Here is a 57,671-nt window from a genome sequence, read left to right on the forward strand (position 1 = left end):
ATGATAAAATTATTTCATACGATAATGGAGTTATCAGACACGACACTACAAAAGTAGCAAACCTGTTATACGATTTGCTCATTAAAAATAAAAAGGGTGATTGAGGGTAAATCACCCACTTTTAAAAAAAGGGAGGTGGAACTGTGTCATTTGCATCAGAGACGAAAAAAGAACTTACAAATTTAGACATCAAAGACTGCTGCGCAAAAGCCGAGCTTTCCGCTTTGATCCGAATGAATGGCGCACTTTCCTTCTCTAACCAAAAAATGGTGGTTGACATCCAAACGGAAAACGCCGCGATTGCGAGAAGAATTTATACACTTCTGAAAAAATGCTATAATGTAGGAGTAGAGCTCCTTGTTCGAAAGAAAATGAGACTTAAGAAGAACAATGTATATCTTGTTCGCCTTATTGAGGATGCAAAGGAAATATTAGAAGACTTGAAGATTTTTGAAGGCTTTTCATTAAGGCAGGAAATTTCTTCGGAATTAGTAGCGAAGAAGTGCTGCAAACGCTCCTATTTACGCGGAGCTTTTTTAGCAGGTGGCTCCGTTAATAACCCAGAAACATCCTCGTACCATCTTGAGATTTTTTCATTATATAAAGAACACAATGACTCACTTTGTGAATTGATGAACGTTTTTGATCTCAACGCTAAAACGTTAGAACGAAAAAAAGGTTTTATCACCTACTTAAAAGAAGCAGAAAAAATCACAGAGTTCCTAAATGTCATTGGTGCGCATCAGGCATTGCTTCGTTTCGAGGATGTTCGAATTGTCCGTGACATGAGAAATTCGGTGAACCGCCTCGTCAATTGTGAAACAGCTAACCTTAATAAAACTATTGGGGCATCGATTCGTCAGGTGGAAAACATTCGATACATTGAAGAAACAGTCGGCCTAGGCATTCTACCCGATAAATTAAGAGAAATTGCGGAGCTTCGCGTCGCCTATCAGGATGTCACACTTAAAGAGTTAGGCGAAATGGTAACATCAGGCCAGATTAGTAAGTCGGGCATTAATCACCGACTTCGAAAAATCGATGAAATTGCTGATAAGCTACGAGCGGGCCAATCTATAAAGTGAGCACATTGCTCACTTGGAGAAAAATAAAGCGTTATCATTTTTAAATAAAATATGAAACCTTTAGAGCTCAACCTACGTATTAATAGGAAATACTAAAAAAAAACACAACTTAAGAATGTACAGAAAAATTTGAGGAGGAAGAAACGAATGGTGGAAAGACAAGTTGAGGTTGCTTTAAGAACGGGGTTACAAGCACGTCCTGCAGCGATGTTTGTTCAGGAAGCAAATAAATTTTCTGCAGATATCTTTTTAGAGAAAGATGGAAAAAAGGTAAATGCAAAAAGTATCATGGGTCTAATGAGCTTAGCAGTTGGCAGCGGTACAACAGTTACATTAATTGCTGATGGAAATGATGAAGAAGCAGCGGTTGAAGCATTAACTGAATTTGTTCAAAAAGAAGCATAAAAAAATCCTCTCACGATTAGATGTGAGAGGATTTTTATTATTTCTTATTTATTGTCTTGTGGGAACATAACCTTGTCGATTAATCCGTATTCCATTGCTTTTTCAGCAGTCATGAAGTTATCGCGGTCAGTGTCTTTTTCAATAATTTCTAGTGGTTGACCAGTACGCTCAGCTAAAATTTTGTTTAGCTTATCGCGTAGGAATAAGATACGCTTAGCCGCAATTTCGATTTCAGTTGCTTGCCCTTGTGCTCCACCAAGTGGTTGGTGAATCATAACTTCACTGTTAGGAAGCGCAAAACGCTTGCCTTTTTCACCAGCAGCAAGTAAGAAAGCACCCATAGAAGCAGCCATACCAATACAGATTGTAGAAACCTTTGGCTTAATGAACTGCATTGTGTCATAAATAGCCATACCAGCTGTAATCGAACCACCAGGGCTGTTAATGTATAAAGAAATATCTTTTTCAGGATCCTCAGCTGCTAAGAACAATAACTGAGACACAATTGAGTTAGCCACATTATCATCAATGGCACTTCCAAGCATGATAATACGGTCTTTTAATAAACGCGAGTAAATATCATAGGCGCGTTCTCCACGGTTTGTTTGCTCAATAACTGTAGGGATTAAATTCATTTAACTTCCTCCTTCAAAACAAATTAAAAACTTTACTACTATGTATTTCCATCATACAATTAAGGTCAGTAAAGGTCAAACAATTCGCTTTACTAACTTATCTTATTCTACAAACATTTATGACATACCTTTATCGATGTGAAAAAAACTAAATTTCATACGTATACCATCATAACCGAATTGGAGTGTTTTAAAACATTCATCTTGCAATCAAATGCGTTCTAGCCTATAATGATGAGTGCAGTTTCTATTTAGACATGCCCTCGTAGTGTAGTGGATAGCACAAGAGATTCCGGTTCTCTTATCGTGGGTTCGAATCCTGCCGAGGGCGCTAATGAAGAAAGGACCAGAGTAAAATCTGGTCCTTTTTGCGTATTATGGTATTGGTACCTTTTTTCGTAAAATAGTTGAGGGGGGACACAAACGCATGAATCGTACCCTTACGAGCCGGAAATCGAGCCAAAAGGGAACACAAACGTGCTAATCGTACCCTTACAAGTCAGAAATCAACCTAAAAGGTAATGTAAACGCGAATCAAACCCTCATCAGCAAACAATCAGACTACGTTGGCATAGATATCCCCCGCCCATCACGTCGCCAAAATTCCATCTCCAAATCGCTAATTATCCTTATACCCTAATGTTCCTTCGTACACATCCTCGTCAACTGGGTTCACAGCCCACATTGTTTGAATGGGATCAAATTCAGTTGCGAACTCTTCGTTGTTTTTCGCTTTTTTTGCTTCATACAAAGTCCCCGTCACCGGGCCGGTATACATAATCTCATTTTTTTTCAATTCAAATCACCTCTTTAAAGTAGATTCTTTCAAAAAATGAATAAAAATGCGTGCTAAAATTTAACTTTTTCGATACCATAGAAGTAAGCTAAAATTAGCGATAGAACCTCTTCGATAAAATGAGGTTGTTCATTACAATAAGAAAAGTAAACGCTTCCATTTAATACAACTCAGGGGAAGGGGGAAAACGAGAGTGAATATGCAAACTGGACTTTTTCAACAGCAATCATTAAAGCTAGTCATGACAAAGGAGCTAACTCAAGCTATAACTCTTTTACAATACTCTTCTTTGGATCTGACTAAATTTCTAGAAGAGCAAACATTAGAAAATCCCCTAATAGAAGTAAAACAAACGGATTTTAATAGAGTAATGAAATCAAAGGTCAAAAATGAATCCTACACAAATCCGATTGACTATATTGGAAAAAAAGAAACAACCCTTTATGAACATTTGCTTACACAACTTTCATATATGAAAGTGAACACCGTAAAAAAGCGAACGATGGAGTATATAATTCAACTTTTGGATAGCAACGGTTATCTGTATTTTCCGGAGGAGGAGATTGCAAAGGACCTTAATACGGATACAGAAACCATCGAAAGTGCAATTCACTATATTCAAAGTCTAGAGCCGATTGGGGTAGGGGCAAGGTCCTTACAGGAATGCCTACTTCTACAACTCAGGAAATTGCCAAAGCGGAATAGTCTTGCTGAAACAATTATTCAGGACTATTTTGAAGAATTCGCAGAAAAGTCCTGGAAGGAAATCGCAAAGCAACTTGATGTAAAGCTCTTTGACATTCAACAGATTTTTGACTTTATCCAAACTCTTCAGCCGAGACCAGGTGCAGCTTTTCATGGAGGAGAAGCACAATATATTGTTCCTGACTTTGATATTCAAGTTGAAAATGGTGTTGTCATCATGAACATGCACGATTCTTATTTACCAAAGGTTTCGTTGAATCTTCAGTATTACCAACATTTCATACAAGAAAAAGATTCAAAAACTAAATCCTATCTTCAAGAAAAAGTGGACCAGTGCCAATGGATTATGAGAAGTTTGGAGCAGAGAAAACTCACCTTACAAAATGTCATGAACGAAATCATCAATCACCAACTGGATTTTTTTCTAAAAGGACCAGCTCATCTAAAGCCGCTTATAATGAGTGATGTTGCACAAAGTTTAGACATTCATGAATCAACTGTAAGCCGTGCAGTAAAAGATAAATTTGTGCAAACTCCATTTGGTATCTTCGAAATGAAATATTTCTTTAGTCGCAACATCCAGACAACGGGTTCAACCGACACGTCATCAACTCAGGTTAAGAACGTTTTAAAAGAGTTGATTGATGAGGAAAATAAACAAAAGCCTTTGTCAGACCAGGATATTGTCAGTATACTTAAGGAGGAGCATGGTATTCTTGTGTCCAGAAGAACAATTGCAAAATACCGTGATCAATTAAATATACCATCTTCATCGAAGCGAAAAAGATACAGCAAGTAGATTGGAAGTGTAACAGTTGAGACGCATTCAAGTCACCATGTATTCAAAAGATAATTGCTCCCTTTGTACAAAAGCGAGGCGGGTTATCGAGGAATTAAGTGAGGAATTTCCATTAGAACTCAATGAGGTTGATATTTATAAAGATGATGAACTTCTTGAAAAATATCAAATCATGATTCCGGTTATCGAAATTGACGGAAACGAAGTGGAGTATGGGATTATCCATAAAGAAGTCATTCAAGAGTATCTAAGTAAATATTTAAAATAATCTGACTGCCTAAAAAATAGGCAGTTTATTTATTGCATTCTTTTAAAAGTACTGGTACTATAGAAAATGTAACACGGCGATATACAATTTTTATTGGAGTTGTTTTTTTTTACTGTAAGCGGGACATAATATGTCACAGCGGGACAAAAACAGTCCCTTATAGTAAAAAGGGGAAATGAATAAATGAGTTCGATTATTGAGGTACAACAAAAATTATTACCTGATTTACTAGAGGTTATGCAGAAACGCCATGAGATCCTCAAATACATACGACTTATGCAGCCGATTGGAAGAAGGAATCTTTCTACGAGTCTTGGTCATAGCGAACGTGTCCTCCGTGGTGAAGTTCAATTTTTAAAAGAACAAAACCTTGTTGACTTTAGTACGGCTGGAATGAGCTTAACAAGTGAGGGTGCTGAACTATTAAAGGACCTTGAGGATGTCATGAAGGAAGTTTTAGGTTTACGGGTTTTAGAATCACAGCTTAAGGAAAAGTTAAAGATAAAAGGTGTAATTGTCGTTTCTGGCGATAGTGACACAACTCCTTGGGTGAAAAAAGAAATGGGGAGAGCTTGCGTTTCAAGAATAAAACAAAGGCTTTCTGGAGAAAATATCGTCGCAGTTACTGGTGGTACAACCCTCGTTGAGGTCGCAGAAATGATGACCCCAGATTCGAAAGGGCGAAGTATATTATTTGTTCCAGCAAGAGGTGGACTAGGAGAACGAGTAGAAAATCAAGCAAATACCATTTGCGCAAAGATGGCCGAAAAAGCTTCTGGTGATTACCGTCTCCTCCATGTACCTGATGTTGTGAGCAATGAAGCGTATCAATCCTTTGTGGCCGAACCATCGATTCGGGATGTCCTGAATTTGATCAAATCGTCAAGTATGGTCGTTCACGGAATAGGAGACGCTATTACAATGGCTAAGCGGCGTAAAACAGATGAAGAGGACATGAAAAAAATCATTGAATCTCATGCAGTCGCAGAGGCTTTTGGGTATTATTTTGACGAAGATGGGAAAGTGGTCCATCGGGTTCAAACAATTGGCATCCAGCTAGAAGGTCTGAACGCAATTCACGATGTGATTGCCGTAGCTGGTGGAGCTTCGAAGGCAACAGCCATTCAAGCATACTTAAAGCAGGCGCCTGAGACACTGTTAATAACAGATGAAGGTGCAGCGAAAGAGTTAATAAAGGGGTAAATCAACCTCTTAAATAATATTTTTTTAGGTTTCACATACAAAAGGAGGAAATCAAAAATGACAGTAAAAGTTGGTATTAATGGTTTTGGACGTATTGGTCGTAACGTATTACGTGCGGCTCTAAAAAATCCAAATGTTGAAGTAGTAGCAGTAAACGATTTAACAGATGCAAATATGTTAGCACATCTATTAAAGTATGATACAGTTCATGGTGTTCTTAATGCAGAAGTATCTGTTAATGGAAACAACCTTGTTGTTAATGGAAAAGAGATCTTAGTTAAAGCTGAGCGCGACCCAGCTCAACTTGGTTGGGGAGACCTTGGAGTTGAGGTAGTTATTGAATCAACTGGTCGTTTCACTAAGCGTTCTGATGCAGCAAAACATATAGAAGCTGGTGCAAAGAAAGTTATCATTTCTGCTCCTGCAACTGATGAAGATATTACTATCGTTATGGGTGTTAACGAAGATAAGTACGATGCAGCAAGCCATGACGTAATTTCTAATGCTTCTTGTACAACAAACTGTTTAGCTCCATTTGCTAAAGTTCTAAATGAAAACTTTGGAATTAAGCGTGGTATGATGACAACTGTTCACTCTTACACAAATGACCAACAAATCCTTGACTTACCACATAAGGACTACCGTCGTGCTCGTGCAGCAGCTGAAAACATTATCCCAACATCTACTGGTGCTGCAAAAGCTGTTTCTCTAGTATTACCTGAATTAAAAGGTAAATTAAACGGTGGGGCAATGCGTGTTCCAACTCCAAACGTGTCTCTTGTAGACTTAGTAGCTGAGTTAGAAAAAGACGTAACTGTTGAGGAAGTAAATGCTGCATTACGCAAAGCTTCTGAAAATGAATTAAACGGAATTATGGGTTACAGTGAAGAGCCACTTGTTTCAAGTGACTACAACGGAAATTCAAATTCTTCAACTATCGATGCTCTTTCAACAATGGTTATGGAAGGCAGCATGGTAAAAGTTATCTCTTGGTATGACAACGAAAGTGGTTACTCTCACCGTGTAGTTGACCTTGTAGATTACATCGCATCAAAGGGTCTATAATTTTATTCAGCAGGAGTACCCCTCCTGAATAAATTAAGCCTCCGGCGGATGCCACGATTTTTTAATGGTAACGTTTCGAGCGTAAGATCAAAGACTAAAACCGCCACATCCTGTGGCAACGTCTTTGTGACCCACATCGTGTGGGCCTAAAAAAATCGGGCGCAAATACGCCGAGGCGTATTTGATTAAGTTACCGTTTGATTAGTATGTCATATTAGTCAATTAGTAAAACACATTGTTCTTTTAAACTAAAGCAACAACCACTATAATAGAACTTGTGAAGGGAAGGGAATGTTCCCTTCCCTTTTTGATGTCTATATGAGATGCTAATTACCGCTAGGATACTTTGTGCTTAGGGCACATGTTTTTTACCAACATTACATAGAACGGAGGCCTTCCCTGTGAATAAGAAATCAGTTAGAGATATGGATGTAAAAGGCAAGCGAGTTTTTTGTCGAGTTGATTTTAACGTTCCAATGCAAGATGGTCAGGTAACTGATGAGACTCGTATTCGTGCAGCATTACCAACAATTGAGTACCTTCGTAAAGAAGGGGCAAAGGTCATTTTAGCGAGTCACCTTGGTCGTCCGAAAGGTAAAGCTGTTGATGAGCTTCGCTTAGATCCAGTTGCTAAGCGTTTAGGCGAACATTTAGGTATCGAAGTTCGCAAAACAAATGAAGCATACGGTCCAGAGGTTGAACAAACCATCTCAGAGATGAACGAAGGCGATGTTCTTTTACTTGAAAACGTTCGTTTTTACCCTGGAGAAGAAAAGAATGATCCAGAGCTAGCAAAACAATTTGCATCACTTGCTGATGTGTATGTAAATGACGCATTCGGTGCCGCTCACCGTGCACATGCTTCAACAGCTGGGATCGCTGAACACATACCAGCAGTAGCAGGTTTCTTAATGGAAAAAGAAATCGAAGTATTAGGTAAAGCACTTTCTAACCCAGAGCGTCCTTTCACTGCAATTATTGGTGGTGCGAAAGTTAAGGACAAAATTGGTGTTATCGAAAACCTCCTAGAAAAAGTAGATAACTTAATCATTGGTGGAGGACTTGCTTATACATTCGTAAAAGCTCAAGGTCACGAAATCGGTAAATCACTTTTAGAGGAAGATAAGATTGATCTTGCTACCCAATTCATGAACAAAGCAAAAGAAAAAGGCGTTAATTTCTATATGCCTGTTGATGTAAAAGTTGCAGACGACTTCTCAAATGATGCTAACACTAAAATTGTTTCAATCGAAGAGATTCCTAGCGATTGGGAAGCACTTGATATTGGACCAAAAACAGCTGAACTTTACAGAGATGTTATCCTAAACTCTAAACTTGTCATTTGGAACGGACCAATGGGTGTATTTGAATTAGATGCATTCGCTAACGGAACAAAAGCCGTTGGTCAAGCACTAGCTGATGCTACTGATACATACTCAATTATTGGTGGCGGTGACTCTGCAGCAGCAGTTGAGAAATTCGGCCTAGCTGATAAAATGAGCCACATTTCAACTGGTGGTGGAGCATCGCTAGAATTTATGGAAGGTAAAGAGCTTCCAGGAGTCGTACTACTTAACGATAAATAAAAAAATAAGTGCAACTAGTTTTCAATGTCTAGTTCCAGGCGCTTCGGCTCTCGGGTCTAAGCCAATCGCTTCGGAAGGTAAAAAGACACCTTCTGTCAGCGCTCGTCTTATGCTTGTTACCTAAGACTGTGCGCCGTGCACTTTTCTAATCGAAAGGGATGGTGAACATGAGAAAGCCAATCATTGCAGGAAACTGGAAAATGAATAAGGTTCTTTCTGAAGCAGTTCATTTTGTAGAAGAAATTAATGGTCTAATTCCATCACCAGAAAAGGTTGATTCTGTTGTTTGTGCGCCAGCACTATTTTTAGAGCGCCTAGTTGCAAACGTAAAAGCAGGAAACTATGACCTTAAAATTGGTGCGCAAAATATGCACTTTGAAGAAAGCGGAGCATTTACAGGAGAAATCAGCCCTGTAGCTTTAAAGGATCTAGGTGTTGACTATGTCATCCTTGGTCACTCTGAGCGCCGTGAAATGTTCGCTGAAACTGATGAGACAGTGAATCAAAAAACACTTGCAGCATTTGCTCATGGATTAGTTCCAATCGTATGCTGTGGTGAAACATTAGAGCAACGTGAAGCAGGCCAAACAAATGACTTAGTTGGAACACAAATTCAAAAGGCATTAGCAGGTCTTACAGCTGAACAAGCGAAAGAAGTTGTCATTGCCTATGAACCAATCTGGGCAATCGGAACAGGTAAATCTTCTTCAGCAGAAGATGCTAACGAAGTTTGTGCACATATCCGTAAAGTAGTAGCTGAACAATTCTCTGCTGATGTAGCAGATGCTGTTCGCATTCAATACGGCGGAAGTGTTAAACCAGAAAACATTAAAGAATACATGGCACAACCAGATATTGATGGTGCTCTAGTTGGTGGAGCTAGTCTTGATGCTTCCTCTTTTGTTAAGCTTTTGGAGGCGCAGAAGTAATGAGTAAATCTCCAGTTGCACTAATCATTTTAGATGGTTTTGCTTTTCGCGATGAAGTAAAAGGAAATGCAGTTGCTCAAGCAAACAAACCAAATTTTGATCGTTTTTGGAACCAATACCCACACGCTACTTTACAGGCAAGTGGCGAGGCTGTTGGTTTACCAGAAGGCCAAATGGGGAATTCAGAGGTAGGACACTTAAATATCGGTGCAGGCCGAGTTGTTTACCAAAGTTTAACTCGTGTTAATGTTGCGATTCGCGATCATGAATTTGAGCAAAACGAAACATTCCTTGATGCGATGAAACATGTAAAGGAAAATGGAACTGCCCTCCACCTATTCGGTTTATTATCAGATGGCGGTGTACATAGTCACATTGATCATCTATTTGCATTGTTACGACTTGCTGCATCAGAAGGCGTTGAAAAAGTATATATTCATGGCTTTTTAGATGGAAGAGACGTGGGTCCTCAAACCGCGAGAATATATCTAGAACAGCTTGATGAAAAAATAAAAGAATACGGTGTTGGTGAAATCGCAACCTTGTCTGGCCGTTATTATTCAATGGACCGTGACAAACGTTGGGAGCGCGTTGAAAAGTCATACCGTTCAATGGTTTACGGAGAAGGTCCAACATATAAAAATGCATTTGAACTTGTCGATGATTCCTATGCAAATGGCATTTACGATGAATTCGTTCTACCATCTGTCATTGTAAAAGAAGATGGTTCACCAGTTGCAACGATTCAAGACAATGATGCGGTGATCTTTTATAATTTTAGACCAGACCGTGCCATCCAAATTTCAAATACGTTTACAAATGAAGACTTCCGTTCATTTGATCGTGGACCAAAGCATCCAAACAAGCTATTCTTTGTGTGCTTAACTCACTTCAGTGAAAGTGTAGATGGATACGTGGCATTCAAGCCAACGAATCTCGATAACACTTTAGGGGAAGTACTTTCACAAAATGGTTTAAAACAGCTTCGCATTGCGGAAACTGAAAAATATCCTCACGTTACTTTCTTTATGAGTGGTGGACGTGAAAAGGAATTCCCTGGTGAAACTCGTATTTTAATTAACTCACCAAAAGTGGCAACTTATGACCTTAAGCCAGAAATGAGTGCTTATGAGGTAAGGGATGCACTTTTACAAGAAATTGCAGATGATAAGCATGACGCAATTATCTTAAACTTTGCAAACCCAGATATGGTTGGACACTCAGGCTTACTTGAGCCAACGATTAAAGCTATTGAAGTAGTTGACGAGTGCTTAGGAGAAGTAGTTGATGCCATTGTTGCTAAAGGTGGAGCAGCCATCATCACAGCTGACCATGGTAACTCTGATGAGGTTGTTACCCTTGAAGGCAATCCAATGACTGCACATACTACGAATCCAGTACCTGTGATTGTAACAAAAGAAGGTTTTGCATTACGAGAAGACGGAATCCTAGGAGACTTAGCACCAACCATGCTTGACCTACTAGGTATTCAAAAATCAGCTGAAATGACTGGAAACAGCTTACTTAAGAAATAAAAGTAACTGATTCATTTTTAAAAGAACGACCTAATAAACTATTTTTTAATCGAAAAGGAGAGATTTTATTATGTCAATTATCATAGATGTATACGCTCGTGAAGTATTAGATTCTCGTGGAAATCCTACAGTTGAAGTTGAAGTATATACTGAGTCCGGCGCATTTGGCCGTGCTTTAGTACCAAGTGGTGCTTCAACTGGTGAATATGAAGCAGTTGAGCTTCGTGATGGCGATAAGAGCCGTTACCTTGGAAAAGGTGTACAAACAGCTGTTAACAATGTTAATGAAATCATTGCTGCAGAAATCATCGGTTTCGACGTAACTGACCAAGTTGCAATCGACCGTGCATTAATTGAGCTTGATGGCACAGAAAACAAAGGTAAATTAGGTGCAAACGCAATTCTTGGTGTATCTATGGCAGCGGCTCGTGCAGCAGCTGACTTCCTTGAAATTCCTTTATACCAATACCTTGGTGGCTTCAACTCAAAAACTCTTCCAGTACCAATGATGAACATCATCAACGGTGGAGAGCATGCGGATAACAACGTTGACATTCAAGAATTCATGGTTATGCCTGTTGGTGCAGAAAGCTTCAAAGAAGCACTTCGCATGGGCGCAGAAATTTTCCACAACCTAAAAGCAGTTTTACAAGCAAAAGGCTTAAACACAGCTGTTGGTGATGAAGGTGGATTTGCTCCAAACCTTGGTTCAAACGAAGAAGCTCTACAAACAATCGTAGAAGCAATTGAAAAAGCTGGTTACAAGCCAGGCGAGCAAGTACGTCTTGCAATGGATGCAGCATCTTCTGAGTTCTACAACAAAGAAGACGGTAAATACCATCTTAAAGGGGAAGGTAAAGTTCTTTCTTCTGAAGAAATGGTTGCATTCTACGAAGATCTTGTTTCAAAATACCCAATCATCTCTATTGAAGATGGTTTAGACGAGAACGACTGGGAAGGTCACAAGCTTCTAACTGAGCGCCTAGGTAAAAAAGTTCAGCTAGTTGGTGACGATCTATTTGTTACAAATACAAAGAAACTTTCTGAAGGTATTGAAAGAGGCGTAGGTAACTCAATCCTTATCAAAGTAAACCAAATCGGTACATTAACTGAAACATTTGATGCAATCGAAATGGCAAAACGCGCAGGCTACACTGCAGTTATCTCTCACCGTTCTGGTGAAACAGAAGACAGCACAATCGCTGACATCGCAGTTGCTACAAACGCTGGCCAAATCAAGACTGGTGCTCCATCACGTACTGACCGTGTTGCGAAATACAACCAATTACTACGTATTGAAGACAATCTTGGAGAAACAGCTCAATACAACGGATTAGCATCTTTCTACAACCTAAGAGGTTAATCTCATAAAAGGAAAACGACAAGCTTAGTGGCTTGTCGTTTTTTTTTGCTGAATTGTGGTTTCGCGGTTAAACACACAACCCTGAGAGCGTAAAGAGGTATGGATTATCCTAGAACTTTCCAGATTAGTGCCCGCAAAGAACATAAAGAGGACCGGTGTTTCCTAGAACCTTCCAGACTCGAACCCGCAAAGAACATAAAGAGGATCAGTGTTTCCTAGAACTTTCCAGATTCGTACCCGCAAAGAACATAAAGAGGACCGATGTTTCCTAGAACCTTCCAGACTCGAACCCGCAAAGAACATAAAGAGGATCGGTGTTTCCTAGAACCTTCCAGACTCGAACCCGCAAAGAACATAAAGAGGATCAGTGTTTCCTAGAACTTTCCAGATTCGTACCCGCAAAGAACATAAAGAGGACCGGTGTTTCCTAGAACTTTCCAGATTCGTACCCGCAAAGAACATAAAGAAGACTGCATTTTCCTAAAAATACCCAGATTCGCACTCGTTAAGCACGAATAAAGATGAAGAATCTCCTCAAAACATGGAGCACGACTTCTAACTACTTTTCTTTCTTCGGCTGCTGCTTCTTTTGCTTATCTTGCTGTGTATTCTCACCTAAATAATTCGCTTTGTGTTTTTTCTGTTCTTTTACCATTTCATCAAAATCCCAATTGATCACTTATCATCATCCCTTTCAAGGTAGTCAACCTTAATATGGACGTTAACAGCCCAAATCATGAAGTGAATCCTTGGAAAAAACTACGACATATTGTAGTTCCATATATTAGGTTTGAAAAAAATGTAAAGTCAGAAAATGCAGTATTGTCCACTTTGTATTTTTATGGTACATTTATACTAACGTCATATGCGTTCTCGTTCAGGAGGTGTAGTTTTATATGTTGCATGGAGTATTTGTTACATTATTAGTAATCGTATGTATCGCGTTGATCGTAGTGGTCTTATTACAATCCGGTAAAAGCGCAGGTCTATCTGGCGCTATCTCTGGTGGTGCTGAGCAGTTATTCGGAAAGCAAAAGGCTCGTGGACTTGACGCAGTTTTACACCGAATTACAGTTGTCTTAGCGGTATTATTCTTTGTTCTTACAATTGCAGTATCATACTTTGAACTATAAAACTATTCAAAAGTAGGTTAGACAGTAGATGTCTAGCCTTTTTTATTGCGTATAAAAAGGTCTTTCATGTACGATAGTAGAATACCGAAAAAATGCGCAAAATAAACATATTGGATGTCGAAAAATAATAATTCAAAAATTCGACGAATCAGAAGCAAGAAGGTCAAGGAACTAGCTGCTTGAGGACCGGAGTGAGGCGACTACATAGAATATTCTTCCATGCAGCCTTGTGCTGAGGAATTTACATTCTAGAATGAACGAGTAGACGCAAGCACATATACAAGGTACTCGTTCCATCTTTGGTTAAAATCTTGCAGAGATTCGCAGCTTATCATTTGGCGAATTTTTGAATACCATCATAAAGGAGTTATACATAATGAAGATCAAACTACCTCAACCTTTCCTATTTGAAGGTGGAGAAAAGGCTGTTTTATTACTACATGGTTTTACAGGAAATTCGGCAGATGTTCGAATGCTCGGCCGTTTCCTTGAAAATAGAGGCTATACCTGTCATGCACCCATATACAAAGGACATGGTGTTCCACCGGAAGAATTAGTCCATACCGGTCACGAGGATTGGTGGAAGGACGTCATGAATGGCTATCAGTTTTTAAAAGACAAAGGCTACGAAAATATTGCTGTTGCAGGATTGTCACTTGGTGGGGTATTTTCGTTAAAATTGGGATACACTGTACCTATAAAAGGGATAGTGACGATGTGTGCGCCTATGTATTTAAAAAGCGAAGAGGTCATGTATGAGGGTGTTGTTGAGTATGCACGGGAATATAAGCGATTTGAAGGGAAATCACCTGAACAAATCGAGCAAGAAATTGAAGAATTTAAGAAGACCCCGATGAATACGTTAAAAGCATTGCAAAACCTAATCGCAGAAGTGCGGGATAATGTCGATATGATTTATTCGCCTACTTTTGTTGCACAGGCTCGTCATGACAAAATGATAAATCCTGATAGTGCGAATATTATATATGAAGCAGTTGAAAATGATTTTAAAAAGATTAAATGGTACGAAGAGTCAGGACATGTCATTACCCTAGACAAAGAACGTGACCAACTGCATGAGGATGTGTATGCATTTTTAGAGCAGTTAGATTGGTAACGGGAGGGAAAAAAATGGAACAAGATATCCAAAAACATATTAATCAATTATTGGACTTTATGAAGGAAGAAGCCTACAAGCCATTAACTGTTCAGGAACTTGAGGAGGCTTTCGGAATTAAAGGTTCGGAGGATTTTAAGGACTTTGTCAAAGCTCTTGTGGTAATGGAAGAACAGGGCTTAGTCGTTCGAACTCGAAGTAATCGCTACGGTCTTCCGGAAAAAATGAACCTTGTTAGAGGAACTCTTACTGGGCATGCGAAAGGTTTTGCATTTGTGATGCCGGAAGATAAGACAATGGATGATGTATTTATTCCACCAAATGAATTAAAGAATGCAATGCATGGTGATACCGTTCTTGTTCGAATAAGCACGGAGTCTTCTGGTCAACGCAAAGAAGGCACCGTTGTTCGGATTATTGAACGCGGCGTGAAAACAATTGTAGGTACATATACGGAAAGTAAAAGCTTTGGATTCGTTATTCCTGATGATAAAAAAATTGCCAATGACATCTTCATTCCGAAGCAGGCATCACATGGTGCAATTGAGGGACATAAGGTTGTCGTCAAGCTTGTCACATATCCTGAAGGGAGAATGAGTGCGGAAGGAGAAGTAGTTGAAATTTTAGGTCATAAAAATGACCCTGGAATCGATATTCTTTCGGTTATTCATAAGCATGGCCTTCCACAGGAATTTCCAAGGGATGTATTAGAACAGGCAAACAATACACCAGATACGATCGATCCAAAAGATCTCGAAGATCGACGCGATTTACGAAATGAAGTTATAGTTACTATCGATGGTGCCGATGCTAAAGACTTAGATGACGCTGTAACAGTTACAAAGCTTGAGAATGGCAATTACAAGCTAGGTGTGCATATTGCTGACGTTACCCATTATGTAACAGAAGGTTCGCCTATTGATAAGGAAGCGAGTGACCGCGGAACTAGTATTTATCTTGTCGATCGCGTGATTCCGATGATTCCACATCGTTTATCCAATGGGATTTGTTCATTAAATCCAAAGGTTGATCGTCTAACATTATCATGTGAGATGGAGGTTGACCAAAACGGTGCTGTTGTTAAACATGATATTTTCCAAAGTGTTATTAAAACGACGGAACGGATGACGTATTCGGATGTAAACAGCATTCTTGTAGACAAAGACGAAGAACTAAGAACACGTTATGAGCCACTCGTTCCTATGTTTGAAGATATGGAACAACTTGCTACAATTCTTCGTGAAAAACGAATGAAACGTGGCGCGATTGACTTTGATTTTAAAGAAGCAAAGGTTCTTGTGAACGAAGAAGGCGCACCATATGATGTCGTCTTAAGGGAGCGTTCCGTGGGTGAACGATTAATTGAAGAGTTCATGCTACTTGCAAACGAAACAGTTGCTGAGCATTTCCATTGGATGAATGTGCCGTTTATTTACCGAATTCACGAGGATCCTAATGAAGAGAAGTTAAGACGTTTCTTAGAATTCATTACGAACTTTGGCTATCTTGTAAGAGGAGCTGGAAATTCAATTCATCCTCGTGCATTACAGGAAGTCATTGAAGCAGTTCAGGGTAAACCTGAGGAAATGGTTGTTTCAACCGTCATGTTGCGTTCAATGAAACAAGCAAAATACGATCCAGAAAGCGTGGGTCACTTTGGATTATCAACTGATTTTTATACACATTTCACGTCGCCAATTCGACGTTATCCAGACTTAATCGTTCATCGATTGATCCGTACCTATTTAATTCAAGGAAAGCTAGACAATGCCACTCAGGATAAATGGAAGGAAAAACTTCCGGATATTGCTGAGCATTCCTCCAATATGGAACGTCGTGCAGTTGAAGCTGAACGTGAAACAGATAGCATGAAAAAAGCAGAGTACATGATGGATAAAATCGGTGAGGAATACGATGGCATCATAAGTTCTGTTACAAACTTTGGAATGTTTGTTGAGCTTCCAAATACAATTGAAGGACTCGTTCACGTAAGTTATTTAACAGATGACTATTACCGGTATGACGAAAGAAGTTACGCGATGATTGGAGAACGGACCGGGAATGTATTCCGCATAGGTGATGAAATTACGGTTCGTGTTATCAACGTAAATAAGGATGAGCGTTCTGTTGACTTTGAGGTTGTCGGCATGAAAGGAAGCCGTCGCAAGTTTTCGAAGGAACAACCTACGATTATTAAATCCGAAAAAAGAAGAGGTCGATCTAGTTCGAATGATGACAAGAAGAGCGACCGTAATAACGATGGCGAATGGTCAACTCGCAAACCACGTAAGAAAAAGAAGAATTTTGATAATGTACCTTCTCAGAAAAATAAGAAACGCAAGAAGAGAAGATAACCTAAAGTACTCCACAAGTGTGGAGTGCTTTTTTATGCTGGGCTTTTGAATAGTGTTTGTTTAATTTAATAGGTGGTGGATTCATGGCATGGATGTATTTCTATGCTAAAAAGGCAATTAGTAAGCAACAGACTCAGGGGTGTGGGTCCATGAATTATTTTATGTTATTGAGTCGAGCCCTTGCCTTGTGATGTTGTCCAATTTTTGTTAAAATATAAGGTACCGTGTTAAGGGGGAAATCAATATGCCAAAAGGTGCAGGCAAGGTAATCGCACAAAACAAAAAAGCCAATCATGATTATTTTATTGAAGAAACCTATGAAACAGGAATTGTTCTTCAAGGGACAGAAATTAAGTCTCTTCGAAATGGCAGAGCCAATTTGAAGGATTCATATGCCCGTGTTCATAACGGTGAAGTATTCCTGTACAACATGCATATTAGCCCTTATGAGCAAGGTAACCGATATAATCATGAACCGCTGCGTACACGTAAGCTTCTACTTCATAAAAAAGAGATTAACAAACTAATTGGTCTTACAAAGGAAGAAGGCTATGCGCTTGTTCCAATTAAAATCTATTTAAAAAATGGGTATGCAAAGCTTTTATTAGGTCTTGGTAAAGGTAAGAAAAAGTACGACAAACGTGAAGATCTGAAGAAAAAAGAAGCGAAACGTGACATCGAACGTGCTTTCAGAGAACGACAAAAGATGTAACTTTATTCAGCAGTAGTTTACAAACTCTAATTTATTGATAGATGAATCAAAAGTTTAACGAATAATCAAAGTTACGGCATAACTGAATAAAGTTAGCCTCCGGCGGATGCCACAGATTTTTTAAATGTAATTTTTCGAGCGTGCTCGAAAAAAATCAGGGCGCAAATACACCGATGTGTATTTGATTCACGTAACTTACAATAACTTACAATTGAAATTGTAAGTACATGTGCTATAATAAGACATGTGGTTGACAATTGAATAGTCAACGAAAGCAAAAACACTTCATCCGAAACACCCAGATAACTGGTGATTAAGTTCATCATTATCATTTAAGAATGTTTGGCGAATTAGAAGCAAGAAGGTCAAGGAAGCGAAGTGAGTGAGAACCGGAGCGTATTAGACATACGTGAGGATTTGAACGAGCAAGCTGACGAAGAGATTCACCGCTTATCATTCGACATATGGGGACGCTACGGATTCGACAGGGGTAGTTTGAGCTTAAGTTGCGAGTCGAGGGGATCGGCCTCGTTAAAACGTCAACGCCTATAACTGGCAAAGAAAACAACAACTTCGCTTTAGCTGCTTAATAACAGTCTATAGCGGTTCCTCCCTCCATCGCCCATGTGGTAGGGTCAGGGACTCACTTTAAGTGGGCTACGCCGGAGTTCGCCGTCTGAGGACGAAGGAAGAGAACAACCAGACTAGCTGCTTGGAAGCCTGTCGATAGGCTGAAAAGTTAGCGAAATGCTAATATATCGACTACACTCGTAGAAGCTTAAGTGCCAATATCTTTGGACGTGGGTTCGATTAGTAATTAGTCGCCTTATGTGGTAACACATAAGTGATAATCCGGCTTTATCGGTGAAACCTAAGTCGTACTTGATGCGATAAGGCAATGCCGAGCGGTATGTAGAGTAATCTAACAGCCGTGTATCGACTTATAGGCTGCCATGAATCATGGTAGTACTAGGATGCGAAATCCTACCTGACTAGGTACAAATTATATTTCGCATAATACGCCGGAGGACCTGATAACTTCTTCAGGTTCAAGATATAGTCAGTGCCATGACGAAAGCATGGAATAGCACGTCCCACCGTCTCCACCAAATACATATACTTGGTGGTTAAATACGAAATTGACACGGACTCACCGATATGGTGAGTCCGTTTTACATTTTCAAAAAAGTATTCTTCAAACATAATTTTCTTTCGTAATAATTCTGAACTGTACTTTCCATTTCGAGTAATTTAAGGAATCTACCTCAACTCCTTCTTGATTTATGAAAGCGCTCTATATTTATATTGACAGCTTGGCACGAGTGGGCTAATATTCAGGTAAATATTCTTTATTTTTGGAATATTATTTATATTGGGAGTATAAATAATAGACGAGAGGGGACTGAGAGGAATTTGAGAACAAACACCATAGCCGAGGCCGTCCGTCGTACGGCCACACGGATCCCGCATAGTACTGCTATTGTGTTCAACGATAGGGAGTGGAGTTACCGTGAACTTGACATGGCAGTCACACGTATTGCGCGAAAACTGCGTGAACAAGGGGTGGAAAAGGGAGACAGAGTTGCCTCCTACGGTAAAAACTCCGATCTGTATGTTTTACTGTTTCTGGCCACGTCACGTATTGGAGCTATTCACGTTCCGGTGAACTTTCAGCTCCGAGCCGGTGAACTCGATTACATTCTTGGAGATTCCGACCCATCGCTCATAATCGCTGACCGAGACCTTGCCAATGCAATCTCCCAGACTAGTTTGAACAGCCATCGGCAGGTACTAAGATTCGAGGACGAGCTCCTGGAGTGGACCTTCAGTAACGATAACCGTCCTGTGGAAGATGAAGAGTTCGATGTTGAGGATACAGATGTTGCACAGTTACTCTACACCTCAGGCACCACGTCGGACCCAAAAGGTGCAATCATGACGCATCGTGCTCTGATGCACCATTACATGAGTTGTATCCACGGTCTGGACATCAAGGAATCAGATCGTGCGCTCCATTGCCTGCCACTTTACCATTCCGCGCAGATGCATGTGTTTATGTTACCGGCATTGTTAGTAGGTGGCTGGAACAAGGTGCTTCCTGCTCCGGAGGCTGGTGTTGTGCTTGAAACCATGGAACGAGATGAAATCACATCTTTCTTCGCCGCTCCAACTGTTTGGGTTTCAATCGCAAATCACTCTGACCTGACGACCCGGGACCTTGGGAATCTTCAGAAGGCCTATTATGGGGCATCAATCATGCCTGGACCAATACTCGAACGACTGCAGAAGTGTCTGCCCAAGCTTGGTTTCTACAACGTGTACGGCCAGTCCGAGATGGGACCTGCTTGTACAGTCTTGCGTCCTGAGGAGCATGCGGATCATCCAGGTTCCGCAGGAAGACCAATGCTCTTCGTCGAGGCTCGGGTTGTGGACACCGAAGGTAATAGTGTTCCTCCTGGCGAACTTGGCGAAATTGTATACCGTTCACCCCAGCTTTGTCTAGGATACTGGAACAAAAGTGAAGCAACGGCAAAGGCGTTCGCTGGTGGTTGGTTCCACTCTGGAGATCTCGTGAAGCAGGACGAGAACGGATACATCGAGGTGATTGATCGGGTGAAGGATGTCATTAACACTGGTGGTGTTCTAGTGGCCTCCCGCCAGATAGAGGACTGCATCTACGAATTACCTCAGGTCGCTGAAGTCGCAGTTGTTGGTGTGCCGGATGAAAAGTGGATTGAGGCAGTCACTGCCTTCGTTGTCATCAAAACTCCAGTGTCTGAGGAGGAGATCCTCCAGCATGTCAGGAACAATTTAGCCAGCTTTAAGGTACCAAAGAAAATCGAATTTGTGGACGAATTGCCAAGAAACGCTAGCGGCAAAATCCTTAAGCGGCAGCTGCGTGATGTTGGAAGTTCAAAGAGCGCTACGTGAGTCTGTCTACTTTTTTTCCGAAATAAGGATAAATGGTCGCATAAATGTAGATTAAATCAAAAAAAGCTATAGACATCAGGTCTATAGCTTTTTCTAATGTTCCTATATCTTTAATTTTTAGCCCCATAACTAATTAGGTTAGCAAAGATACGATATCCTCCAGGTACCTGAGCACCGATTTGGCGATAGAACACGAGGTTAGTGTAAAGGTAAGTCCCTTCACCGTATTCAGCCATTAGGATTCCACTTGTGAATGGGTCCTCACCTGGGTCTGCCATTGAAACGAATGTTTCATACTGTTCAGCCCATTCCATTGGGAAGTAAAGTCCTCTTTCTTGTACCCAGTTGTCCCAGTCTTTGCTAGTAATCTTGTTAGGGAAATTAAAGAGATCATGCTCTGGCTGAAGTACATTAACCTCTGCATTTTCATCCGTTACGCGCCAGCGAATGGATGGTGTACCAATTTTTAAATGATATGGCGGTGTTAGATTAGCATCCCATGGATCTGCTGCAGTCACATATTGCATGACTAAATGTCCACCATTTTCCACATATTCAAGCAATCTTTCATTATTTGCTAGTAGATCCTCTCTACCAAGAGTTGCGCGAATCCCCGTAACGATTGTATCGTATTGAGATAGATCTCCAGTGGCTAAATCTTCTGGAGTTAGCTTTGTAATATCAAACCCTGCATTTATGAAAGAATCAGCAATTGTGTCAAAGCCGCTATCGATGTAGCCAACTTTAAGGTTATCTGGTTTTAATAATTCAAAAGCAACACCGTTAATGTCGGCAGGATACATGAAGTAAGAATCATTAATATGCTCATATTTAATTTCTTGTACAGTCGTGTTGAAAGAATTTCCATCTGAATCTGCGATTGCTGCAATTGTAAAATTACCCTCTTCCACAGTTGATGGTGGCGCTAATGTGAATGATACTACTTTTTCCTCGAATCTTTCTGTGAAGTTTACCTCTCCTACAGCGGGTTCACTCGTCCAGCCTTCTGGAAGGTCTAGGGAAACCTTTGCAGTTTTAGAACCATTAGCATAGTTTTTCACCTTAACTGAGACTGGAATTTCATCTTGAACATTAGCCGTATTTACCGTAATGTTTACCGGATCCGGTGTAACGCTTAATTCAGGAAGAACACTTACCGCATTATCTAAGTCGATAACAGAAGTCGTTTCAACACCGTTTTCTTTAAAAGTTAACTGTGCTTGGATCGATGCATGATCGTATGGTTGAAAATACTCAGCATCAGCTGGAACAGTTACATTGAAACTTACAGTCTTTGATTCACCTGGCTTTAAGTGCTTTAACTGAATTGCACTTTCATGCTTCCAGTTTTCAGGAGTAAGTAAAGCCGCTTCAATATGGTTAATTTTTTGCTTACCGTTATTTGTAACAGTAACCTCTACTTGAGTTTGTTCACCTTGTGTCAACACGTAAGAACCAATTTCAGTATCAACAGCTAAGTTAGAAGATACAAAGCTTACTTGTTGAAGCTGTTCTTCTTTTAGCCCAAGCTTATGAAGAAGGTCGTTTTTCATTGCATCGTCCAGCTTACCAGATTTTGTAGTTGAGATTAGTTTTTGAACTGAGCGTAAAGCTTTTTGAGACTCAGGTAAAATTGCCTCGCGATTTGGATAAAGCTCAATAATCTTTTCTAGATTATTTTGTAATGAATCAAGTTGTTCACTGATATTTTTTGCAGGAACAATATCTGCCCAAGCATGGAAATCATAAGGAACACCCGCAAAAAGTTCTGTGGATTCTGCTCCTACTGCTGTTTTCTCTAATTTCAGATGTTGTTGCTTTGGTTCAACAGGAATATCGCGTCCCATTCCTTGGCTTTTATGTAGATACCTTGAAGCTTCACCAAGTTGTGGATAGCTCATTCCATAGATTGGATCATAATCACCAATTTCAATCGATGTGGTAGCTTCTTCCTTTGAAACTGGTAAGTAAAGCTTTTTAACTTGCCAAGGCTCCAACCCATTTTTTAGTTGCTCTGGAAATATAGAGGGATCAGCAGCATCTTCAAATGCTTTAACTGATAGAATATTGATCAATCTGTGATGTCCGTGTTGGCTATCAACGTTTAGGAAAGAAGGCATGACAATATCAGGTTGATAGGTTCTAATAAATTTAATGAGGCGCTCGTAAGTTACTTCCTCACCCCATTTTTCAAGCGTTTCGTCTGGTGATTTGGAAAAACCGAAATCATAAATCGCATCAGAGGTTGTTTCACTTAAGTGATAGGCTTTAACACCGTTTACCTTTGCGGCTTCTATCATTTCATTTGAACGAATAATTCCAAGCGCATTTCCTAGTTCGTTTCCAATCGCGTTTTGACCGCCTTCACCGCGGTTAGCTATCAGACTTGCTGTTTTAACACCTAGCCCTCGGGATAAATAGGCTAAAAAATCACTACGTTCATCATCTGGGTGTGCACCTGTGTTTAAGAAAGTGACAGTGGTATCTAGAGGCTTAACTGCATTCCAAAGTTCAACATCGGCTTCACTTTGTTCTTGTGCTAGACTGAGTGGTGGGAATAATGAAGCAAGTAAAAGAATGGACATCAATACATAGAGACATTTCTTCATTTTGTAACCCCTTTCAATTTTGGATAAAAAAATTCACAAAACACTCCTTTCTTAGGATTTTTAGTTAGTAATTGTAACTAACTAACTAATGATCATCCCTTCAATTCGAATTATATATCCTTTCTGAATATTGTAAATATTACCAAATAACTATTTGCTATTTTTTTGTAGGTATAACGTAGGAGGCATATAGTTATAAGACAAACTATTAATATAATAGTAAAAATAAGCTTTACCAGTCTACTTAGTAAATTTCGAAAATTTAGTATTGTAAACGATACCAAATTGTTATATAGTGTAGTTGAATTAGTTAAACTTACTAACTAACTATACGAAATAAGGCCGTGATGTTATGAATAAACTACCATCCCATCTTCGTGTACGAACGAATAATAAAAAAATGGTCCTTCAATGTATTCGATTTTATCAACCAATTTCAAGGGCAGAAATATCTGAAAAACTAAATATTAGTAAACCGACTGTTTCCTTACTGGTTGATGAACTAGTACGAGAGAATTGGATTTGTGAAAAGGGAAATGGTGAATCCTCTTCACAAGGAGGAAGAAGGCCTATTCATCTATATTTTAATGAAAACGCTGCTTATGTAATTGGAACAGACATTGGAGGAACAAAGGTAAGAATTATTATTTCCGATCTGAACGGAAAGATGCTATGTTCAACAAGCTTTAGCACAAGTAAGTATTTAGAAAGTGGCTTAATCAAACAAATACATAAAGAGGTACAAGAGTTGATACAAAGTAGCGGGCTTGACCCAACTAAGATATTAGGAATGGGAATAGGCGTACCAGGCATTACAGAAACAGTATCAGGCGTTGTTGTGGAAGCACCAAGTTTAAATTGGGTTCGTTATCCGATTTTGATGGAGGCGGAGCAATACTTTTCTTTCCCAGTCTTCGTTGATAATGATGTGAATGTAGCAGTTCTTGGAGAACAATGGTTAGGAAACGCGAGGAATAAGGAAAATGTTTTATTTATTGCTGTCGGGACTGGAATTGGAAGTGGCATTATTATTCAGAATCAGTTATATCGTGGCTTCTCAAATGCGGCTGGGGAATTCGGATATATCGTCACTGATAAGAACGATATAAAAAATGAATTTAAACCCACTTTTCACCGGTATGGTTATCTTGAAAGTGTTGCTGGAGGGAAAGCAATCGGAGAAAAAGTAACAAAGCTGATCTTGCAACACGAGGATCACCCTATGTATAAAGAGGCACTGAAATCCGAAATCACAGGAGAGCAGTCTTTTTTACTGGCAAAAACAGGTGATGAGATTGCCCAAACAGTGGTAGATGAAGCGATTGAACATCTTGCATATGGAATTATCAATGCAGCCACTCTATTAAATCCAGAAATAATCATATTAGATGGCGGGGTCATGAAGTCATCCGATTATATTCTTCCTAAATTACGACTAATGGTTCAAAGATATCTTCCGAGTTCAGTTGAATTACAATTGTCGCAATTAGGAGAACATGCAGGCGTTCTTGGAGCTATCTCGCTATTCCTCAGAGAACATGAAAGTATCTTAAACTAGCTGGAAAAGCAGAATACACATAACTTATCTGCATAATTTATAACAAGCTCATCTTCTATTTGATTCTTAGTAGGACGATTTGTCCTACTTTTGAATAAATAAAATGATTTAAGGGGGATTCTTATGTTTAAAAAGAAGCATTTTTTAGTTCTTTTGATTGCAGCATTGATGCTCTTTGTATCGGCATGCTCTGGTAGTTCTTCTACTGAGGAAGAGGAGCCAGCTGATGGAAATGACGATGGCAAAACGGAAGAAACAGCTGAAGCAAGTGGTAACCTCGTAATCTACACAGCTCGTGACCAAACAATTGTGGATCAAGTTGTCGAGATGTTCAACGAAAAGTACCCAGATGTCAAGGTTGATGTATTAACAATGGGTGCTCAACAAGTTCTTGAGCGTGTTCGTGGAGAAAAAGCAAATCCACAAGCTGATTTCTGGTGGGGAGGTACGCAATCTGCGTTCATGACAGCAGCAGATGAAGATTTACTTGAATCATTTAAGCCAAGCTTTGATGCTAGCATTCTTCCAGAACATAAGGATGCTGAAGGCCGTTGGTATGGTGAAATGCTTTTACCAGAGGTAATCATGATTAACTCTGACATGCTTTCGAAAGAAGAAGCTCCACAGGATTGGGATGATCTTCTTGATCCAAAATGGAAGAATGAAATTATTATCCGTGGTGTATTAGCATCCGGAACGATGAGAACCATCTACTCTGCAATGATTCATGAGCAAGGTGCTGATAATCCAGATGCTGGGTACGAATGGCTTGCAAAATTAGATGCGAATACAAAAGAATATGCACAAGATCCTACTAATCTATACTTAAAGCTTGCTCGTCAAGAAGGTTCTATTTCTCTTTGGAATCTGCAAGATATTTTAATTCAAAAAAACCAGCATAACCAACCATTTGATTTCGTGTATCCAGAAAGTGGTGCACCAATCTTAGTTGATGCTGTTGGTCTTGTGAAAAATGCAAAGAACCTTGAGAATGCAAAATTGTTCTATGAGTTCTTGTTTGAACCAGAAACACGTAAAACGTTAGCTGAAGATTTATACCAAATTCCAACTCGTACAGATATTGATAAGTCTACGATGCCAGAATGGTATCAAGATCTTGAACTTAAGTCATTAGATCTTGATTGGTCAGTAATGGCTGAAAAAGAAGCTGAGTGGATGCAACATTGGGATGAAAATATCAAAGGTAAAAATTAATAGGTTTTAACTTTATTCACTGAATAAAGTTAAAGCCTCCGGCGGATGCCACAGATTTTTTAGAGGAAGTTTTCGCAGCGTAAGATCAAAGACTAAAAACGCCACATCCTATGGCAACGTCTTTGTGACCCACGTCCTGTGGGCCTAAAATCTGGGCGCAAATACGCCAAAGCGCATTTGATTAAAAGGGGGTGAAGAGTTATTTTCACCCCTTTTTAAAGTTTATGGAAGTTTCATTTTTATACAGCGAGGTGTTTGGTTTGAAAAATGTAAGACTTGATCATGTTAGTAAAATGTTTGGTAAAGCAAGAGGGGTAGAAAATGTAAATATCGACGTAAAACCTGGTGAGTTTTTCACATTTTTAGGTCCATCAGGATGTGGGAAGACAACGACATTGCGGATGATAGCGGGATTTTATTTTCCTACAGAGGGGAAAATCCTGTTTGACAATAAAGATGTAACAACCCTCCAGCCAAACAAGCGTAACATTGGTATGGTATTCCAAAACTACGCCCTATTCCCACATATGACCGTATTTGAAAATATTGCATTCGGTCTTGAAGTACGTAAATTACCGAAAGCCGTTATTAAAGAAAAGGTAGAAAAAGCACAAAAGCTTGTTCACCTTGATCAATATGGTACGCGTAAAATCAATGAGTTATCTGGTGGACAACAGCAGCGTGTTGCTTTAGCACGTGCGCTCGTTATTGAACCGGATATTCTTCTACTCGACGAACCATTGTCAAACTTAGATGCGAAGCTTCGTGAGGAAACGAGAATTGAGATTAAGAGATTGCAAGTTGAATTAGGTGTCACAACGATCTATGTTACTCATGACCAAACGGAAGCCATGACGATGTCTGATCGCATAATGGTTATGAAAGATGGAGTAGTTCAGCAAATTGGCACTCCTCAAGAAATCTATAATCGTCCTTCCAACCACTTTGTAGCCTCCTTTATTGGAGAAGCCAATATTGTTAATGGCGAAGTTGTTGAGATTAATGGGGACGCAGTCAAAGTGAAATTCGAAGAGGATGTTTTCGTAACAGGTTCAATGACTCAATCTGCAAATGGGAAGAAGCTAGTTGTAGGTGAAAAAATCAAATGCTCGATTCGACCAGAAGCATTGCATGAAGGACCAGGTGTAAACCAACTAACAGGCACGGTTCAGCTTGTCGAATTTACAGGGGTCAGCATCAATTATCTTGTGAAAATAGGATCTAATCTGATAAAAGTCATGATTATTAATAAAGGTAACAAAATCCTAAGTCGCGGTGATTCAATTACCCTTCATGTACCTGAAAATGGAATTTACTTGATTGGTGAATAGGAGGTGAAAGAATGAGTGCGAATCAAAGTACTGTAGTGCAAGAGAACTGGTGGGCACGACTTACCCGTTCGAAATATTTTGTGTATGTTTTAATTTCTCCGTTGTTTTTAGTGTTATTAGCTTATGTTATTTATCCGTTTTATCAAACGTTTATCCAATCCGTGGTCGGTGAAGAAGGTGCAAATCTCGAAAATTACCAACGCTTCTTTGGTTTAACAAGTACAGCAAACCTAGAGGCGCTTTGGACAAGTATATATATATCGGTAATTAGTGTAATTACGTGTGCCATTGTTGGTGTCACGATGGCATTTTTAATGGAACGTTACGAATTTCCAGGAAGAAAAATTCTCTCTGTCTTAATTCTAGTACCGATGGCGTTACCACCACTAGTAGGGGTACTGTCATTTACCTTCCTTTATGGGGAAAGTGGGATTATTCCGAGAGCTTTTCAAGCACTATTTAATCTGGAAGAGGTTCCATTTGCCTTAAGAGGTGTCGTTGGGGTAATTGTGGTACACACATTCACGATGTATACCTATTTTTATTTAACGGCGGCTGCAGCCATCAAAGGGTTAGATCCTTCATTGGAAGAGGCGGCAACGAGCCTTGGCTCTGGGAGGATTCGCATTTGGAGAAAGGTAATTCTGCCAATGCTAACTCCAGCACTCGTGGCATCTTCTTTACTTGTATTTATGATTTCAATGGCTTCCTATACAGCTCCCTTAATGTTCGGTGTAGAAAGAACCATGACGATGCAAATCTATCTATCTCGTACAAATGGAGATTTAGATATGGCGGCAACGCAATCAACAATCCTTTCCATTGTGTCTATTTCATTTTTAATTTTAATGAGATGGTATCAAGGAAGACGTAACTTCCAAAACCAAAGCAAAGGGGTTAGTGTTCACAGAACTGAATTACGTTCCCCATTTGTAAAATACTTATCAATGTTCCTTTCATTTGTTGGGGTTATAATCTTGATGCTTCCAATTCTTGTTCTTGTACTTATTTCGTTTTCTGTGGACGGGGAATGGACGGTGCAAATTATCCCGACAGCGTACACCCTTCAACACTATATTGACCTGTTTACAGATGAACGAACATGGCGCCCGATTTGGAACAGTTTACAGATGAGTTTTGTCGCAACAGCAGGTAATATCCTATTTGGTGTGGCAGCGGCCTATGCAATGGTTCGGACGAAATTTAAAGGCAAAGCCTTATTAGATATTCTCATCATGGTTCCTTGGGCATTACCTGGTACGGTTGTAGCGGTTAACTTAATCGCAGCATTTAGTGAACCTAACGTGTTCAGTTTTAACCAAGTGTTAATCGGTACCTTCTGGATTTTACCTTTGGCCTATTTTGTACGACATTTACCATTGATTTTCCGTTCTACTTCTGCAGCTTTAATGCAAATGGATGAATCGGTTGAAGAAGCAGCGCGAAGTTTAGGGGCCAATTGGTGGTACACATTTAGAAGAGTAGTTGTTCCAATGGCCTTCTCAGGTATTCTTGCTGGTACCTTACTTGCACTAGTTCAGGGGTTAGGTGAATTCGTTGCTTCAATCCTAATTTATAGTACGTCAACGATGCCACTATCAGTTGCGATATTCCAAAAAATGTACGCTTTCCAATTTGGAACTGCGTGTGCATATGGCGTTCTTCAAATCATTTTAATTATTACAGTTCTATTTATTTCACAAAAGATTACGGATGGAAAAGCAGGCTCCGCAATCTAACTTTATTCAGCTGAGAGCCTCTACTTTTAGAAGAGGGGAAGCAGGATGTGACCTAATCAAGGCGTGTTCAAACCAAGGTTGAATAAAGTTTGGCCTCCGGCGGATGCCACGATTTTTCAAAGGAATCTTTTCGAGCAGTAAGTTCAAAGACTAATAACGCCACATCCTGTGGCAACGTCTTTATGACCCACATCGTGTGGGCCTAAAAATCTGGCGGCAAATACGCCAAGGCGCATTTGATATAGGAGGAGGATAATCGTATGAAGGCTAGTGATGTTCACGGAAGAGACTTGAAGACATTGGAGCGGGCTACGTTTGCGGTTGTTCCATTAGGGAGTTTTGAGTACCATGGGCCGCATTCTCCTTTAGGAACGGATATTATTCTTGCTGATGGATTTGCAGATTTAATTGATGATGAATTAGGCGGAGCTGTTTTTCCAACGGTACCCTACACAGCATGTCCTGGAAAAACATCTAAATATCAAGGGACGATCCCGATTCGGCCAAGTATAATTACCGAATATTTAATTGATATTACGATGGGAATTATCAACCAAGGGATTAAGAAGATTGTTCTTTTAAATGCTCATGATGCCAATATGGGAGTTTCTCGAACAGTCGCAGAATTTGTGACCGGGAAACATACGGACGCTAGCTTCTTGTTAATCAACTGGTGGCAGATGGTTGCGATCGATGCTGCTGAAGAGATTGGATTTGTGGGGACAAAAGGTAGAGGGCATGGTGGCCCATATGAAATGTCCGCGGTAAAAGCATTTCGTCCCGATTTGGTGCAAGTTCAGGAAGTGGACACAGAATTTAAAGAAGTGACCCCACTTTCTTCTATGCCATATGTTCTTGTAGAAGGAACACCGAGAGCTTGGGATGGCTATACAGGTCTCATTCAACAAACCTCCTATGAAAAAGGAAAGTTAATTGTAGATAAGGCAGCGGTAAACATGAATGAGTTAATTAAAAATTGGATCGCTGATGAAGAAACAGAAGGGATTGACTAGAATGAAAAACTCACTTAGAGATAAAATCATTGAAACTGAAGGTACAGTTTTTCCTTCTAAAACATATACATCAATGGTGCTTGAACCAGCTTATAATGAGGCAAAACATCAATTGCTTGATTCAATGATTGAAATTCACAATGCCCATTTAATCATGTTAGTCGAACAGGGGCTTGTAGGAAAAGAAGAGGCAAAAAAAATTGCTATGGCAGTTTCCCACCTTGATCAAGATGAAATTCAAAAGAGAAGCTATACAGGCGAATTTGAGGATTTATTTTTTGAAGTTGAGCATGCATTGATTGAAGATGCAGGCGACATTGCAGGAAACCTTCATATTGCTCGGAGCCGCAATGATATGGGGATCGCCATCTATCGAATGACATTACGTAAAAAGCTTCTTCCTTTAATAGAAAAGGCTTTAAAACTCCGCGAAGCTCTTATCGAAATGACCGATGAACATAAAGAAACAATTATGATTGGGTACACACACACGCAACAGGCGCAACCAACAACATTAGCCCATTATTTAAATGCAATGACCGATATGTTAACTCGTGATATAGTTCGACTTCAAGCTGCTTATAAAACCGTAAACCGCAGCAGTATGGGGGCAGCAGCACTCACAACTTCTGGTTTTGCAATTAACAGAGAACGGATGAAGGATTTACTAGGTTTTGAGGATATGATTGATAATGCCTGGGATGCTGTCGCAGGTGCCGACTATATCGCAGAAACAGCGTCTGCTGTTCAATTATCAGCCTTGAATCTCGGACGGTCTATGCAAGATTTCTTATTATGGGGAACACAGGAATATGGCGCTTTTCTTCTTTCTGCTCCATATGTACAGATCAGCTCAATCATGCCGCAAAAACGAAACCCTGTTTCGATTGAACACATGAGAGCACTCTTATCCAGTGTAGCGGGTGATTGTCAAACAGTCTTATTAATGGTTCATAACACACCATTCGGAGATATTGTCGATACTGAAGATGACATGCAGCCATACATCTGGAAAGCCATTGAAAGACTCGGCGGCATTTATGAGTTGTTGACTTCTGTCTTACTTACAATGGAAGTTAATAAAGAAACACTTCTAAAACGAGCAAGTGAAAGCTTTGCGAATGTAACGGAATTAGCGGATACAATTGTACGCAGTGATGGACTATCTTTCCGCAAAGCACATCATGTTGTAAGTTCTACAGTTAAAGAGCTTACAAATCAAGGAAAAAAATCGTTAGAATCATTAACAATAGACTTATTAAATGAGCAATCTAGAAAGATAGTTGGCAAGGAATCTACCTTAACAGCAGAAGAATTAAAGCAAGTGTTAAGTCCAGAGTATTTTGTTAAAATCCGCGATTTAGAGGGTGGACCAAGTCCAAGTAGAATGGAAAAAACAATCAAAACACGGTTAACTGAACAAGAAGAACTTTCAGCTTGGTTAGATGAAAAACGGGAACATCTTAACAAATCCGCTGCTAAAGTTTCAAGCTTCATAACAGATTGGACTGGAGCCAATGAATAAGAATACCATCGAACTGCTTGCGGTCGATGGGGGTGGAACAAAAACACTTGCGGTCCTAGTTAATGCAAATGGAACCATCCTTGGTGAAGGAAAAGCTGGTGCCACAAATTATCATGTAGTAGGGGCTATCAGAGTAAAAGATGCACTAGAAAAAGCCATTCTTGCTGCCTTTAAGGATGCAGGGATTGATCCGAGTAGTGTCGTGAAAAAAGCTGTATTTGCGCTTGCAGGAATCGATACGGTTAATGATGAAAAAGAAGTCTCCAGAGTTGTAAAGGAAACGGTTAACGGCTTGCCAATTAAGATTGAGAGATTACAAGTAGAAAATGATTGTCTTGCTGCCCTTTTAGGCTCGACCCAAAACAATGCTGGCGTTCTCTTAATTGCTGGAACAGGCTCTATCGTTTTTGCTCATGATGGCAATAATCGTATTGTCCGTTCCGGTGGTTGGGGACACCGATTTGGCGATGAAGGGAGTGGTTATTGGATTGGCAAACAAGCCATTGAATCCGTTCTGAAAATGCAAGATGGCCGTGGAGAAGATACACTGTTAGCCGAGTTAGTATTAGAGAAATTTGATTTTACAAAAATTGAAGAACTTTATAATTGGGCTTACAGTGATGCATATTCAGTTGATGACGTGGGGGCACTTGCAACCACAGTCGATGTTGCATTTCGTATGGGGGATCCAGTAAGTCAACGGATATTAGAGCGTGCTGTAGAGGAATTGCTGCTTCTCGTATATACTGCAATTGAAAATGCAGGCATTCATCAGAACGAATTTGATTTGATTTTACAAGGTGGCGTTTTTCAACATAACCACTACATAAAAAATCAAGTTCGTAACAGGGTTCAGCTTAGTTTTCCAAAAGCAAACATGATAACTACAACTGAAGAACCCATTCAAAGCATAATCAAGCGTGGCTTGAAGTTGAAATAGGTTTCCCCCCATTAAATGTCCTCTTTCGAACTACCAGTTAGGCAGTTCGAAAGAGGACATTTTAAATATTTCACTCACAATAAACTAAAAAAGCTGATTTAGTGCTGAAATATGTAGAATGGGTCTGTATACAAACAGAAATGTTTACGGAACCATCTAGAGTGTTTAAACTATAAAAGTCGTCATTTTTGAACTCTGGATGGTGTTATTGATGTTAAAAGCTTATTCTTGGCTAACTTTTTGCGTAGTAGTATGGGGCAGCAATTTTATATTTGGAAAAATTTTAGTATTAGATTTTTCACCAGCGCTATTAACGATGTTAAGGCTTTTGTTTATTGTTATTTTTTTGATTGGATTAACCTTATTTAAAAAACACTTTAAACTGTTAAGAAAAACAGATTTTCTCTCTGTTTTTTTTCTAGGGGTAATCGGCGTATTTATAAACCAATGGTCTTTTTTTAAAGGATTGCAAACAGCTGATCCAACCACATCTGCGTTAATTTTAGCAACTACGCCCATTTTAACAAGTATATTAGCTGCCATATTTTTAAAAGAGAAATTAACAAAGCGGATGTTCATAGGGTCGATTGTTGCTATCATAGGTATTTACTTTGTTGTAACAAAAGGAACTTTTTCAACAATTCAAATAGACAAAGGCCTTGTTTGGATTGTTGTAACGATGATAACATTTGCGATTATGATTATTATGACAAGGCTTTTATCCAACAGAACAGACCCACTGACTATTACGTTATATTCAAATTTAGTCGGACTATTTGTAGCAATTCCGTTTGCTTTTTTACTGGACTCACCTTTACGAATAGGCCAAGACTTTTCTGATTGGGCTTTATTGATCGGTACGGCCGTTGTGGTACATGGTATCGCTAATCTGATTTGGAATAATTATATAAGATTTGTCGATGCCTCAAAGGCATCCATTTTATCAAATCTAGAACCATTTGTAGCTATGATAATGGGATTAATAGTTTTATACAAACCAATAACTGGTGCAGAAATGGTGGGATCACTTTTTATAGTCGGTGGAGTCCTATTATCAACGTATCAGAGAAAAATGCCAGCAACGTCCGAAGCGAGTTGATATCTGATTTCTTACACGGCTATAAGGACCCCCTTCTTGTAAAAAAAGGGGTCCATATTACTTTAAGATTCGTCTGTTGTTTGTGCTTGAAGTGTAGATTGGGCTTGACTTATTAGTGTTTGAATTTGAGCAATCTCCTGTGAAGCTGATTTTAAAGCTTCGTTTGCTAAAATTTGGTTTGCGGCTGACTGTTCAATTGCCGAAGTAATCATGTCCTTTGCAATTGAAGCTTGAGCTTCTGCTTGTTTTAATTTATTTGTATCAAGTTGATTTGCCATTTTACCGCCTCCTACATTTTTTTGTTGAAATGACAACGGTAATATTTTACCTAAATCGATTTTTTATATTGATTGAATTAATTGTCAAAATAAATTCAGTAAAGAGCGGGAATATTAAGTTTTCAAACGCTCATTTTTGGAATGAATCTAGCTGTAGCTGTAAAAGACTTTCCTAATCCTTCTAACGATTCCTAATTTATGATAAAAATATATCCCCTCTTATTTCTAAGTAAGAGGGGAGGCATGAGTAGGGAATTTAACATTCTATATTTTGGGAATTATGGTAGACTCCCAGTGTATTACTTCTTTTTTATAGTCTAATAAAATTTTTCTGAATTCCTGTATCGGGATCTCCATTTTAATTGTCATATTGATAAGTTCATCCTCTGCTTTATTATTTTCCTGATTTGACAGTTCTATTACCATATCGGAATCAGGGGACAACTCAGGCTTCTCCCTCACATCAGAAGTAATTTCTTTCTGAACATTAATTGATTCGCTATACAAAATTTCCCACTGCTCAAATAATTGTTGAGCTGTTTGATATTCATCAATGTCCGCTTTCCTATTCGTCTGTAATTTCTCTTTCAATTCACTACATGATTCTTCCCACTCTTCTAAACTCTTCAAATCAAATAATTTTGAAAACCTTGGTTTCATCCTTTCCCAGTGAAAATAAATGTTATTACACCATTCCAATAACTCTTCATGGTATTGTTTTTCTTCCACAATGTCCATATAATTCCATCTCCCTGTCCTTTACTTAAATATCCAAAAAAACGGCGCGAGCAGTAGGTGAAACATCGACTATTAAATGGTTTTATTAAAATATCTCATTTAGTGATTTCACTAATTTGATAAACACAATTTCATCATATGTTCCACTATTGTCCTATGACTAGACGTTTTACCCAAACATACATACCGTGAAATTAGAGTTACATTTTATAATCATTATTTGTCAGATTCCATGTGCACAGACTAGTAGTTAATCCACCAGCAAATATGGTTATAGCTGAAAGTAAGAATGTATCACTAGAAACTAATATCCCCCCAAGACAAATTACAAAAATGTCTATAATTAGAATGATTATCCCTACATTCATTTTCACGATATCTGAAATGAATTGGGCTAATAAATCTGTCCCGCCAGTACTTGTTTCAAAGCGAAGCATAATTCCAATACCAAAACCAATCAAGATACCACCTGTAAATGAGCTAAGGATAGGTGAAATATGTAAACGGAGTTGATTTAAGTTATGAAACAGGTCAATGAAAAAGGAAGAAAGAAACATACCGTGTAAACTATTAAAAAAATAAGAGCGATACTTAAACCAAGAGATAATAAAGATAGGAATACTTAATATCATGATCGTGAAACCAGCATTGGTATGAAATAAATAACTGATAATTAGACCTAAACCAATAATCCCACCGTCTAAAACCCTGTTTGGTATTAAAAAAGTATTGATTCCGATTGCAATTGTTATACTGCCTATAAGGATAGCAGCTGCTTTTATAAAAAATGACATCGAATAAGAACTCTCCTGTCTAAATGGACATATACTATTTATATGCAAAAAATATACCATTATGGACAACTTTTATAACCAGTATCTAGGTATTTTTTTCCTTTAATATCCACAGAATAGAACAGGAGAGAGATATTCTGTTGAGGAGGGGTATTCTAATGAAAAAAATAATATTCTATATGATTGTATTGAGCATTGCAGCAATCCTAAGCGCATGTAATCAAAACGATCAGACTAATACACCTGATGAGAATGAACGGGTGAATGAAACAGAGGAACAAATTGATAACAACAATGATGAAGCGACTCAGGAAGAAGAAAATACTGAAGTAGATGAAGATGAGCAAGGTACCGAAAATAGTGTAACACCGACAAATGAAGAAAAAGTCTACCAGAACAAAATCTTTAAAGATGTAAAAGTGTCTGAGACGGATAATGAATTCGTGTTTACTGGTAAAGCTCAAGTATTTGAAGGCGTTTTTGATTATGCAGTTTATGATGGTGAGGAAAAGCTAGTAGAAAACAACTATCAAACAGTAGGTGCACCATCTTGGGGTGACTTTGAAATCTCGATTGAGAAAGAATTAATAGCAAATGCAAAAAATGAAGCCAGATTTGAACTGTTTGTTTATTCCGCTAAAGATGGTTCGAAAGAGAATGTATTAACGATACCACTGACAAATAAATAGAGAACCCGAAAGCTGACTCGATGCAGAGTCAGCTTTTTTATATAAATGCTCAATCTTGCGGACATTACGTTAGCCTTTCCGCTAATTTCCGAAAAATGCACCTTCCGATTCCTCTAATTTACGGTAGATAGCTTTTTCCTAAAAGCACTATAATTAATATGAAAATTATAAAAATTATGATTTCTGTATGAAAAATTTACATATCGGAGGGCGTGTCATGAAATTTAACCAAATTGGCGTAATTGGTTCAGGAACTATGGGAGGGGCAATTGCTCATCAAGCAGCAATTTGCGGATTCGAGGTAGTGCTAGTAGATGTCGACCAAAGATTTCTAGATAGTGCACAAGCACGCATGGAAAAATTGATGGATCGTTCCATAAGCAAAGGGAAATTAACCGAAGATGATAAATCAGCAATTCTTTCAAGAATAAAACTAACGACTAACATGTCTGATGTGAGAGACTGTGATGCCGTCATCGAAGCTATCATTGAAGATATAGATGCGAAAAAGGAAATATTTAAGCAGTTGGATGAAATTTTAATGCCTAATTCATTGATTGCATCCAATACTTCCTCAATGTCGATCACTGAACTTGCGAGTGTTACAAACAGACCTGATCAAGTAGCGGGAATGCATTTTTTCAATCCACCACAGGTAATGAAATTAGTAGAAGTTATTAGAGGCTATAGAACGAGTGATGAAACTGTAAACGTATTCAAAGAGTTGGCCATCGCGATGAAAAAAGAGCCAATTGAAGTAAAGAAAGATGTACCAGGATTTATTGTCAATCGAATCATGATTCCTCAATTTATTGAAGCAATCCGCTTAGTGGAAGAAGGAGTTGCAACTCCAGAAGACATTGATAAGGCAGTTACATTAGGGCTGAATTACCCAATGGGACCGTTTACCCTTCAAGACTATGCTGGGGTCGATATTGGGCTTCATGTTATGGATTATTTTTACGAAGAATTCAAGGATCAACGATTTGCAGCACCACTTACATTGCGTAATTTAGTTCGCGCAGGCCGAGTTGGGAAGAAAGCTGGTGCAGGCTGGTACGACTATAAGAATTAAATAATAGAAAGGTTGTGTTACGTCACAATGGATACAGTTCAATATCTTTCAAATGATAAACATATCGGGATTGTCTATTTAAATCGTCCTCCATACAATCCGTTAAGTAGCCAAGTATATAATGAGTTATACACTCTATTCGAGGAACTTGAAAAGGATTCAGAGGTTCGCGCCATTATACTTACAGGAAAAGGCGACCGCGCTTTTGCCGCAGGTGCTGATATCAATGAAATGGTCAACTTAAATGGAGCTGACATGATGGAGATGTCAAGAATCTCTCGTCTTGCATATGACAAAGTTGAATCTATTTCAAAGCCGGTAATTGCTGCGGTAAATGGGCTTGCTTTAGGTGGCGGATGTGAATTAGCACTTGCCTGTGATTTCCGAATCGGTTCACCAACGACAAAATTTGGATTGCCTGAAATTAATTTAGGCATTATCCCTGGTGGGGGTGGAACGCAACGTCTTCCACGTTTAATCGGTCAAGCCAAAGCGAAAGAATTGCTCTATTTCGGTGAAATGATTGATGCTGAAAAAGCACTTGAAGTGGGCTTAGTCAATAAGGTAGTAGAATCAGAACGTGTACTAGAAGAAGCGATTGAATGGGCTGAAAAATTAGCCCAAAAACCACGGATTGCAATGAAAATGCTAAAGACTTCGATTAACCGAGGGACAGAGGTGAATTTACAGGCAGCCTTGGACCTTGAAACTGCTTGTTTCGGAAATGCCTTTGCAAGTGAAGATCGTGTTGAAGGAATGAAATCTTTTGTAGAAAAGAGAAAGCCACAATTTGTTGGAAGGTAAGGTGAAGTATATTGAGCAAAGAAATTGTTGTCATTGATGGTGCACGTACTGCTTTTACAGAATTCGGGGGCTCATTTCGTGATGTATCGGCGATCGACCTTGCCGTGCATACAGCAAAGGAAGCAATGCGTAGGTCATCAATCCAGCCGGAAGAAGTGGATCAAGTAGTAATCGGAAATGTTATTCAATCCAGTACTGACGCAATTTATATGGCAAGGCATGTCGGGTTAAAATCAGGCATTCCTGAGCATGTGCCTGGATTAACCGTCAATCGACTTTGTGGCTCAGGTTTACAAGCTATCGTAAACGCTGCGCAATCTATTAAACTAGGAGAATCCAATGTTAGCATTGCGGGTGGTACAGAAAATATGAGCCAGGTTCCACATGTTGTTCGTGGGGCTAGATGGGGCTTACCACTTGGAAAAGCACCAATGGAGGATTACCTCTGGGAAGCTCTCTATGATCCATATGGGAAATGCTCGATGGCCATTACAGCGGAAAACCTTGCTGAAAAATATGAGATTTCAAGAGAACAGATTGATGAGTTTGCCTCACTAAGTCACAAGCGTGCTTTAACAGCTCAAGAAAAAGGCATTTTTGAAAAGGAAATTATACCGGTAACGGTGAAAGTAAGAAAAAGTCAAAAGGTAATTGATCAAGATGAACATCCTCGTGATACGCCGGTTGATGTGTTAAATCGATTACCGGCTAGATTTAAAGAAGACGGTGTCGTTACGGCTGGAAATGCAAGTGGCATCAATGACGGTGCAGCAACGATGGTAGTTACTTCTAGTGACTATGCCCAAAAGCGGGATTTAAAACCATTAGCGAGATTGGTTTCATGGGGAATTGTTGGCGTTGAGCCAAAATATATGGGAATCGGACCTGCTCCAGCCATTCGTCAAGCATTAGAGCGAGTTAATATGAGAGTAGAGGACTTGGATTTAATTGAAATCAATGAAGCGTTTGCTGCTCAATACCTAGCATGCCAAAAGGAATTAGGTTTTGATCCAAGCATTGGGAATGTTAATGGTGGTGCGGTTGCATTAGGTCATCCACTTGGAGCGAGTGGTGCAAGAATCAGTTTATCGCTCATTTACGAGCTTAAGAGAAGAAATAAAAAATACGGTGCATCTGCATTATGTATTGGTGGAGGCCAAGGAATCGCGGCAATTTGGGAAGTCTTGTAGAGTTAAACAGTCGGGGCTCAGTCCCGACTGACTAAGGAAATTTTAGTTATTGGGGTGAATTACATGAAAAAAGAATTAAGCAAACTTAGTGTTTCGGAACTTTTAGAAAACGTTTGCAAAAAGGATCCTCATCACGAAGTTTCATACGATGGTTATACACGGCTGTCCTATCAGGAGTTATGGGAGAAATCTCTTAATCTAGCAGCCTCACTACAAGAAATCGGCATTACAAAGGGAGATAAAATTGCGGTTTGCTTACCAAATTGGAATGAATTTGTCGTAATTTATATGGCTGTCTCTCATCTTGGAGGCATCATCGTTCCTTTCAATACTCGTTACCGACAAGATGAAGTTGAGTACATTTTACGGAATTCTGAAGCTAAGATTGCCTTTTTTACCGAAGAATTTGGTGGAGTCAAGCATTATGAACAATTTACGGTAGCTATCCAGCATGTCACAAATCTTGAAAGACTCATTACAGTTCGGTGCGTGAAAGATGGCCATATGAGTTATGAGCAATTACTTGAAAGAGTTGACGATCATCCTTTTTCCCCTGTCCCAATCGATTCGGAGAATGATATTTTCTGTATCTTGTATACTTCAGGTTCAACCGGAGCACCAAAAGGGGCGATGCTTACCCATAGTAATTTTGTGAACACCGCGATTATTACCGCTGAAGAGATGAAGTGTACCGAAGAGGATGTCTTTTATGTAGCTGTACCACTTTTCCACGTATTTGGTATGGTGCCAAGCATTCTAAGTACGATTGCTGTAGGAGCACGAATGGTTTTGGCAGAAAAATATAATGCCAAAGAAGCGTTAGAAACCACTCAAAACGAAAGGATCACCGTTAAGCATGGGGTACCAACGATGTTTATTTTAGAGCTGAATCATGCTGAGTTCAAAAATTATGACATGTCTTCTTTAAGAACAGGTATTATCGCAGCGGCCCCATGTCCTGTTGAAATAGTGAAACGCATCCGTACAGACATGGGCTGTGATATCGTGGTTTGCTATGGATTAAGTGAGACATCACCAACCCTTACGATGACTGCTTTTGATGATGACGACCAAATTCGTGCCGAAACAGTTGGAAAGGTACTGCCAGGTGCCGAAGTGAAAATAGTTAACGAATTTAAGGAAGATGTTGGTCTTAATGAGGTTGGAGAAATAGCTTGTCGTGGTTTCGGGATCATGAAGGGTTACTATAATATGCCTGAAAAAACGAGGGAAGCATTGGATGAGGATGGCTGGTTTTATTCCGGTGACCTCGGAACATTAGACGAGCAAGGAAATCTAAGAATTGTTGGACGAAAAAAAGAAATGATCATTCGTGGTGGCTACAATATTTACCCAAGAGAAGTAGAGGAAGTTTTCTATACACACCCGGATGTAATGGAAGTGGCCATCGTTGGACTCCCTGACACGGTATTAGGGGAAATTTCTTGTGCTTGCGTAAAAATCAAACCAAATACTTCACCAAGTGTTGAGGAACTTTTGGAGTTCATAAGACCAAAAGTTGCTGACTATAAAGTCCCAGATAAGTTACTGATTATAGATGAGTTTCCGATGACAGCAAGCGGGAAAATTAGAAAAATATCACTTCAGGATCAAGTAAAAGAAAAATTGGGGGCCGAATTAAGATGAGAAAAAAATCTTGGGTGTGGTCATTTCTGGTCATTTGTTTAAGTTTATTTGTTATCGCAGGCTGCAGTGGAGGTTCAAAACAAACTGATGGAGAAAACAGTGGAGGCGATGCTAAGCCGAGTGGGGAATCCTCAGATACGATTAAAATCGGTGTCATCGTTGCAGATACTGGTCCAGCATCTGCGTTAGGTAAACCTGAGGCAGACGTTGCTAGATTACTAAACAAACAACTAAAAGATAAAGATTTTAATGGGAAAAAGGTTGAGCTTATCATCGAGGATTATGAAACAGATGATACAAATGCCGTTGTACTTATGAAAAAAATGATTTCAGAACATAATGTTACGGCTGTTGTAGGAGGAACTCAAACCAGTACGAGTGTGGCATTGATGGGTGTAGCTGCTGAAAATAAAATTCCGATTGTTGCGCTTGGTGTACTGAATGATGACCAATTAAATGAATACACGGTTCAAGCGCCTCAAAGCAACGAAACAGTACTTCAAAATGTAATTGATTATTTAAAAGATAACAATATTAATAGCGTTGCTTGGATCAATGCAAGGGACGGTTTCGGTCAAACTGGACTTCCTGTCTTTGAAGGGATGGCAAAAGAAAATGGTATTGAAATTGTTGCAAAGGAAGATTTTGATGCTGAAGCTACTGATATGACTGTCCAGTTAACGAAAATAAAGCCTAAAAATCCAGGTGCTATCATTATTTGGTCACGTCCTCCTGGAGCAGGGATTATTGCGAAAAACTACTCACAATTAGGCATTGATGTTCCAATGATCCAAAGCCATGCTGTAAGTAATCAAGGTTTCTTAGATCAAGTTGGAGCAGATGGGGTTGGAGTATTGGTGCTTGGAAGTAAATTAAATGTTCTTGATTCATTAGAAGATAACGAACAAACTCAGCTCTTTAAAGACTTTGCTGAACCATTTATGGAAGAGTACGATTATAATCCAGGTCCATTTGGCGGCTATGCGTATGATGGGATTCAAATGGTATTGCAAGCTATTTCCGAAGGTAATACCGATTCCGAATCTATTAAGAAATATTTAGAAACAATCTCTTATAAAGGTGTTACAGGAACATATAATCTTTCACCAGAAAATCGTAATGGTGTTGAGGGTGATGGTATGGCCATCCTTAAGGTTGGGGAGAACGGCTGGAAATTAGAATAGAATCTTAGATAATCAATTGAAGCATGTATGATGTGAGTCATGCATGCTTTCTGAGTTCTTTGATAAAGGAGGGTTACGATGGATGCTGTTATTCAGTATTTGATTACAGGTTTAACGACTGGAAGTATCTATGCATTAATCGCAATCGGGTTCGTAACAATTTACAATGTGACAGGCATTATTAATTTCGCTCAGGGTGAATTCGCAATGCTTGGAGCGATGTTTTGCATCACTTTTTCAAGTCTAGGCTTGCCGATTTATGTTGCTATTCTGTTAGCCGTTTTGTGTACAGCATTGATCGGATTTGCTGTTGAGAAACTCGCAATTGCTCCAACGAAAAATGCAAGTTTTATAAACTTAATCATCATAACAGTAGGTTTATCCATGGTTCTTAAAGCAATCGGATTATTTGCTTGGGGGACGTATCCAAAGTCTCTACCTGCATTTTCAGCCAACAATCCGATTCAAATTATGGGAGCTGTACTAATGCCACAGAGCATCTGGGTCATATGTACGCTATTTTTCTTACTAGCACTTCTTTATATCTTCTTTGAAAAAACAATTACCGGATCTGCGTTAAAAGCCTGTGTTGTAAATCCAGTAGCTGCAAGGCTAATGGGCATCAATACCTCTTCCATGTCTACATTGGCATTTGTTTTAAGTGCGGCTGTAGGAGCGATTGCTGGGATTGTCATTGCCCCTGTAACAGGTGCAACTTATGATATGGGATTAATGCTTGGATTAAAAGGTTTTATGGCTATGATTATCGGAGGAATGACGAAGGTTCCGGCGGTAGTAATTGCAGGCTTCTTAATTGGTATTATCGAATCTTTTTCAGCAGGATATATATCCACTTCATACAGCGATGCGATAAGTTTTGGAATTCTATTACTTGTTCTATTTATTGCACCAAATGGAATTATGTCAAAAGTTATTGGGAATCGCGTGTGAGGAGAGGGGGATTGAAACATGTTGTATCCTAGTCGGACAAAACCATTGATTGTCATGCTTTCCACGATAATCGTACTTCCATTATTATTCAATAATTCTTATATGTTAAGTCTATTTATCCTGATTGGAATATATAGCATGGTTACAATTGGATTAAGTCTGCTTATGGGGTATGCAGGCCAAATATCACTTGGGCATGCTGCTTTCTTTGGATTAGGTGCTTATTTTACAGGAGTTTTAACGACAAGTTATCAAATGTCTTCATGGATTGCACTCATTGTTGGGGTACTAGTGACAGGTCTTCTAGCATTTGTTATTGGAATTCCTATATTAAAATTGAAAGAACATTTCTTAGCATTCGCAACTATTGGTGTCAATGTTATTGTATTTATTCTTTTGCTAGGGCTAACCGACATTACCAAGGGTGCTGCTGGTTTATCTGGAATCCCAAAATTAAATCTTTTTGGGTTTGTTTTACAACAAGAGTTGAGCTTCTACTATTTTATTTGGGGAATTGTTGTTTTAATCGTCATCGTTTCCCTTAATATTGTACATTCCCATGTTGGAAGGGTGTTAAGAGGCATTCATGATAGTGAGATTGCAACAAAGTCATTAGGAATTAACGTTGCAAAGTTTAAACTTCATATTTTTGTATTAAGTGCAATTTTTGCAGCAGTTGCAGGAAGTATGTATGCTCATTTTATGAATTTTATTACACCATCTACCTTTCACATATTAGTCTCGATACAATTTCTAGTAATGGTAGTAGTAGGCGGTTCCCAATCTATTTGGGGTGCAATAGCAGGTGCTTTTTTAATGACGATGCTCGGTGAATGGGTGAAGGATTATCTTCCATTGTTATTTGATGTAAGTGGAGAAGTCGAAATTATTGTGTATGGCCTCGTCTTAATCCTAGTCGTTATGTTTATGCCAAAAGGACTTATCCCAACAGGTGCCAGTCTTTACAAACGGGTTAAGGAGAAAGTTCGACCTGTAACAAGAAAGGAGGACGTTGTCGTAAATGAAAACAATCATCCTGCAGATTAATCATTTAACGAAACGATTCGGAGGAATTGTGGCAGTAAACGATGTCTCTTTCACAATGAATCAAGGAGAAATACTCGCTGTTATTGGTCCGAATGGTGCTGGGAAAACAACGTTATTTAATATGATCTCATCTGTTCTGCCTAGTACTAGTGGTGAGGTCTGGTTTTTGGGGGAAAAGTTAAATGGGTCACCGATTCATAGTTTAGCTTCTAAAGGAATTACTCGTACGTTTCAAAACCTTCAAATTTTTGACAACATGACTGTTCTTGAAAACGTAATGCTCGGTGTTCACCCTCAAATGAAAACGAATGTTTTTCTTACGGCATTAAGAACCAAGGCGGTAAATAAAGATGATGAAATGGCAAAACAGCTTGCTGAAGAAGCTTTGGAAAAGGTAGGCATACTTGATCAAGCAGACCAAATTGCAGGAAATCTACCATATGGACTGCAAAAACTTTTAGAAATTGCACGTGCAATCGTTTCGAAACCAAAGCTTGTATTACTTGATGAGCCAATGGCTGGGCTTAATGACGGAGAAGCGGCAAAAGTTGCAGATATCCTACTCGACATGAAACAAGAAGGCTATTCATTTCTCTTTGTGGAACATGACATGAATACAGTCATGAAAATTGCAGATAAAATTGTTGTAATTGACTTTGGAAATAAGATTGCTGAAGGAACACCAGAAGAGATTAAGAAAAACCCAAAGGTAATAGCTGCTTATTTAGGGGAGGAAGTATTATGATACTCCGCACAACCAATCTTACTACCTATCATGGTAGAGTTAAAGGAATCGATGGAATCAATCTAGTAGTGAAACCTGGAGAAATCATATCGATCATCGGAGCGAATGGAGCAGGAAAAAGCACTTTGCTCGGAACGATTTCGGGTATCTACAAGCCAACTGAAGGTGAAGTCTTTTATAATGATATATCTTTAACGGGCGTGAAATCTCATAAAGTAGTCGAACAAGGAATTTCTCTTGTCCCTGAAGGGCGTCAAATCTTTTCAAATCTAACGGTCAAGGAAAATTTGGTTCTTGGAATGTATTTTAAATACCGAAAAGAAAAACAGATTATTACTGCAAAGATAGACCGAATGATTGAGATGTTTCCAGGATTACAGAAGCATATGAATAGTATTGCAGGAACATTAAGTGGAGGAGAACAGCAAATGTTAGCCATTGCAAGGGCGTTAATGTCTGATCCAAAAGTGATCCTTCTAGATGAGCCTTCAATGGGATTAGCGCCTTTAATCGTAAAAGAAATCCTTGATATTATGAAGCAAATAAGGGATGAGTTTGGTGCAATGGTGATCTTAGTTGAACAAAATGTAAAAGCAGCCCTAAGTGTTGCTGATCGAGCATATGTGATGGACCGAGGCAAATTTGTCCTTGAAGGCAGAGCAGATGAATTAATCCAAAATCCACTCGTTCAATCCACATATTTAGGTTATACAGAGAAAGTCATATAATGTGTGTTAAAAAGGAGGATGAAAAGGACTGCGTCGATAATTAGTCGAAGTTCCTATACATTATGTCATTTTCACCGGACTTTTTTGACAACCTCATATAAAAGGGTGATAAAAGTGAGCTTTATCGTAACAGACGAACATCAAACAATTAGAAGCTTTGCACGTGACATCGCAAAAAATGAAATTACACCTTTTGCAAGACAGTATGATGAGGAAGAAGAATTTCCACTAGAAATTTTAAGAAGACTACATGAGGTAGGATTATCCAACCTAGCCATTCCAGAGGAATATGGAGGGCCGGGTATTGATAAGCTCTCACATGCTTTAATCGTTGAAGAAATTGCAAGAGCATGTGCGAGTGTTGCCACAAGCATAGAAGCAAACTCACTTTCTTCATACCCAATTCTAGTGGGTGGAAGTGAAGAGCTAAAGAGAAAATATCTGCCCCAACTCACTAGGGAAGGAAAGTTTGCTTCGTTTGCCTTGACTGAACCAGGTGCAGGGAGTGATGTTAGCTCTTTAAAGACGACCGCCATCAGAAGGGGTGAGGAATACATCATAAATGGAGAAAAATGTTTTATTACGAATGCAAGCTATGCTGACTTTTTTGTTGTGTTAACCAATGTAAAAGATAGTGGTTTTACAGCATTTGTCGTAGATCAAGATTCAGAAGGGTTACAGGTAGGTGTCAAAGAGAAAAAGCTTGGCTTACGAGCCTCAAATACAGCATCTGTCATTTTCGAAGACGTACGTGTTCCAGCATCGAATCGAATCGGTGCAGAAGGTGCCGGCTTAAAAATCTTTTTACAAGGGCTCATGAATGCTAGACCGATGGTAGGAGCTCAATCAGTAGGAATTGCTCAAGCTGCCTATGAAGATGCCCTTTCTTATTCGAAGGATCGAACTCAATTCGGAAAACCGATTTCAAATCTACAGGCGATCCAATTCATGCTTGCGGATATGGCGATGAATATTGAAGCGGCAAGGCTCCTTGTTCATCAAGCTGTCCAGTTTTTACAATCGGGTACTCCATCCATCAAGCATGCTTCCTTTGCAAAATGTTTTGCATCTGATACAGCAATGAAAGTAGCAACAGATGCCGTACAAATTTTTGGAGGCTATGGATTTATTCGTGATTACCCAGTCGAGAAGTATTTTAGGGATGCAAAAATCATGCAAATATATGAAGGAACGAATCAAATTCAGAGAGTTGTTATCGCTAAAGAAATACTTAAATAGGCCTTTCTATATAAAATGCACGCTTTAAGAAGGAATTCGAAATCTAAAGTGGAATGTATATAGAAAACAAAGTATAAGGTGGCGATTTTTTTGAAGTTAACGAGCGAACGAGAAAAGTTAATGAAGAAAATTGATACTCATTTACGAACGATGGCGCGCCACCTTGTTACATTTGACACGATTGAAGAAACACTAGATTACTTGCTAGAAGGGTTTTATAAGGAATATGCATGTGATTTAGTGGGAGTCGTCCTCTATGAGAAAGGAAGGCTTGTCCCCAAAGTTTGGAAAGGAGAACAGTTCACAATCGATCAAACACTTCACTTAGATGTCAACGACTGCTCTCCAAAACTCCTGAAAAATGCAATTTGGTGGCAGAAGGATAAGCGTGAAGAAACCAACTGTGCTTTTCATACTGCCATCAAGAATGAAAACTTATCAACATGGTTTACAGTCCCCCTGCATAACCTAAACGAAAGCTTTGGTCTTTGCGTAATAGGCTTTCGAGAATTTATTCCATTAATCATTGAAGCTGAACAAATTTTTACAGAGTTTGGTCATGATGTTGCATCCTCATTAATCATCGCGCGTGAGAAGGAAAGTCAAAAACGAAAAATGAAGGGAATCGAGTGGATTAAGGAGAATATCCTTCCTAACTCTTCAATCGAACATATCATCGAAAAAGTGGTGGAACGTGCATGTAAAGGGACCCAAGCAAATGGTGCATGCGTCTATTTATATGATGAAGAAAACACAAGCTTTGACCTTCATCCCCCATGGTATGGGCCAGTCGGACATCCAATTAAGATAAACATCCATTCTAATAAATCATTGGACTCATATTTTCCATATGTTGAGGTATCAGGAGGAACAGAACTCACAGTTCCATTACTGGTTAATTTAAAGACGATTGGCGTTATTTATGTCACAACAGGTGGGGAAGCCTATTTTACGGATGAAGATCTGGAATTTTTGAAGTTTGTTTCGGACTTCGTGTCCATGCAAATCGAAAACGCAAGACTCTATCGATTTGAATATGAGAGTAAAAAAAATCTTGAGACCATCGTAGAGCATCAACAAGAATTAGTAAAAAAGACAGTAAAAGGTGCAGATTTATTTGAGATCACAAATACAATTAGCGCCATGATCGATAGTACCGTATTTTTATATGATAGATTTATGAATCCAATTACTTCAAAGGTTAAACAAGAGGAAAAACACCTCCAAAATGAATATGAACATGAAATCACGAAGAAGAAAAGTGAAATTACAAAGCTTAGTACAGAAGATTTGACCATTACAGTTAATGGCACAGACTTGCATGTACACCCCATTTTGCAGGGAAATAAAGCTTTAGGGTACATGATTGTGAGCTTATACAAGAAAAAAATGAACCGCCTTATTCGCCTTACGATTGACCATGTCTTAAATGTGTATGCAATTGAATTCATTAAGCAGAAACTCGTTCTAGATACAAAAGAACAGATACAAGAAGGATTCATCAATCAATTGTTCGCAGAAACCATTGAAAATCCAGAAAAGATTATCCAATATGCAACGTTGACCAATTGGAATATACTTGAACCCCATACGGTTGTAGTAGGCTCTTTCTATGTAGCTGATGATGCAGGTGAGAATGTCGTTGCAGTTGAAGCGAAGAAATCAAGAGTATGGGACCAAATAAAGTCTGATTTATCTTTTCATTTTTCAAACATGATCTTCAGTCGTAAAGGTGATGATTTTATTATCATTGTTCAAACACCAAGCGAGAAAAACGTTTGGGAACGACTATATAAACTTCTATCAGATTCAGCAAAAAAAGAAAGGATAACGCCATATATCGGAATTGGTGGGAGTACAACCAAGCTAGAAGACTATAATGATAGTTTCATGAAAGCATCTAAAGCGAAAAATGTAATCATGAATCGTAATCCTGACGGAGGCTATGCATTATATGATGATCTCGGTGCCTACACCATTTTAAGTAATACGAGTGATTTTGCATCAGCCAAAATCTTTATCAAGAAAAACCTTGGTGCCTTGGTGCAGTATTCGAAAAAAAATAACGTGGATCTCTTTGGGACACTAAAGATTTATCTACTCCATAATGGCAATGTAAGAGAGGCATCTAATACATTATTTATACATCGAAGTACTTTAGAATATAGAATTGACCGTATCTCTGAGTTATTAGGTGTCGATTTAAATAATGCAGAAGTGCGGTTTGAGCTATTAATGGCATATAAGCTATATAGTCTTTTTGATTTTGATTCAACTGAATTACTGTAAAAAAGTTTAAGCTTTCCCATACCATTTCAGGCATTAACTGAAGTTAAGAAATTCCGTAGAAATGTTGAACTCATAAGATCGAGTGCTAAAAAAGAGCTGTTAAATTACGACGGCTTCTTTTTTTTGCTGTCGTCCTTGTGAATGAGAATGGCTGAACTTGTAAAATCTACTACTAAGCATAAACACGCATTAAATTCACAGGGGGTTTTTAAAAATGAAAAAACAATTTTTTCTTTTTTCCATCATTCTTACTTTTGCTTTTTTTCTAGTGGGATGTGGTGGCACAGATCAAGACAATAATGCTGGAAATGAAGAAAACAACGATACTGAACAAACAGGCTCCTTATTTGACGAAATCAAGGAAAAGGGTGTTCTAACAGTAGGAACAGAGGGTACGTATGCACCTTATACCTTCCATAATGAAGAGGATAAATTAACAGGATTTGATGTGGAAGTCATTAGAGAAGTCGCTAAGCGTATGGATCTTGAAGTGGAGTTCATGGAAACCCAATGGGACTCAATGTTTGCAGGTCTAAATTCAAAACGATTTGATTTAATAGCAAACCAAGTGGGGATCAATGAAGACCGTCAGGCTAATTATGAATTCTCAGAACCTTATACCTATTCCTCAGCTGTCCTTGTTGTAGCAAAGGATAATAGTGATATTGCGTCATTTGAAGATTTAAAAGGCAGAAAAGCTGCGCAATCTTTGACAAGTAATTACGGTGCAATCGCTCAAGAGAATGGCGCTGAAATCGTAGGTGTAGAAGGGCTTGCTCAGTCGATTGAATTGATTAAGCAAGGACGTGCCGAAGCTACTGTTAATGATAAGCTTGCTGTTCTTGATTATATTAAATCACAAGGTGATGAGAGTATTAAAATCGCTGCTGAGTCAGACGATGTTTCGGAAATGGCCTTTACTTTTAACAAAGGGAATGAAGACTTGGTAAAGGCAATTAACGAGCAGTTGGCTGCAATGAAGGAAGATGGAACATTAGCAAAAATTTCGCAGGAATGGTTTGGTGAAGATGTTTCTACAAAATAGTCTAATTTTCACGATTACTGCCAATATGGAGGGATGGGAGTTATTTATCAATTCCCTTCCCTCCATGCTTTCTGGAGCGATTCAATATACGATTCCACTCACACTTATATCATTTATAGGCGGAATTATTCTTGCGTTGCTCACAGCAATCATGCGATTGTCTAAATCTAGATTCTTTCAGATTCCAGCTATTATCTATGTTTCAGCGATTCGAGGAACGCCTTTACTTGTCCAATTATTTATTATTTTTTACGGACTTCCCAATATCGGAGTCAATATTGACCCTTTTCCAAGTGCGGCAATCGCATTTATTTTAAATGTTGGCGCCTATGCATCAGAAATTATTCGTGCATCCATTTTATCGATACCAAAAGGTCAATGGGAAGCTGCGTTTACAATTGGAATGACAAGATGGACAGCCTTAAGGCGCATCATTCTTCCTCAAGCCGCAAGGGTATCCGTACCGCCACTGTCTAATTCATTTATTAGCCTTGTAAAAGATACATCCTTAGCTTCATTGGTGCTGGTGGCTGAATTATTTCGTAAGGCCCAGGAGATTGCTGCAAGGACGTACGATTTCCTCCTATTATATTTGGAAGCTGCTCTAATCTATTGGATAATTTGTTTCATTTTATCACTGTTTCAAGAAGTACTCGAACGAAGGTTAAGTCGACATGTCTTAAAGTAAAGGGGTGAGGGTATGTTTTTATCTGTTAAGGGTTTGGCAAAATCTTTTGGTGAAAATGAAGTATTAAAAAATATTGATCTCGAGATTAATAAAGGGGAAGTTGTCTCCATTATTGGCCCATCCGGATCAGGAAAAACAACGATGCTCCGTTGCTTTAATGGTCTTGAACAACCGGATAAAGGAAATTTTCAGTTTGAAGATGGATTATCCATAAATTTTGGAGAAAAATTGAGTAAACAGAACGTCATTCGTTTAAGTCGAAAATCGGGAATGGTGTTTCAATCCTATAACCTTTTTCCACATAAAACAGCCCTTCAAAATGTCATGGAAGGCCCACTAATTGTTCAAAAAAGAAATAAGACGGAAGCAAGACGTGAGGCAGTGGATTTACTAGAAAAGGTCGGATTAAAGGAGAAAATGGATTTATACCCTGACCAATTATCTGGCGGACAGCAACAGCGGGTAGGAATCGCGAGGGCATTAGCACTAAAGCCGGAGCTGCTCTTATTCGATGAACCGACTTCCGCCTTAGATCCTGAACTAATTGGAGAAGTGTTAAAGGTGATGAAGGACTTGGCTCATGAAAATTGGACCATGATTATTGTCACTCATGAAATCCAATTTGCAGGTGAGATCTCAGATAAAGTCCTGTTTATGGATGGAGGGTATGTTGTTGAGCAGGGCAAACCAGATGCGGTATTAAAAAATCCAAAGGAAGAACGGACAAAACAGTTCTTACAACGAATCTTAAATCCGACGTAAAAAATATGCTTGAATAGAATCTATTAGATATAGGGAAATTAAAACCGTAATGCTTTTCTTAACTACATAGGTGGTGTTAAGTATGGGCTTTTTAGACAAATTGTTTGGCAAAAATACAGCAACGGAGGATCCAAAAATGACTGAAGAAAAATTAAACATTGGAATTATTCTAGGCAGTACACGTGAAGGTCGAGTTAGTCCACAGGTAGGAGAATGGGTAAAGGGTTATGGTGACAAGAAAGGAAATGCTAACTATGAAATTGTAGATATTAAAGAGTACGATTTACCGTTCTTAGGAACAGCTGATGCACCTGGGATTGCGAAATGGAATGAGAAATTAGCAAGTCTTGATGGTTTTATATTTGTTGTTGCAGAATACAATCACAGTATCACAGGGGCATTGAAAAATGCGATGGATTTAGCTCGAGAAGCTTGGTACAATAAATCGGCTGGAATCGTTAGCTATGGTTCAACTGGTGGCGCTCGTGCGGCCGAACATCTTCGTGGAATCTGTGGTGAATTAAACATTGCGGATGTACGCACCCATCCAACTTTATCGCTCTTTTTAGATTTTGAAAATGGTACTGATTTTAAACCGCAAAATATTCATGATGATAATATGAACATGCTGTTAGACCAAGTTGTTTCTTGGGGGAAAGCATTAAAGACAATTCGATAAAATGAAAATGAGGCAATGTCTAAAAAAAAGGCGTTGCTTTTTTTATTTGCCATTTTTCTAAATCTTAAAAATCATCTCTAAACAAATCTATCTAACTGGTATAATATTGATAGAATCATGAATGACAGGACGGGAGATATATCAGCATGGATCGGATTGAAAGATATCAAGTACTTTTTAATAAAATCAATCAATATAACTCTGGTGAAAAAGGAATAACTAGAATTGCCTATACCAATGAGGAACAAACTTGTACACATGCATTTATGCGGATGTGTAAAGCAGAAGGATTAGAAATCAGTATGGACCAGTGTGGTAATGTAATTGCAAGGAGAGAAGGAAAAAACAAGCATTTACCGCCGGTGCTAATGGGTTCCCATCTGGATACTGTCTATCAAGGTGGAAAATATGACGGGGTAGTGGGTGTTACAGCTGCATTGGAAGTTGTAAAAAGGCTCAATGAAAAGGGAATTGAAACCGCTCACCCAATTGAGATTGTTTCATTTGCCTGTGAAGAATCTGCTAGATTCGGCGTTTCTACTGTTGGAAGTAAGGCGATGTCTGGACTATTTGATAAAGAGAAATTTAGATATTTAAAAGATCGTGATGGAATTACAATGGAAGAGGCCCTTTCATTATGCGCTCTTGATATTGATAGTGTTGAAGAAGCCAGTAGAGTAAATGAAGAAATTAAAGCATTCTTTGAATTGCATGTTGAGCAAGGTCCAGTATTAATAAACAATAACAAAAATATTGGGATTGTTACGGGAATAGCCGCTCCGATAAGGTTGGTTATCAAAATTAAAGGAACCGCCTCGCATTCCGGTACAACCCCGATGCATATGAGAAAAGATGCCCTATTAGGAGCGTCTGAGATCGCACTAGAATTAGAGAAAATTGCCATAGATGAACAACATTATGGAACCGTTGCTACTGTTGGAGTCATGGATGTTCATGCAGGTGCAATGAATGTTGTACCAGGTGAAGTGGATATTAAGGTGGATATCCGATCTACCTCCGTAGAGTCAAGACAAAGAGTAGTAGACCATTTATATAAAACGATACAAGAATTGGAAACAAATCGAAAGCTTGAAATAGTAAGCAATGAAATCATTAGTGAAGAACCCGTTTTACTCTCTAAAGATATAAATGATGTTACAGAATCAATTTGTGAGAGTTTAAATCTTTCCTATCAAAGGATGGCAAGTGGGGCAGGACATGATGCGATGAATATGACAAAGCTTTGTCCTACTGGTTTAATTTTTGTACCTTCTGTCGATGGACTTAGCCACCATCCGGACGAGTATACGGAACTTGAAGATATCATGACTGGGATTGACGTGCTTGAAGAACTTATCCTTCATTATTCAGTGCAGGTAGGCTAGTATTCTGAAACCAGTTTGTCTTAAGATAATGTGTCTGTACAGATTAATAGGAGGGGATAATAGTGGTACATGATGGTATGAATTATGCGCCAAAGGGAAAACCAAATCCTGTTGTGAAAAAAGGGGAATTTATATTTGCAGCAGCATGTCTCGATCATGGGCATATTTACGGAATGTGCAATGGATTAATTGAAGCAGGTGCTACTTTGAAATGGGTATATGATCCCGATCCCCTAAAAGTAGCTAAGTTCTTGGAAACTTTTCCTGAGGTGGTGCATGCTGAGTCTTTAGAGCAAATTTTATCAGATACAAGTGTTCAGCTTGTGGCTGGTGCAGCGATCCCTTCAAAACGAAGTGAACTTGGTATCCAGGTAATGAATGCAGGTAAAGACTATTTTACAGATAAAACACCCTTTACTTCATTAAAACAATTGGAAAAAGCAAGGGAAGTTGTAAAACAAACTGGCCAAAAGTACATGGTGTATTATAGTGAGCGTCTTCATGTAGAGGGAGCTGTATTTGCTGGTGATTTAATTAAAACCGGTGCAATTGGTCGTGTCATTCAGGTAACTGGTTTCGGTCCACACCGATTAAATGCACCTAGCCGACCAGAATGGTTTTTTAAAAGAGAACAATATGGTGGAATCTTATGTGATATTGGCTCTCATCAAATTGAACAATTTTTATATTACACAGGCTGTCAGGATGCAAAGGTGTTACACAGTAAAATAGCAAACTATAACCACCCGCAGTATCCGGAATTAGATGATTTTGGTGATGCAACATTGGTTGGAGATAATGGGGCAACAAATTATCTCCGAGTAGATTGGTTTACTCCTGACGGTTTAAGGACTTGGGGCGATGGGAGAATCTTTATAATTGGTACGGAAGGGACGATTGAAATCCGGAAATACATCGATCTGGCACGTGCGAATAATGGAAATCACGTCTTTTTAGTTAATAAAGATGGAGAGCAGTATTTTAATGTGTCCGGAAAGGTTGGATTTCCTTTCTTTGGGCAGTTCATCTTAGATTGCATGAACCGTACCGAACTAGCCATGACTCAAGCGCATGCTTTTAAAGCAGCAGAATTATGCTTACAGGCGCAAGAGCAAGCCATTGACATATATAGAAATGAGAAATTTAAGATGGGATGACAAGTCAGAGTTCATAAAACTTCCAACTGTCCACAACCCCAATAATCTTGATACAATAGGGACAGAGGGACAGGCCCCTCGTCCCAAAATTAATATCTGATGTGGGACAAGGGACCTGTCCCAGTGACCCAAAAAGGAGCATGTATATGTTCGTACTGTTGATTACGCTATTGGAGCGGTTAGGGATTATTGTTGCAATCGCTTTTATTTTGACTAGATTGAAGTTTTTTAGAGGGATGATGTATCAGGAGGAGCTGAACCGCTGGCAGAAGCTTGTGGCGATTGTCTTCTTTGGTTTTTTTGGAATCATTGGTACGTATACTGGCTTAAGCCTGAACACGGAAAGCCTGCAATTTGACCGGTGGGCATCTGCTTTAACCACCGATGAGGCTTTAGCAAACTCACGGGTAATTGGTGTTGTGCTTGCAGGCCTTCTTGGGGGCTACAAGGTTGGTTTAGGTGCGGGTCTAATTGCAGGAATTCATCGCTTTACCTTGGGAGGGTTTACTGCGTTTTCCTGTGGTTTTGCATCCATTATTGCTGGATTTATCTCGGGATACTTTTATAAGAAAAATAAACATGTGAAACTGAGTACAGCGTTTATTATTGCAGCCTCTGCGGAAGCACTTCAAATGTTGGTTATTTTACTCTTCTCGCGCCCGTTTGAAAAGGCATGGGCTTTGGTTGAGATCATTGGAATTCCGATGATTTTAGCAAATGGTTTGGGATGTGCACTTTTCCTCATGATTATCAAGAGTGTAATTAATGAGGGAGAACGGGTAGGTGCAGTTCAAGCTCAAAAAACACTGCGGATTGCGGACAAGACGCTCGCTTATTTACGGAACGGTTTGAATCGTGAGACAGCTCAGGCCGTTTGTCATATTATTCAGGATGAAATTCAAGCTACAGCTGTCTCGATGACAAACACGAACGAAATCCTAGCGCATGTAGGTCTTGGCCATGACCATCACCGTTCACAGATGCCTATTCAAACACAAATCACGCAGGAAGTTATTCATAACGGGAAAATTGTAATCGCAAACAAAAAGATGATTCAATGTAGGGATGAGGATTGCCCACTCGGTGCGGCTGTGATTGCTCCATTAAAAAGAAGAGAAGAAACGATTGGTACGCTAAAATTCTATTTCCGTTCTGAAAAAGAAATTACACCTGTTGTCACAGAGCTAATCTCTGGTTTAAGTTCACTTTTAAGTAATCAGCTTGAAATTGCGGAGGCGGACAAGGCATTTCAGCTTGCTAAAGAAGCCGAAATCAAAGTGCTTCAAGCACAAATCAGTCCGCACTTTCTGTTCAATACATTAAATACGATTCTCTCATTAGTCAGGAGAGATCCAACAAAAGCTAGGAAACTACTCGTTTCTTTATCACATTTCTTACGCCAGAACCTATCGGTAACGACACAAAATGTAACAACTTTAGAGCAGGAATTGCGGCAAGTTCGAGCTTATTTAGAAATTGAGGAAACAAGATTTGTAGACAAATTGAAGGTATTTTATAAAGTTGAGGAAGCTGCTTTGTATCAGCATATTCCACCACTTACCCTTCAGCCGATTGTAGAAAATGCAATCAAGCATGGCATGAAGAATCATGATGGAGATTTTCAGGTAAGTATTTCAATTCAAAAAGGGAATGACTGTGTTTTTGTTAAGGTTGAGGATAATGGAATGGGGATGAGTAAAGAACGTGCTAGGGAAATTTGCGTTACCCCAATAAAGTCAGAAAAAGGTAGTGGTGTCGCTTTATATAATGTTAATAGAAGGCTTACGATGCATTTTGGTGAAAAGTCCGCATTAGCAATTAAAAGCGAAGTAAATCAGGGAACGGAAATCTCTTTTTCAATCCCAGTTACGGAGGCTATATAAAATGGAATCAAAAATTAAAACACTTATTGTCGATGATGAATTATATAGTCGTGATGAACTGTCACATCTTTTAGAAGCGCATCCATCCATTCAAATAGTCGGGGAAGCCGATTCAGGGGAGGCAGCGATTTTAAAAGCGATCCAACTTCAACCAGATGTTGTCTTTTTAGATATAGAAATGCCAAAGGTTAACGGAATGGATGCAGCAAAAGCCCTTTTGGAATTGAAAAAATCGCCACTCATTGTGTTTGCAACCGCCTACCCGGAATTTGCTGTGGAAGCATTCCGTTTTAATGCAATTGACTACTTATTAAAGCCATTTGATGAGGAACAACTAGAAGAAACAGTAAAACGGATCGAAAAACATTTCCAGACGACTGAGGAAAAGGAAAAAGGAAAGCAAACTGGGAAATTGGCAATTGATTCAAGCGGTGAGATTATCTATCTTGAACCAAAGGATATTTTATATATTGTAAGAGATGAAAAAGTAACCAAACTCATAACTAAGGTGGGAGAATACGAGACAAAAATACAGCTGAAAGATTTGGAAAGCAGACTTGAATCGTTTGGGTTCTTCCGCATCCATAAAAGCTTTCTTGTCAATTTAAAATATGTCACTCGTCTCACTCCATGGTTTAACGGTGCGTATCAATTGGAAATAGAAGGTAGAAGTGAACAGCTCTCAGTTAGTCGAAATTATGTAAAGGCATTACGAGCGAGCTTAGAAATTTAAACAAGAAGGTAGAAATTTTGCGTTTTAGTTCACAATTTGGACACGTTATTGTCGAATTTCTACCTTTTAATCTAAAACCCTCCTAAAATTCACTTTAAATATTATAATTATTGTAAACGCATTCATAAATTCTATTAAAGAGAATAGGGGGAAATAGAATGATTACCTTTTTAGCTAGTATAGCTTTGTTAATTGTAGGGTACTTTACGTATGGTAAATACGTTGAAAAAGTATTCGGTGTGAAGGAAGAACGTGCTACACCAGCATATGTAGATGCTGATGGCGTAGACT

At 39.0% G+C, this 57,671-nt stretch carries 51 protein-coding genes, 1 tRNA gene and 1 other RNA gene (2 of these 53 cut by a window edge); 47 read left to right on the plus strand and 6 right to left on the minus strand.

The window, feature by feature from the left end; translation table 11 throughout:
* The 3 genes from mgfK to AC6CHV_RS04830 form a co-directional block, all read left to right on the plus strand.
* Positions 1–104, plus strand: partial view of a gluconeogenesis morphogenetic factor MgfK gene (gene mgfK, locus AC6CHV_RS04820; protein ID WP_440274245.1) — the 3' portion only. The gene continues 871 nt to the left of window position 1, outside the view; 104 of the gene's 975 nt are visible here — the last part of the coding sequence; the start codon falls outside the window, past its left edge; it ends in the stop codon at positions 102–104.
* Between the two features lie 39 nt (positions 105–143).
* On the plus strand, positions 144–1,085 hold the full coding sequence (gene whiA, locus AC6CHV_RS04825; protein WP_121446328.1) for a DNA-binding protein WhiA: 942 nt from the start codon (positions 144–146) through the stop codon (positions 1,083–1,085).
* A 147-nt stretch (positions 1,086–1,232) separates the two neighbouring features.
* Entirely contained in the window at positions 1,233–1,490 is a 258-nt protein-coding gene (locus AC6CHV_RS04830; protein ID WP_121446327.1) for an HPr family phosphocarrier protein, read from the plus strand.
* A 44-nt stretch (positions 1,491–1,534) separates the two neighbouring features.
* Here AC6CHV_RS04830 and clpP read toward each other — a convergent pair whose 3' ends face one another.
* Positions 1,535–2,125 (minus strand): ATP-dependent Clp endopeptidase proteolytic subunit ClpP, encoded by a 591-nt coding sequence (clpP, locus tag AC6CHV_RS04835; RefSeq protein WP_341330358.1) that lies wholly within the window; start codon positions 2,123–2,125, stop codon positions 1,535–1,537.
* Between the two features lie 259 nt (positions 2,126–2,384).
* On the opposite strand from clpP, the gene AC6CHV_RS04840 reads away from it, so the two are divergent.
* Positions 2,385–2,456 (plus strand) — tRNA-Arg (locus AC6CHV_RS04840).
* 288 nt (positions 2,457–2,744) lie between these two features.
* Here the strand turns inward: AC6CHV_RS04840 and AC6CHV_RS04845 are convergent.
* Complete coding sequence (locus AC6CHV_RS04845; RefSeq protein ID WP_498078248.1) at positions 2,745–2,921, minus strand: hypothetical protein; 177 nt, start codon at positions 2,919–2,921, stop codon at positions 2,745–2,747.
* A 199-nt stretch (positions 2,922–3,120) separates the two neighbouring features.
* Between AC6CHV_RS04845 and rpoN the strand changes: the two genes are divergently transcribed.
* From rpoN to AC6CHV_RS04915, 14 genes are all read left to right on the plus strand, one after another.
* A complete protein-coding gene (gene rpoN, locus AC6CHV_RS04850) occupies positions 3,121–4,425 on the plus strand; it encodes an RNA polymerase factor sigma-54 (protein ID WP_498078313.1) in 1,305 nt (434 codons plus the stop codon).
* A 25-nt stretch (positions 4,426–4,450) separates the two neighbouring features.
* Entirely contained in the window at positions 4,451–4,693 is a 243-nt protein-coding gene (locus tag AC6CHV_RS04855; RefSeq protein ID WP_341333489.1) for a glutaredoxin family protein, read from the plus strand.
* Positions 4,694–4,876: 183 nt separating this feature from the next.
* The gene (locus AC6CHV_RS04860) at positions 4,877–5,896 is read left to right on the plus strand and encodes a sugar-binding transcriptional regulator (RefSeq protein WP_341330360.1); all 1,020 of its coding nucleotides are present in this window, start codon (positions 4,877–4,879) and stop codon (positions 5,894–5,896) included.
* A gap of 57 nt (positions 5,897–5,953) precedes the next feature.
* Complete coding sequence (gene gap / locus AC6CHV_RS04865) at positions 5,954–6,961, plus strand: type I glyceraldehyde-3-phosphate dehydrogenase (protein ID WP_498078249.1); 1,008 nt, start codon at positions 5,954–5,956, stop codon at positions 6,959–6,961.
* Positions 6,962–7,362: 401 nt separating this feature from the next.
* Positions 7,363–8,547 carry a phosphoglycerate kinase gene (locus AC6CHV_RS04870; protein ID WP_121446322.1) on the plus strand — a complete coding sequence of 395 codons (1,185 nt, stop codon included), beginning with the start codon at positions 7,363–7,365 and terminating at the stop codon, positions 8,545–8,547.
* A 167-nt stretch (positions 8,548–8,714) separates the two neighbouring features.
* Entirely contained in the window at positions 8,715–9,476 is a 762-nt protein-coding gene (gene tpiA / locus AC6CHV_RS04875) for a triose-phosphate isomerase (protein WP_440274241.1), read from the plus strand.
* Positions 9,476–11,011, plus strand: coding sequence for a 2,3-bisphosphoglycerate-independent phosphoglycerate mutase (gene gpmI, locus AC6CHV_RS04880; RefSeq protein WP_440274240.1), 1,536 nt, complete (start codon positions 9,476–9,478; stop codon positions 11,009–11,011). The genes tpiA and gpmI overlap by 1 nt, the downstream gene beginning before the upstream one ends.
* A 70-nt stretch (positions 11,012–11,081) precedes the next feature.
* Positions 11,082–12,374, plus strand: coding sequence for a phosphopyruvate hydratase (gene eno / locus AC6CHV_RS04885; RefSeq protein WP_099352520.1), 1,293 nt, complete (start codon positions 11,082–11,084; stop codon positions 12,372–12,374).
* An 899-nt stretch (positions 12,375–13,273) separates the two neighbouring features.
* On the plus strand, positions 13,274–13,507 hold the full coding sequence (gene secG, locus AC6CHV_RS04890) for a preprotein translocase subunit SecG (protein WP_121446491.1): 234 nt from the start codon (positions 13,274–13,276) through the stop codon (positions 13,505–13,507).
* Between the two features lie 376 nt (positions 13,508–13,883).
* Positions 13,884–14,624 carry an alpha/beta hydrolase gene (locus tag AC6CHV_RS04895; RefSeq protein ID WP_440274239.1) on the plus strand — a complete coding sequence of 247 codons (741 nt, stop codon included), beginning with the start codon at positions 13,884–13,886 and terminating at the stop codon, positions 14,622–14,624.
* A gap of 14 nt (positions 14,625–14,638) precedes the next feature.
* On the plus strand, positions 14,639–16,978 hold the full coding sequence (gene rnr, locus AC6CHV_RS04900; protein WP_440274238.1) for a ribonuclease R: 2,340 nt from the start codon (positions 14,639–14,641) through the stop codon (positions 16,976–16,978).
* Between the two features lie 244 nt (positions 16,979–17,222).
* Positions 17,223–17,690, plus strand: a complete 468-nt coding sequence (gene smpB / locus AC6CHV_RS04905) for an SsrA-binding protein SmpB (protein WP_099361583.1) — start codon at positions 17,223–17,225, stop codon at positions 17,688–17,690.
* A 474-nt stretch (positions 17,691–18,164) separates the two neighbouring features.
* Positions 18,165–18,503, plus strand: a transfer-messenger RNA (tmRNA) gene (gene ssrA / locus AC6CHV_RS04910).
* A gap of 600 nt (positions 18,504–19,103) precedes the next feature.
* On the plus strand, positions 19,104–20,621 hold the full coding sequence (locus AC6CHV_RS04915) for a fatty acyl-CoA synthetase (RefSeq protein ID WP_498078250.1): 1,518 nt from the start codon (positions 19,104–19,106) through the stop codon (positions 20,619–20,621).
* 110 nt (positions 20,622–20,731) lie between these two features.
* Here AC6CHV_RS04915 and AC6CHV_RS04920 read toward each other — a convergent pair whose 3' ends face one another.
* Positions 20,732–23,230, minus strand: coding sequence for an NEW3 domain-containing protein (locus AC6CHV_RS04920; RefSeq protein ID WP_498078251.1), 2,499 nt, complete (start codon positions 23,228–23,230; stop codon positions 20,732–20,734).
* A gap of 352 nt (positions 23,231–23,582) precedes the next feature.
* On the opposite strand from AC6CHV_RS04920, the gene AC6CHV_RS04925 reads away from it, so the two are divergent.
* The 8 genes from AC6CHV_RS04925 (at position 23,583) to AC6CHV_RS04960 (ending at position 33,650) form a co-directional block, all read left to right on the plus strand.
* Positions 23,583–24,788, plus strand: a complete 1,206-nt coding sequence (locus AC6CHV_RS04925; protein ID WP_121446316.1) for an ROK family transcriptional regulator — start codon at positions 23,583–23,585, stop codon at positions 24,786–24,788.
* Positions 24,789–24,911: 123 nt separating this feature from the next.
* Positions 24,912–26,003: an extracellular solute-binding protein gene (locus tag AC6CHV_RS04930; protein WP_121446315.1), complete on the plus strand. Its 1,092-nt coding sequence runs from the start codon at positions 24,912–24,914 to the stop codon at positions 26,001–26,003.
* A 260-nt stretch (positions 26,004–26,263) separates the two neighbouring features.
* Complete coding sequence (locus AC6CHV_RS04935) at positions 26,264–27,334, plus strand: ABC transporter ATP-binding protein (protein ID WP_121446489.1); 1,071 nt, start codon at positions 26,264–26,266, stop codon at positions 27,332–27,334.
* Between the two features lie 11 nt (positions 27,335–27,345).
* A complete protein-coding gene (locus tag AC6CHV_RS04940) occupies positions 27,346–29,073 on the plus strand; it encodes an ABC transporter permease (protein WP_121446314.1) in 1,728 nt (575 codons plus the stop codon).
* A 260-nt stretch (positions 29,074–29,333) separates the two neighbouring features.
* On the plus strand, positions 29,334–30,086 hold the full coding sequence (locus AC6CHV_RS04945; protein ID WP_121446313.1) for a creatininase family protein: 753 nt from the start codon (positions 29,334–29,336) through the stop codon (positions 30,084–30,086).
* Position 30,087: 1 nt separating this feature from the next.
* On the plus strand, positions 30,088–31,611 hold the full coding sequence (gene argH / locus AC6CHV_RS04950; RefSeq protein WP_121446312.1) for an argininosuccinate lyase: 1,524 nt from the start codon (positions 30,088–30,090) through the stop codon (positions 31,609–31,611).
* Positions 31,604–32,551, plus strand: a complete 948-nt coding sequence (locus AC6CHV_RS04955; protein WP_498078252.1) for a BadF/BadG/BcrA/BcrD ATPase family protein — start codon at positions 31,604–31,606, stop codon at positions 32,549–32,551. Before argH ends, AC6CHV_RS04955 begins: the two co-directional genes overlap by 8 nt.
* A gap of 211 nt (positions 32,552–32,762) precedes the next feature.
* A complete protein-coding gene (locus AC6CHV_RS04960) occupies positions 32,763–33,650 on the plus strand; it encodes an EamA family transporter (RefSeq protein WP_498078253.1) in 888 nt (295 codons plus the stop codon).
* A gap of 62 nt (positions 33,651–33,712) precedes the next feature.
* On the opposite strand, the gene AC6CHV_RS04965 is transcribed toward AC6CHV_RS04960, so the two are convergent.
* The 3 genes from AC6CHV_RS04965 to AC6CHV_RS04975 form a co-directional block, all read right to left on the minus strand.
* A complete protein-coding gene (locus tag AC6CHV_RS04965; protein ID WP_099361602.1) occupies positions 33,713–33,928 on the minus strand; it encodes a hypothetical protein in 216 nt (71 codons plus the stop codon).
* Positions 33,929–34,192: 264 nt separating this feature from the next.
* Positions 34,193–34,666, minus strand: coding sequence for a hypothetical protein (locus AC6CHV_RS04970; RefSeq protein WP_498078254.1), 474 nt, complete (start codon positions 34,664–34,666; stop codon positions 34,193–34,195).
* A 200-nt stretch (positions 34,667–34,866) separates the two neighbouring features.
* On the minus strand, positions 34,867–35,460 hold the full coding sequence (locus AC6CHV_RS04975) for a YitT family protein (protein WP_121446308.1): 594 nt from the start codon (positions 35,458–35,460) through the stop codon (positions 34,867–34,869).
* A gap of 158 nt (positions 35,461–35,618) precedes the next feature.
* Between AC6CHV_RS04975 and AC6CHV_RS04980 the strand changes: the two genes are divergently transcribed.
* From AC6CHV_RS04980 to AC6CHV_RS05080, 21 genes are all read left to right on the plus strand, one after another.
* Positions 35,619–36,149, plus strand: a complete 531-nt coding sequence (locus tag AC6CHV_RS04980) for a Gmad2 immunoglobulin-like domain-containing protein (RefSeq protein WP_121446307.1) — start codon at positions 35,619–35,621, stop codon at positions 36,147–36,149.
* A 217-nt stretch (positions 36,150–36,366) separates the two neighbouring features.
* Positions 36,367–37,224 carry a 3-hydroxyacyl-CoA dehydrogenase family protein gene (locus AC6CHV_RS04985; protein ID WP_121446306.1) on the plus strand — a complete coding sequence of 286 codons (858 nt, stop codon included), beginning with the start codon at positions 36,367–36,369 and terminating at the stop codon, positions 37,222–37,224.
* 27 nt (positions 37,225–37,251) lie between these two features.
* Positions 37,252–38,028, plus strand: a complete 777-nt coding sequence (locus tag AC6CHV_RS04990; protein WP_121446305.1) for an enoyl-CoA hydratase-related protein — start codon at positions 37,252–37,254, stop codon at positions 38,026–38,028.
* 11 nt (positions 38,029–38,039) lie between these two features.
* A complete protein-coding gene (locus AC6CHV_RS04995) occupies positions 38,040–39,218 on the plus strand; it encodes an acetyl-CoA C-acetyltransferase (RefSeq protein ID WP_121446304.1) in 1,179 nt (392 codons plus the stop codon).
* Positions 39,219–39,281: 63 nt separating this feature from the next.
* Entirely contained in the window at positions 39,282–40,865 is a 1,584-nt protein-coding gene (locus AC6CHV_RS05000; RefSeq protein WP_498078255.1) for an AMP-binding protein, read from the plus strand.
* On the plus strand, positions 40,862–42,049 hold the full coding sequence (locus AC6CHV_RS05005) for an ABC transporter substrate-binding protein (protein ID WP_498078256.1): 1,188 nt from the start codon (positions 40,862–40,864) through the stop codon (positions 42,047–42,049). Before AC6CHV_RS05000 ends, AC6CHV_RS05005 begins: the two co-directional genes overlap by 4 nt.
* A 78-nt stretch (positions 42,050–42,127) precedes the next feature.
* Positions 42,128–43,000, plus strand: coding sequence for a branched-chain amino acid ABC transporter permease (locus AC6CHV_RS05010; protein WP_341330409.1), 873 nt, complete (start codon positions 42,128–42,130; stop codon positions 42,998–43,000).
* Positions 43,001–43,018: 18 nt separating this feature from the next.
* Entirely contained in the window at positions 43,019–44,047 is a 1,029-nt protein-coding gene (locus tag AC6CHV_RS05015) for a branched-chain amino acid ABC transporter permease (protein ID WP_341330410.1), read from the plus strand.
* Positions 44,022–44,792 carry an ABC transporter ATP-binding protein gene (locus AC6CHV_RS05020; RefSeq protein ID WP_121446299.1) on the plus strand — a complete coding sequence of 257 codons (771 nt, stop codon included), beginning with the start codon at positions 44,022–44,024 and terminating at the stop codon, positions 44,790–44,792. The genes AC6CHV_RS05015 and AC6CHV_RS05020 overlap by 26 nt, the downstream gene beginning before the upstream one ends.
* Positions 44,792–45,520, plus strand: a complete 729-nt coding sequence (locus tag AC6CHV_RS05025; RefSeq protein WP_498078314.1) for an ATP-binding cassette domain-containing protein — start codon at positions 44,792–44,794, stop codon at positions 45,518–45,520. Before AC6CHV_RS05020 ends, AC6CHV_RS05025 begins: the two co-directional genes overlap by 1 nt.
* Before the next feature lie 114 nt (positions 45,521–45,634).
* A complete protein-coding gene (locus AC6CHV_RS05030) occupies positions 45,635–46,759 on the plus strand; it encodes an acyl-CoA dehydrogenase family protein (RefSeq protein ID WP_498078257.1) in 1,125 nt (374 codons plus the stop codon).
* Positions 46,760–46,849: 90 nt separating this feature from the next.
* Positions 46,850–49,048 (plus strand): helix-turn-helix domain-containing protein, encoded by a 2,199-nt coding sequence (locus tag AC6CHV_RS05035; RefSeq protein ID WP_498078258.1) that lies wholly within the window; start codon positions 46,850–46,852, stop codon positions 49,046–49,048.
* 214 nt (positions 49,049–49,262) lie between these two features.
* Positions 49,263–50,093 carry an amino acid ABC transporter substrate-binding protein gene (locus tag AC6CHV_RS05040; protein ID WP_341330415.1) on the plus strand — a complete coding sequence of 277 codons (831 nt, stop codon included), beginning with the start codon at positions 49,263–49,265 and terminating at the stop codon, positions 50,091–50,093.
* Positions 50,077–50,781 (plus strand): amino acid ABC transporter permease, encoded by a 705-nt coding sequence (locus AC6CHV_RS05045; protein WP_341333493.1) that lies wholly within the window; start codon positions 50,077–50,079, stop codon positions 50,779–50,781. The genes AC6CHV_RS05040 and AC6CHV_RS05045 overlap by 17 nt, the downstream gene beginning before the upstream one ends.
* A gap of 12 nt (positions 50,782–50,793) precedes the next feature.
* Positions 50,794–51,543, plus strand: coding sequence for an amino acid ABC transporter ATP-binding protein (locus AC6CHV_RS05050; protein WP_341330416.1), 750 nt, complete (start codon positions 50,794–50,796; stop codon positions 51,541–51,543).
* Positions 51,544–51,625: 82 nt separating this feature from the next.
* Positions 51,626–52,222, plus strand: a complete 597-nt coding sequence (locus tag AC6CHV_RS05055) for an NADPH-dependent FMN reductase (RefSeq protein WP_341330417.1) — start codon at positions 51,626–51,628, stop codon at positions 52,220–52,222.
* Between the two features lie 146 nt (positions 52,223–52,368).
* The gene (locus AC6CHV_RS05060) at positions 52,369–53,607 is read left to right on the plus strand and encodes a Zn-dependent hydrolase (RefSeq protein WP_341330418.1); all 1,239 of its coding nucleotides are present in this window, start codon (positions 52,369–52,371) and stop codon (positions 53,605–53,607) included.
* A gap of 77 nt (positions 53,608–53,684) precedes the next feature.
* Positions 53,685–54,764, plus strand: coding sequence for a Gfo/Idh/MocA family protein (locus AC6CHV_RS05065; protein ID WP_440273027.1), 1,080 nt, complete (start codon positions 53,685–53,687; stop codon positions 54,762–54,764).
* A 146-nt stretch (positions 54,765–54,910) separates the two neighbouring features.
* On the plus strand, positions 54,911–56,647 hold the full coding sequence (locus AC6CHV_RS05070) for a LytS/YhcK type 5TM receptor domain-containing protein (RefSeq protein ID WP_341330419.1): 1,737 nt from the start codon (positions 54,911–54,913) through the stop codon (positions 56,645–56,647).
* A 1-nt stretch (position 56,648) separates the two neighbouring features.
* Positions 56,649–57,380 (plus strand): LytR/AlgR family response regulator transcription factor, encoded by a 732-nt coding sequence (locus AC6CHV_RS05075; RefSeq protein ID WP_341330420.1) that lies wholly within the window; start codon positions 56,649–56,651, stop codon positions 57,378–57,380.
* Between the two features lie 158 nt (positions 57,381–57,538).
* On the plus strand, positions 57,539–57,671 hold the 5' end (the start) of the coding sequence (locus tag AC6CHV_RS05080) for a carbon starvation CstA family protein (protein WP_341330421.1). It continues 1,319 nt past the right edge of the window; the window shows 133 of its 1,452 coding nt (coding positions 1–133); its start codon is at positions 57,539–57,541; its stop codon lies beyond the right edge, outside the window.

The sequence above is a fragment of the Ferdinandcohnia sp. GQ5 genome (assembly GCF_059759275.1).

Bases quoted from the DNA above. Each gene is read 5' to 3' on its own strand.
- AC6CHV_RS05070 (WP_341330419.1), top strand. From the start codon at position 54,911: ATGTTCGTACTGTTGATTACGCTATTGGAGCGGTTAGGGATTATTGTT.
- AC6CHV_RS05000 (WP_498078255.1), top strand. From the start codon at position 39,282: ATGAAAAAAGAATTAAGCAAACTTAGTGTTTCGGAACTTTTAGAAAAC.
- AC6CHV_RS04925 (WP_121446316.1), top strand. From the start codon at position 23,583: ATGAATAAACTACCATCCCATCTTCGTGTACGAACGAATAATAAAAAA.
- clpP (WP_341330358.1), bottom strand. From the start codon at position 2,125: ATGAATTTAATCCCTACAGTTATTGAGCAAACAAACCGTGGAGAACGC.
- rpoN (WP_498078313.1), top strand. From the start codon at position 3,121: ATGCAAACTGGACTTTTTCAACAGCAATCATTAAAGCTAGTCATGACA.
- AC6CHV_RS05020 (WP_121446299.1), top strand. From the start codon at position 44,022: ATGAAAACAATCATCCTGCAGATTAATCATTTAACGAAACGATTCGGA.
- AC6CHV_RS04895 (WP_440274239.1), top strand. From the start codon at position 13,884: ATGAAGATCAAACTACCTCAACCTTTCCTATTTGAAGGTGGAGAAAAG.
- AC6CHV_RS05005 (WP_498078256.1), top strand. From the start codon at position 40,862: ATGAGAAAAAAATCTTGGGTGTGGTCATTTCTGGTCATTTGTTTAAGT.
- AC6CHV_RS04955 (WP_498078252.1), top strand. From the start codon at position 31,604: ATGAATAAGAATACCATCGAACTGCTTGCGGTCGATGGGGGTGGAACA.
- AC6CHV_RS05065 (WP_440273027.1), top strand. From the start codon at position 53,685: ATGAATTATGCGCCAAAGGGAAAACCAAATCCTGTTGTGAAAAAAGGG.
- AC6CHV_RS04940 (WP_121446314.1), top strand. From the start codon at position 27,346: ATGAGTGCGAATCAAAGTACTGTAGTGCAAGAGAACTGGTGGGCACGA.
- AC6CHV_RS05015 (WP_341330410.1), top strand. From the start codon at position 43,019: ATGTTGTATCCTAGTCGGACAAAACCATTGATTGTCATGCTTTCCACG.
- AC6CHV_RS05050 (WP_341330416.1), top strand. From the start codon at position 50,794: ATGTTTTTATCTGTTAAGGGTTTGGCAAAATCTTTTGGTGAAAATGAA.
- tpiA (WP_440274241.1), top strand. From the start codon at position 8,715: ATGAGAAAGCCAATCATTGCAGGAAACTGGAAAATGAATAAGGTTCTT.
- AC6CHV_RS04945 (WP_121446313.1), top strand. From the start codon at position 29,334: ATGAAGGCTAGTGATGTTCACGGAAGAGACTTGAAGACATTGGAGCGG.
- AC6CHV_RS05075 (WP_341330420.1), top strand. From the start codon at position 56,649: ATGGAATCAAAAATTAAAACACTTATTGTCGATGATGAATTATATAGT.
- gpmI (WP_440274240.1), top strand. From the start codon at position 9,476: ATGAGTAAATCTCCAGTTGCACTAATCATTTTAGATGGTTTTGCTTTT.
- rnr (WP_440274238.1), top strand. From the start codon at position 14,639: ATGGAACAAGATATCCAAAAACATATTAATCAATTATTGGACTTTATG.
- AC6CHV_RS05010 (WP_341330409.1), top strand. From the start codon at position 42,128: ATGGATGCTGTTATTCAGTATTTGATTACAGGTTTAACGACTGGAAGT.
- AC6CHV_RS05060 (WP_341330418.1), top strand. From the start codon at position 52,369: ATGGATCGGATTGAAAGATATCAAGTACTTTTTAATAAAATCAATCAA.
- argH (WP_121446312.1), top strand. From the start codon at position 30,088: ATGAAAAACTCACTTAGAGATAAAATCATTGAAACTGAAGGTACAGTT.
- AC6CHV_RS04920 (WP_498078251.1), bottom strand. From the start codon at position 23,230: ATGAAGAAATGTCTCTATGTATTGATGTCCATTCTTTTACTTGCTTCA.
- AC6CHV_RS04930 (WP_121446315.1), top strand. From the start codon at position 24,912: ATGTTTAAAAAGAAGCATTTTTTAGTTCTTTTGATTGCAGCATTGATG.
- AC6CHV_RS04965 (WP_099361602.1), bottom strand. From the start codon at position 33,928: ATGGCAAATCAACTTGATACAAATAAATTAAAACAAGCAGAAGCTCAA.
- AC6CHV_RS04980 (WP_121446307.1), top strand. From the start codon at position 35,619: ATGAAAAAAATAATATTCTATATGATTGTATTGAGCATTGCAGCAATC.
- AC6CHV_RS05055 (WP_341330417.1), top strand. From the start codon at position 51,626: ATGGGCTTTTTAGACAAATTGTTTGGCAAAAATACAGCAACGGAGGAT.
- smpB (WP_099361583.1), top strand. From the start codon at position 17,223: ATGCCAAAAGGTGCAGGCAAGGTAATCGCACAAAACAAAAAAGCCAAT.
- AC6CHV_RS04985 (WP_121446306.1), top strand. From the start codon at position 36,367: ATGAAATTTAACCAAATTGGCGTAATTGGTTCAGGAACTATGGGAGGG.
- AC6CHV_RS04970 (WP_498078254.1), bottom strand. From the start codon at position 34,666: ATGGACATTGTGGAAGAAAAACAATACCATGAAGAGTTATTGGAATGG.
- AC6CHV_RS05045 (WP_341333493.1), top strand. From the start codon at position 50,077: ATGTTTCTACAAAATAGTCTAATTTTCACGATTACTGCCAATATGGAG.
- AC6CHV_RS04830 (WP_121446327.1), top strand. From the start codon at position 1,233: ATGGTGGAAAGACAAGTTGAGGTTGCTTTAAGAACGGGGTTACAAGCA.
- AC6CHV_RS04960 (WP_498078253.1), top strand. From the start codon at position 32,763: ATGTTAAAAGCTTATTCTTGGCTAACTTTTTGCGTAGTAGTATGGGGC.
- gap (WP_498078249.1), top strand. From the start codon at position 5,954: ATGACAGTAAAAGTTGGTATTAATGGTTTTGGACGTATTGGTCGTAAC.
- eno (WP_099352520.1), top strand. From the start codon at position 11,082: ATGTCAATTATCATAGATGTATACGCTCGTGAAGTATTAGATTCTCGT.
- AC6CHV_RS04860 (WP_341330360.1), top strand. From the start codon at position 4,877: ATGAGTTCGATTATTGAGGTACAACAAAAATTATTACCTGATTTACTA.
- AC6CHV_RS05040 (WP_341330415.1), top strand. From the start codon at position 49,263: ATGAAAAAACAATTTTTTCTTTTTTCCATCATTCTTACTTTTGCTTTT.
- AC6CHV_RS04990 (WP_121446305.1), top strand. From the start codon at position 37,252: ATGGATACAGTTCAATATCTTTCAAATGATAAACATATCGGGATTGTC.
- AC6CHV_RS04975 (WP_121446308.1), bottom strand. From the start codon at position 35,460: ATGTCATTTTTTATAAAAGCAGCTGCTATCCTTATAGGCAGTATAACA.